The sequence below is a fragment of the Sphingomonas sp. CCH21-G11 genome (assembly GCF_001555965.1).
Classification (GTDB): Bacteria; Pseudomonadota; Alphaproteobacteria; order Sphingomonadales; family Sphingomonadaceae; genus Sphingomonas.
In genome coordinates, this window is the sequence record NZ_LSHX01000053.1 from 1 (window position 1) to 56,796 (window position 56,796).

General features: G+C 60.0%; 57 protein-coding genes and 1 tRNA gene (1 of these 58 only partly in view). 28 read left to right on the forward strand and 30 right to left on the reverse strand.

What is annotated here, in order from left to right; genetic code table 11:
- Window positions 1-102: 102 nt before the first annotated feature.
- From AX676_RS14350 to AX676_RS14395, 10 genes are all read right to left on the reverse strand, one after another.
- On the reverse strand, window positions 103-330 hold the full coding sequence (locus AX676_RS14350; RefSeq protein WP_156441231.1) for a hypothetical protein: 228 nt from the start codon (window positions 328-330) through the stop codon (window positions 103-105).
- Window positions 331-475: 145 nt separating this feature from the next.
- Window positions 476-973 carry a helix-turn-helix domain-containing protein gene (locus tag AX676_RS17505; RefSeq protein ID WP_082731422.1) on the reverse strand — a complete coding sequence of 166 codons (498 nt, stop codon included), beginning with the start codon at window positions 971-973 and terminating at the stop codon, window positions 476-478.
- A gap of 494 nt (window positions 974-1,467) precedes the next feature.
- Window positions 1,468-2,283, reverse strand: a complete 816-nt coding sequence (locus AX676_RS14360) for a plasmid partitioning protein RepB C-terminal domain-containing protein (RefSeq protein WP_082731036.1) — start codon at window positions 2,281-2,283, stop codon at window positions 1,468-1,470.
- A 71-nt stretch (window positions 2,284-2,354) separates the two neighbouring features.
- Window positions 2,355-3,257, reverse strand: a complete 903-nt coding sequence (locus AX676_RS14365) for a plasmid partitioning protein RepB C-terminal domain-containing protein (RefSeq protein WP_066479369.1) — start codon at window positions 3,255-3,257, stop codon at window positions 2,355-2,357.
- A complete protein-coding gene (locus AX676_RS14370; RefSeq protein ID WP_066479371.1) occupies window positions 3,254-4,825 on the reverse strand; it encodes a recombinase family protein in 1,572 nt (523 codons plus the stop codon). Before AX676_RS14370 ends, AX676_RS14365 begins: the two co-directional genes overlap by 4 nt.
- Before the next feature lie 474 nt (window positions 4,826-5,299).
- Window positions 5,300-7,231 carry a hypothetical protein gene (locus tag AX676_RS14375; protein WP_066479375.1) on the reverse strand — a complete coding sequence of 644 codons (1,932 nt, stop codon included), beginning with the start codon at window positions 7,229-7,231 and terminating at the stop codon, window positions 5,300-5,302.
- Window position 7,232: 1 nt separating this feature from the next.
- A complete protein-coding gene (locus AX676_RS14380; protein WP_082731032.1) occupies window positions 7,233-8,150 on the reverse strand; it encodes an ATP-binding protein in 918 nt (305 codons plus the stop codon).
- On the reverse strand, window positions 8,150-9,505 hold the full coding sequence (locus AX676_RS14385) for a hypothetical protein (protein ID WP_156437716.1): 1,356 nt from the start codon (window positions 9,503-9,505) through the stop codon (window positions 8,150-8,152). Before AX676_RS14385 ends, AX676_RS14380 begins: the two co-directional genes overlap by 1 nt.
- 84 nt (window positions 9,506-9,589) lie before the next feature.
- A complete protein-coding gene (locus AX676_RS17915) occupies window positions 9,590-10,711 on the reverse strand; it encodes a hypothetical protein (RefSeq protein WP_156437717.1) in 1,122 nt (373 codons plus the stop codon).
- Complete coding sequence (locus tag AX676_RS14395; RefSeq protein WP_156444649.1) at window positions 10,708-11,454, reverse strand: hypothetical protein; 747 nt, start codon at window positions 11,452-11,454, stop codon at window positions 10,708-10,710. The genes AX676_RS17915 and AX676_RS14395 overlap by 4 nt, the downstream gene beginning before the upstream one ends.
- 253 nt (window positions 11,455-11,707) lie before the next feature.
- Here AX676_RS14395 and AX676_RS14400 point away from each other — a divergent pair, with 253 nt between their 5' ends.
- Window positions 11,708-12,805, forward strand: coding sequence for a hypothetical protein (locus AX676_RS14400; protein WP_066644667.1), 1,098 nt, complete (start codon window positions 11,708-11,710; stop codon window positions 12,803-12,805).
- Here AX676_RS14400 and AX676_RS14405 read toward each other — a convergent pair.
- Complete coding sequence (locus tag AX676_RS14405) at window positions 12,795-13,694, reverse strand: hypothetical protein (RefSeq protein ID WP_066479386.1); 900 nt, start codon at window positions 13,692-13,694, stop codon at window positions 12,795-12,797. The two genes, AX676_RS14400 and AX676_RS14405, sit on opposite strands and share 11 nt — an antisense overlap.
- A 359-nt stretch (window positions 13,695-14,053) precedes the next feature.
- Between AX676_RS14405 and AX676_RS17510 the strand changes: the two genes are divergently transcribed.
- On the forward strand, window positions 14,054-14,551 hold the full coding sequence (locus AX676_RS17510; RefSeq protein ID WP_066760047.1) for a MucR family transcriptional regulator: 498 nt from the start codon (window positions 14,054-14,056) through the stop codon (window positions 14,549-14,551).
- A gap of 856 nt (window positions 14,552-15,407) precedes the next feature.
- Here the strand turns inward: AX676_RS17510 and AX676_RS14410 are convergent.
- The 3 genes from AX676_RS14410 to AX676_RS14420 are packed head-to-tail and all read right to left on the reverse strand — an operon-like array spanning window position 15,408 to window position 18,616.
- Window positions 15,408-17,321, reverse strand: coding sequence for an AAA family ATPase (locus AX676_RS14410; protein ID WP_066479388.1), 1,914 nt, complete (start codon window positions 17,319-17,321; stop codon window positions 15,408-15,410).
- On the reverse strand, window positions 17,311-17,826 hold the full coding sequence (locus AX676_RS14415; RefSeq protein WP_066479390.1) for an ABC-three component system middle component 5: 516 nt from the start codon (window positions 17,824-17,826) through the stop codon (window positions 17,311-17,313). The genes AX676_RS14410 and AX676_RS14415 overlap by 11 nt, the downstream gene beginning before the upstream one ends.
- A gap of 1 nt (window position 17,827) precedes the next feature.
- On the reverse strand, window positions 17,828-18,616 hold the full coding sequence (locus AX676_RS14420) for an ABC-three component system protein (RefSeq protein ID WP_066479391.1): 789 nt from the start codon (window positions 18,614-18,616) through the stop codon (window positions 17,828-17,830).
- An 809-nt stretch (window positions 18,617-19,425) separates the two neighbouring features.
- On the opposite strand from AX676_RS14420, the gene AX676_RS14425 reads away from it, so the two are divergent.
- Genes AX676_RS14425 through AX676_RS14445 form a run of 5 tightly spaced genes read left to right on the forward strand, consistent with a single transcriptional unit; the run spans window position 19,426 to window position 23,448 of the window.
- Window positions 19,426-20,541, forward strand: coding sequence for a radical SAM protein (locus tag AX676_RS14425; RefSeq protein WP_082731039.1), 1,116 nt, complete (start codon window positions 19,426-19,428; stop codon window positions 20,539-20,541).
- Window positions 20,538-21,119, forward strand: a complete 582-nt coding sequence (locus AX676_RS14430) for a 3'-5' exonuclease (RefSeq protein ID WP_066479392.1) — start codon at window positions 20,538-20,540, stop codon at window positions 21,117-21,119. The genes AX676_RS14425 and AX676_RS14430 overlap by 4 nt, the downstream gene beginning before the upstream one ends.
- On the forward strand, window positions 21,116-21,703 hold the full coding sequence (locus AX676_RS14435) for an AAA family ATPase (RefSeq protein WP_082731033.1): 588 nt from the start codon (window positions 21,116-21,118) through the stop codon (window positions 21,701-21,703). Before AX676_RS14430 ends, AX676_RS14435 begins: the two co-directional genes overlap by 4 nt.
- Window positions 21,700-22,638, forward strand: coding sequence for an aldo/keto reductase (locus tag AX676_RS14440; protein ID WP_066544431.1), 939 nt, complete (start codon window positions 21,700-21,702; stop codon window positions 22,636-22,638). The genes AX676_RS14435 and AX676_RS14440 overlap by 4 nt, the downstream gene beginning before the upstream one ends.
- 54 nt (window positions 22,639-22,692) lie before the next feature.
- The gene (locus AX676_RS14445; RefSeq protein WP_066479399.1) at window positions 22,693-23,448 is read left to right on the forward strand and encodes a hypothetical protein; all 756 of its coding nucleotides are present in this window, start codon (window positions 22,693-22,695) and stop codon (window positions 23,446-23,448) included.
- 39 nt (window positions 23,449-23,487) lie between these two features.
- Here AX676_RS14445 and tcmP read toward each other — a convergent pair whose 3' ends face one another.
- Complete coding sequence (tcmP, locus tag AX676_RS14450) at window positions 23,488-24,651, reverse strand: three-Cys-motif partner protein TcmP (RefSeq protein ID WP_066479405.1); 1,164 nt, start codon at window positions 24,649-24,651, stop codon at window positions 23,488-23,490.
- On the reverse strand, window positions 24,651-25,391 hold the full coding sequence (locus AX676_RS14455) for a DUF5131 family protein (protein WP_066479407.1): 741 nt from the start codon (window positions 25,389-25,391) through the stop codon (window positions 24,651-24,653). The genes tcmP and AX676_RS14455 overlap by 1 nt, the downstream gene beginning before the upstream one ends.
- 183 nt (window positions 25,392-25,574) lie before the next feature.
- Here AX676_RS14455 and AX676_RS14460 point away from each other — a divergent pair, with 183 nt between their 5' ends.
- On the forward strand, window positions 25,575-26,855 hold the full coding sequence (locus AX676_RS14460; RefSeq protein WP_066479409.1) for a three-Cys-motif partner protein TcmP: 1,281 nt from the start codon (window positions 25,575-25,577) through the stop codon (window positions 26,853-26,855).
- Window positions 26,856-27,245: 390 nt separating this feature from the next.
- Here the strand turns inward: AX676_RS14460 and AX676_RS18475 are convergent, their stop codons facing one another.
- Genes AX676_RS18475 through AX676_RS14475 form a run of 4 tightly spaced genes read right to left on the reverse strand, consistent with a single transcriptional unit; the run spans window position 27,246 to window position 30,107 of the window.
- Window positions 27,246-27,653 carry an excalibur calcium-binding domain-containing protein gene (locus AX676_RS18475; protein WP_331709231.1) on the reverse strand — a complete coding sequence of 136 codons (408 nt, stop codon included), beginning with the start codon at window positions 27,651-27,653 and terminating at the stop codon, window positions 27,246-27,248.
- Entirely contained in the window at window positions 27,650-28,246 is a 597-nt protein-coding gene (locus tag AX676_RS14465; RefSeq protein ID WP_066479411.1) for a hypothetical protein, read from the reverse strand. Before AX676_RS14465 ends, AX676_RS18475 begins: the two co-directional genes overlap by 4 nt.
- Window positions 28,243-29,445, reverse strand: coding sequence for a M48 family metalloprotease (locus AX676_RS14470; protein ID WP_231726542.1), 1,203 nt, complete (start codon window positions 29,443-29,445; stop codon window positions 28,243-28,245). Before AX676_RS14470 ends, AX676_RS14465 begins: the two co-directional genes overlap by 4 nt.
- Window positions 29,446-29,447: 2 nt before the next feature.
- The gene (locus AX676_RS14475) at window positions 29,448-30,107 is read right to left on the reverse strand and encodes a hypothetical protein (RefSeq protein ID WP_331709232.1); all 660 of its coding nucleotides are present in this window, start codon (window positions 30,105-30,107) and stop codon (window positions 29,448-29,450) included.
- A 771-nt stretch (window positions 30,108-30,878) separates the two neighbouring features.
- Between AX676_RS14475 and AX676_RS17525 the strand changes: the two genes are divergently transcribed.
- The 4 genes from AX676_RS17525 to AX676_RS17925 all read left to right on the forward strand — a co-directional run bounded on the left by AX676_RS17525 (window position 30,879) and on the right by AX676_RS17925 (window position 33,141).
- Window positions 30,879-31,310, forward strand: coding sequence for a helix-turn-helix domain-containing protein (locus AX676_RS17525; RefSeq protein WP_231726164.1), 432 nt, complete (start codon window positions 30,879-30,881; stop codon window positions 31,308-31,310).
- Window positions 31,311-31,367: 57 nt separating this feature from the next.
- Entirely contained in the window at window positions 31,368-31,715 is a 348-nt protein-coding gene (locus AX676_RS14485; protein ID WP_066479416.1) for a hypothetical protein, read from the forward strand.
- Between the two features lie 81 nt (window positions 31,716-31,796).
- A complete protein-coding gene (locus AX676_RS14490; RefSeq protein WP_156437719.1) occupies window positions 31,797-32,219 on the forward strand; it encodes a hypothetical protein in 423 nt (140 codons plus the stop codon).
- A 577-nt stretch (window positions 32,220-32,796) separates the two neighbouring features.
- Complete coding sequence (locus AX676_RS17925) at window positions 32,797-33,141, forward strand: hypothetical protein (RefSeq protein WP_156437721.1); 345 nt, start codon at window positions 32,797-32,799, stop codon at window positions 33,139-33,141.
- Between the two features lie 21 nt (window positions 33,142-33,162).
- Here AX676_RS17925 and AX676_RS14495 read toward each other — a convergent pair whose 3' ends face one another.
- A complete protein-coding gene (locus tag AX676_RS14495) occupies window positions 33,163-33,645 on the reverse strand; it encodes a hypothetical protein (RefSeq protein ID WP_066479420.1) in 483 nt (160 codons plus the stop codon).
- Between the two features lie 904 nt (window positions 33,646-34,549).
- Window positions 34,550-35,362 carry a hypothetical protein gene (locus AX676_RS17930; RefSeq protein ID WP_156437722.1) on the reverse strand — a complete coding sequence of 271 codons (813 nt, stop codon included), beginning with the start codon at window positions 35,360-35,362 and terminating at the stop codon, window positions 34,550-34,552.
- A 441-nt stretch (window positions 35,363-35,803) separates the two neighbouring features.
- On the opposite strand from AX676_RS17930, the gene AX676_RS18175 reads away from it, so the two are divergent.
- The 7 genes from AX676_RS18175 to AX676_RS18590 all read left to right on the forward strand — a co-directional run bounded on the left by AX676_RS18175 (window position 35,804) and on the right by AX676_RS18590 (window position 43,419).
- Complete coding sequence (locus AX676_RS18175; protein WP_197417807.1) at window positions 35,804-36,313, forward strand: hypothetical protein; 510 nt, start codon at window positions 35,804-35,806, stop codon at window positions 36,311-36,313.
- Between the two features lie 59 nt (window positions 36,314-36,372).
- Window positions 36,373-36,777, forward strand: a complete 405-nt coding sequence (locus AX676_RS17940) for a hypothetical protein (RefSeq protein ID WP_156437874.1) — start codon at window positions 36,373-36,375, stop codon at window positions 36,775-36,777.
- 47 nt (window positions 36,778-36,824) lie between these two features.
- A complete protein-coding gene (locus tag AX676_RS14505; protein ID WP_066483769.1) occupies window positions 36,825-37,805 on the forward strand; it encodes an aspartyl protease family protein in 981 nt (326 codons plus the stop codon).
- A gap of 1 nt (window position 37,806) precedes the next feature.
- Window positions 37,807-39,087 carry an HlyD family secretion protein gene (locus AX676_RS14510; protein WP_066483768.1) on the forward strand — a complete coding sequence of 427 codons (1,281 nt, stop codon included), beginning with the start codon at window positions 37,807-37,809 and terminating at the stop codon, window positions 39,085-39,087.
- A 44-nt stretch (window positions 39,088-39,131) separates the two neighbouring features.
- Window positions 39,132-41,255 carry a peptidase domain-containing ABC transporter gene (locus tag AX676_RS14515; protein WP_269450174.1) on the forward strand — a complete coding sequence of 708 codons (2,124 nt, stop codon included), beginning with the start codon at window positions 39,132-39,134 and terminating at the stop codon, window positions 41,253-41,255.
- Window positions 41,256-41,510: 255 nt separating this feature from the next.
- Window positions 41,511-42,962 (forward strand): hypothetical protein, encoded by a 1,452-nt coding sequence (locus tag AX676_RS17945; protein ID WP_156441232.1) that lies wholly within the window; start codon window positions 41,511-41,513, stop codon window positions 42,960-42,962.
- Window positions 42,955-43,419 (forward strand): toxin-activating lysine-acyltransferase, encoded by a 465-nt coding sequence (locus AX676_RS18590; protein WP_082731167.1) that lies wholly within the window; start codon window positions 42,955-42,957, stop codon window positions 43,417-43,419. Before AX676_RS17945 ends, AX676_RS18590 begins: the two co-directional genes overlap by 8 nt.
- A 163-nt stretch (window positions 43,420-43,582) precedes the next feature.
- On the opposite strand, the gene AX676_RS14520 is transcribed toward AX676_RS18590, so the two are convergent.
- Entirely contained in the window at window positions 43,583-43,870 is a 288-nt protein-coding gene (locus tag AX676_RS14520) for an ArsR/SmtB family transcription factor (RefSeq protein ID WP_066483766.1), read from the reverse strand.
- A 191-nt stretch (window positions 43,871-44,061) separates the two neighbouring features.
- On the opposite strand from AX676_RS14520, the gene AX676_RS18180 reads away from it, so the two are divergent.
- From AX676_RS18180 to AX676_RS14545, 4 genes are all read left to right on the forward strand, one after another.
- Window positions 44,062-44,814, forward strand: a complete 753-nt coding sequence (locus tag AX676_RS18180; RefSeq protein WP_197417093.1) for a hypothetical protein — start codon at window positions 44,062-44,064, stop codon at window positions 44,812-44,814.
- A gap of 68 nt (window positions 44,815-44,882) precedes the next feature.
- Complete coding sequence (locus AX676_RS14535) at window positions 44,883-45,713, forward strand: 3'-5' exonuclease (protein WP_231726062.1); 831 nt, start codon at window positions 44,883-44,885, stop codon at window positions 45,711-45,713.
- Between the two features lie 32 nt (window positions 45,714-45,745).
- Window positions 45,746-46,546 (forward strand): hypothetical protein, encoded by an 801-nt coding sequence (locus tag AX676_RS14540; protein ID WP_066483756.1) that lies wholly within the window; start codon window positions 45,746-45,748, stop codon window positions 46,544-46,546.
- Window positions 46,543-47,292, forward strand: a complete 750-nt coding sequence (locus tag AX676_RS14545; protein WP_066483754.1) for a hypothetical protein — start codon at window positions 46,543-46,545, stop codon at window positions 47,290-47,292. The genes AX676_RS14540 and AX676_RS14545 overlap by 4 nt, the downstream gene beginning before the upstream one ends.
- Window positions 47,293-47,725: 433 nt before the next feature.
- On the opposite strand, the gene AX676_RS14550 is transcribed toward AX676_RS14545, so the two are convergent.
- Window positions 47,726-47,801: transfer RNA gene (locus tag AX676_RS14550), tRNA-Lys, on the reverse strand.
- Window positions 47,802-47,816: 15 nt separating this feature from the next.
- Window positions 47,817-48,311 (reverse strand): 2-amino-4-hydroxy-6-hydroxymethyldihydropteridine diphosphokinase, encoded by a 495-nt coding sequence (gene folK, locus AX676_RS14555; protein ID WP_066483752.1) that lies wholly within the window; start codon window positions 48,309-48,311, stop codon window positions 47,817-47,819.
- A 22-nt stretch (window positions 48,312-48,333) separates the two neighbouring features.
- Here folK and AX676_RS14560 point away from each other — a divergent pair, with 22 nt between their 5' ends.
- A complete protein-coding gene (locus tag AX676_RS14560) occupies window positions 48,334-48,984 on the forward strand; it encodes a uracil-DNA glycosylase (protein ID WP_066483750.1) in 651 nt (216 codons plus the stop codon).
- Window positions 48,985-49,040: 56 nt separating this feature from the next.
- Window positions 49,041-49,277, forward strand: a complete 237-nt coding sequence (locus AX676_RS14565; RefSeq protein WP_066483749.1) for a hypothetical protein — start codon at window positions 49,041-49,043, stop codon at window positions 49,275-49,277.
- 4 nt (window positions 49,278-49,281) lie between these two features.
- Here the strand turns inward: AX676_RS14565 and AX676_RS14570 are convergent, their stop codons facing one another.
- The gene (locus AX676_RS14570) at window positions 49,282-49,722 is read right to left on the reverse strand and encodes a VOC family protein (RefSeq protein WP_156437871.1); all 441 of its coding nucleotides are present in this window, start codon (window positions 49,720-49,722) and stop codon (window positions 49,282-49,284) included.
- On the reverse strand, window positions 49,722-50,576 hold the full coding sequence (aguB, locus tag AX676_RS14575) for an N-carbamoylputrescine amidase (RefSeq protein WP_066483748.1): 855 nt from the start codon (window positions 50,574-50,576) through the stop codon (window positions 49,722-49,724). The genes AX676_RS14570 and aguB overlap by 1 nt, the downstream gene beginning before the upstream one ends.
- Window positions 50,577-50,661: 85 nt before the next feature.
- Between aguB and AX676_RS14580 the strand changes: the two genes are divergently transcribed.
- Window positions 50,662-51,060, forward strand: a complete 399-nt coding sequence (locus tag AX676_RS14580) for a low affinity iron permease family protein (protein ID WP_066483775.1) — start codon at window positions 50,662-50,664, stop codon at window positions 51,058-51,060.
- A 25-nt stretch (window positions 51,061-51,085) separates the two neighbouring features.
- Here AX676_RS14580 and AX676_RS14585 read toward each other — a convergent pair whose 3' ends face one another.
- Window positions 51,086-51,526, reverse strand: a complete 441-nt coding sequence (locus AX676_RS14585) for an AAC(3)-I family aminoglycoside N-acetyltransferase (protein ID WP_269450173.1) — start codon at window positions 51,524-51,526, stop codon at window positions 51,086-51,088.
- A gap of 5 nt (window positions 51,527-51,531) precedes the next feature.
- Window positions 51,532-52,509, reverse strand: a complete 978-nt coding sequence (locus AX676_RS14590; RefSeq protein ID WP_066483745.1) for an agmatine deiminase family protein — start codon at window positions 52,507-52,509, stop codon at window positions 51,532-51,534.
- Window positions 52,510-52,690: 181 nt separating this feature from the next.
- Between AX676_RS14590 and AX676_RS14595 the strand changes: the two genes are divergently transcribed.
- Entirely contained in the window at window positions 52,691-54,712 is a 2,022-nt protein-coding gene (locus AX676_RS14595; RefSeq protein ID WP_082731168.1) for a S9 family peptidase, read from the forward strand.
- A gap of 30 nt (window positions 54,713-54,742) precedes the next feature.
- On the opposite strand, the gene AX676_RS14600 is transcribed toward AX676_RS14595, so the two are convergent.
- The gene (locus AX676_RS14600) at window positions 54,743-56,398 is read right to left on the reverse strand and encodes a M28 family peptidase (RefSeq protein ID WP_443026110.1); all 1,656 of its coding nucleotides are present in this window, start codon (window positions 56,396-56,398) and stop codon (window positions 54,743-54,745) included.
- 201 nt (window positions 56,399-56,599) lie between these two features.
- On the opposite strand from AX676_RS14600, the gene AX676_RS14605 reads away from it, so the two are divergent.
- A protein-coding gene (locus AX676_RS14605; RefSeq protein ID WP_231726063.1) for an alpha/beta hydrolase family protein crosses the window boundary here: on the forward strand, window positions 56,600-56,796 show its beginning. Its footprint extends 1,762 nt past the window's final position; the window shows 197 of its 1,959 coding nt (coding positions 1-197); its start codon is at window positions 56,600-56,602; its stop codon lies beyond the right edge, outside the window.

Below are 56,796 nucleotides of genomic sequence, written 5' to 3' on the forward strand. Positions count from 1 at the left end.
CTCCTTGCCGGCCGTCCTAACCAATTGGCTTGGGTTTGTCAAATACGTAATCGCCAAACCGAAAGCGGTAAATTCAACTTCGCCACCGTGTCTCCGCGTCGCTCACGCGGCGCTGGCTTCGCGCAGAAACCCCGTTTTTGGATCCGGGCACCCGACGGGCACGTCCGCACGTGTTTCCGCAAGCCGCTTCAGGTCGGAATGCGCGCCCGTCGCCTTCGTGCGCGCCTCCGCCAGTTTGACCTGCATCTCGATCAGGCGCTGCAACGGGCGCTGGCCATCACATGCGTTGATGTCCAGATCGATGCGGATTGCCGCGACATCCGCCAGCAAGGCCCCGCTTGTTCCGATCAGCCGATCAAGCTGATCTTCCACCTCGTGAATGGCTCTGCTGATCCGCAAAGCCGTTGCATCCACCTTTCTCATCACGCCCCCTTCTGCGCAATCGCGCTGCCTCCAGAAGTGAGATCGCTATGGGTCAGGTGAGCATTCGGGCCACCACGGCTATGGCGACTGCCGCGATCATCAGCAGCCCGACGAGCGCCGCCAGGCCAACGACCGCATAAAGCCGACCCATCGGGCCAAACCTGACATCATAGGTCTCGAGAAATGTCGGCGTCGTGATCCCGACTTCGAAGTCGCCACTTCCGACGTCCGCGAGAAAGAACCGTTGGGACGCCGCCATTTCCTGATGCGGAGTTACGGGCAGAAGGGATGAAACTTCCACTGTGTCCAATCCACATGTGGTAGGATCACAGGTGTCGGAAAGGGCCAGGAACGCCCGGGCTGCCGAGCGACGGTCGGGCGCGCCCAGCTTGTCGCGCGCGGATTTCAATCGCTCTTCGACTGCCCGGCAGCTGATATCCAGTTCCCGGGCGATTTCCTTGTTGGTGAACTGCCGTGCGACGAAATGCAGGACTTCGACCTCCTTCGTGGAAAGAGGCGAGGAAACCCCTCGAGAAGAAGCGCCATTCATCACCCCTTAACTGCTATGCCAGAATCGCGACGGGGTCGAGTGGGGCTGGCGATGTCCGCCGCCGCGCGAGGCCCGGTCGTCGCCGGGCGACGCGGTGAATTTCCGCATCGCAGAGCGACCGTGACGACCATATCGTGCCGCAGCGCATGTGGATATGAGCCTCGGTTGGCATTGGCATTGATCGCCCAGCAAAGTGGCCCTTGTCCGGTTAAGGTCAGTCCGGTTGGGGCTGTCATCCGACGACAGTTACGGCGCGCACGATCGGTGATCCGCAGGGCGGCCCTGCAGGCCAGCGTTTACGGCCAGCGTTGCATTGGTGGTTGGCTCGACCACGAACGTCACCCGACCAAGCAGTTCTTTCGTGACCGGTAGCACTCCTGGAGCGTCACTGCCCGCTACGACCAACGCGCCGCAGGCTTCCCTTCAATGACCCAGAGCACTGATACGGTCACATGGGATGACGTTGGCGATCAAGCTGGGCGTTACTGAGCGCCTTAAGCCGCGTTTTGCAGATCGCTCAACTTTTGGAATTCGGCCAGGATTTCGGGGTGATGCTGGGCGAGATGCCGGACCACGCGGACGTTACCGATCAGTCGGTTCACGTATCCAGCAGCCAGCATGAGATCGAGATGGTCTGAGCTATAGGTCTGTTCCACCAGTCGAAACTGCCGATCGACGTTCTCGCCCTCGCGCTGCATGGTCGCGATCTGGTCCTCAGTGAGCCCGGGCATTCTGCGAGGCTTGCCGGCTACAAGTTGATCATCCGGGGTGGAGGCGACGAGGGACCGAGCGTAAGTGACGGCGAAGCGGTTCATGGTAATCATGTTCATTGCGACCTCGACCTGACGCACGGGTTTCAGAAACCGCAGCTCGGTGAACACCTGGATCGGCACATGCCGGTCTTTCAGCAGATCGGCGGCTTCAGGGCAGATGCCGACGAGTAGGTTCCGCTTTGCGCGAATGCTGGAGATATCGACATTGAGCGCGCGGGCCAGTCGTTCTTCCGAGACACCTTTCTTGATCGCATTCAGGATCATCCGATGTTCCTGGATCGTCGCAATCCGGCTTACCCGCTTATTGTATGTGAATGCTTCATCGTCGGTGGCAATCAGGCAGACAACCTCGGTTTCTCCACGGTCGCGCAGGATCTCGATACGTAGGTGACCGTCCAGAAGATGGAATCGGCCGGGGTCACTGGCATCCCTCGCGACCGCTGGCGGTTCAATGATGCCGACTTCGGCGATTGAGGCGGCGATCTGAGCGTATTTGATCGACCTTTTTACGGCCGCCGAGACGACCCTGAGGGGCATCACTGCCTCGATCGGGATGCGAAGGCTCGTTTCTTCGAATGCGAGCCGGACGGGTCTGGGTCGGTTTGTGTTCACGGTTTTGCGCCAGCCTGATCGAGCCGAGCTGCGATGTTCTCGGGCATGTGGGCGAGATTCTCGTCCTCGAGCAGTGCCATGAATTGTTCCGAACGAGTGAGGCGACGCAGCGCTTCGGTGACCAGCAGCAGGCGATCGCGCGCTGCGTTTGCGCGCCGGATCATCGAAAGCTTGCGATCAACCTCTTCCTGATAGGCTCGGATCAGTGATGCCGGAGAAAGTTTAGGCGAGGTGGCGCCGGACTTCTTGATATTATAGCTCAGACGTTTGCCACGTCGACGCCGGTCTTCGATGACGCGTTTCGCGGCGAGGAGCTTGCGGCCACGGAGTATCCCTTTTTCATAGGCCAACTGGAGCGCACGCTGCACATCATGGTCTTCTGCTTCGGCGATATCGACCGCGACGCTGATCGGGATGACGCGGGCTTCCACAGAGCGTAGCAAGCGTTGCTCGCCTTTATCCAGTAGGCGCGCGACTCCGGTGACATATTCAAGCGACAGCCCGGTTTTACGTGCGATTTGAGGCAGGCTGTGGCCACGCTCACGCATGCCTCCGATGTCCTGCAGCAAATCAATGGCATTGTGTTGGCGCCTCGCGCAGTTCTCGACGAGGCTGGCGATTAGACAGTCTTCGGCATCCGCTGAGACGACAAGCGCGGGAACTTCGGTTTGGCCAAGTGCCTGATACGCTTCCAGTCGCCCTTGGCCACAGACCAGGTCATAGAATGGACCGTCCGCTTCTATACGCCGCGTGACCGTGATGGGCCGTTTCAATCCGATCTGCGCGATGTTCTCGACAATTTCTTTGAACACGCGTTTGTTTCGGGTGCGCGGATTGACTACGGTGATCCGGCTGAGCGGGATCCACTCAACCCTTTGGGCGGGTCTGGCCTGTGTCATGCGGCATACCTCCATGCTCGTCGTGTCGCCATGCGATGGAATGCAGACAGATCATCGAACCGGTAGGCGTCGAGCGAGAGCCCGTTGTGCTCGCAAAGGCGCAAGGTGGCCTCGCTTATGTCGAGCCGCGGCAGGAGATAATAATCACGTGCCAATTCGTTGCCGGGATCCATACGCACCGCCACCGTCATGTCTGGCTTGAGGGCGCTGTCGAGCCGAAGCTTCCAGCGTAGCGATCCAGCTGCGGTTTCGACGCAGCGCACGACGACAAGTGAGGCGGTGAACTCGTCATTGACGGTGAGTAGGTCGGTGTCGGGGTTGTGCGCGATCGTGCCGCCCGCTCGCTCGAGCGCCGCAACCGTGTCGGTGACGATCGTGGGATGGAGCGCCCTGAGTTTGCGGTTGATCTCCAGGTAGCGGTAGTTCCTGTCAGGGGCGAACCCGACCAGTTCGTAGGCACGTAGCAAGCCTCCAAACCGGCTTCGGTAGGCGCTGCTAGAGGGTGTGCCTTCGGCTTCGTCGATAATGAGGCCTGAGAGCATACCCCGACTCTCGAAAATCGATGTCAGCATTTCCAGCATTGCTGCGTCGCTGAGCCGTTCGGAGCGTGCGTCGATGATTGCGCGGGCAGCTGCAAACATTGGTCGGCTGATAATAGCCGAGAATGCACCTTCGGCCCTGATCCATTGCTGTTCCTCATTTTGGACATGCTGCTGCTTCAGCTTGAAAGAGGTGCGCGCCCAGACATTGTCGCCGACATATTTTTCATTGATCAACACCTGGTGGATTGTGCCGCGCGTCCATGGGCGGCCTAGGTCCGTGACAAGCTCGCGAGCGTTCAGAAGCTCAGCAATTTCGCGCTCGGTCTTTCGGCATTCGGTGAACAGCCGGTATATTTCGTGCACGATGAAAACTTCATCTGCCGGGCCCGGCACCAGGATAACGCGATCGGTCGCGATGCTTTTGTGCTCACCGCGACCGAGTTCGCCCTTGGGTTCGCCGTTCACATCGACAAGGAGACGGCGCAGCCCATAGCCGGCGGGGCCCCCTTGGCGGTAGCCGCGGCGAATAAGGTTCGCCTGTCCGGCGAACACCTTTACCGACAGTTCGCGACTATACTCGGCTGCCATCGTGCGCTTGACGGTCTTGATGATTGACGAGCTGACGCTGCCGTCGTTGCGGAACTGCTCGCCGCAATATTCCACTTGGATTCCTGCCGCTCTGATACGCAACTCATGGGATGCTGCCTCGTCGGGATCCTGGAATCGGCCCAGACGGCTTACGTCGTAAACGAGCAAAGCCCGAAAGTCGGTGCGGCCCGCCTCGATATCGGCGAGCAGGCGCTTCAGCCCGGAGCGTCCAGCGAGGTTGAGGCCGCTTTTTCCCTCGTCCTGATACGTGCGAACGATTTCGTAGCCATGTTCTTTCGCGTAAGCGCGGATGGCGACGGCCTGGTTATCAGTTGAGTATTGCTGATGTTCTGTGGACATGCGGACATATTCGGCCGCGCGCATGCGAGGCGGGATAGTCGGATTATCCTCCGGTTCGGTTTTCCAATTGATGACCATCTACGGCCTCTCACCGCGAGGCGTGCGCGCCCTTGAGATGCCTTTAGTATAGAAGGGACGGAAGCATGTTTCCGAAAACCGGCAAAGGACTTCAAAAGGCGCTGCCGCGGCTGTCTGAGGCTGCTTACACGGACACTGTCAGTGCGGCACTGCGGGGAGAACTAGGCACAACTGGTGCGGCCGCCAAGACAATCATACGGTGGACAGGCGTTTCGGATCGGACGGCGCGTAATTGGATGCACGGGATTGCTGCGCCCAGCGGGCATCACCTTATGAGTCTGGCGAGGGAGTCGGACGACATGCTGGCGGCAGTGATCGTGATGGCTGCCCGACCCGAGCTGGCGCTGGCGGCCGATCTACATGCTGTCGAAGTCGCACTTGCCAAGGCAAGCGGAGCGTTTGAGGTGCTACGCCGGCAGCGCAGGGCCGGTCATTCGCCATAGCCGGATCGACGTGGATCCTGAGATACCATTGTCATAAAAGTACGAGCTGTTTCATCGAGCTTTCGTTTGCTTGTCTCCATTCAAGAAGCTTCATCATACTTCGGCGACACCAGCCTCCGCCAGATAAGGTGGGAATACCGTGCGCATCGGTGACGGCGTTTACAGACTGCGAAGCTATATCCAGAAAAAGCGCAGCTTCCGTTCGAAACATTCGCTCGCTCGCAATGCTCAGTATCGCGTCCGTGCAGCATGCGAGCTTCTTTCCGCTAGCCCGGAAACTTAGGACGCCGGCTTCGACGAGGTCAACGACATCATCGTGCGTCGCATTCAGGATCTCGCTCGCTTCAAGTTTTGAACAGATTTCGGGCAGCCAGCCCTGATCTAGAGTCCATGCGCGGACTTTGCGCAGGATGCGCAAATCAGCCCTTCCTATCCGAACGCATCCCAGCGCCGAGTGAGTGGTGGCACCATTTGCGAAGCAGGGGATCTCTTTCGCAAGCAGCATTTCGACAATCTGGTCCCATGGCTTTGGCCCTCCACCAACGATCGCAGCGGCAGCGGTAAGCGCAATCGTATGCAGGTGAGGCTGCGGGTCGAGCGCAACCTGCTTCAGTTTTCCGCACAATTCCTCAACCGAGGCTGCAGTGATTCGACCGTTCGGGAAGATCGCGTCGACCGCCGGATTGATGATCTTGTCGAGGTGGCCACTGTCGCTGAGTTGATGAACCCCATAGCCGGGAAGCCCTAGCCGACTTGCGACCGAACTGGTGTTTACGGACCTTTTCAGGTCTCCAATCAAGATTTCAGCGCGCGCGCGATCGAACTTGGGCAGCGAACGGGTCTTTAGCGAGATCCTACTGCCTCCCAGATGATTGTCCGCTTGCAGGACTTTCATGTGGCGAATCTGGAGTGAGGTGCGTTCGAGCAGTTCCTTCTGGAGCATGATCGGGTTGCGCCCTGGTGCGACGACTTGCCGGGCGCTGGCCGTGAGCTCGGGCACCGCGGCAACAAGCAGGCGTCGAATTTCAGGGTTCGGGTTCTTGACGGAATGCCACTTAAGGCGCTGCCAAAGATGCCGGTCATTCTCCAGATTATCGACGGCGTGCGTGACGACCTCTCGTATGCTGTGCGGCCATCCGCGGACAGCGTCGCAACCTCTTGCGATGCGTTCTGCGTTTGCATCGCTGGTCAAGGCCCGCGCGTTCAGCGCCGGTGCGCGGCTGTCCTCAAGTCGATCGATGATCGCCATCAGATAGACAAGGTCGAGTAGGGTCGGATTGTCGAGCACCCTGATTTCATTGGGAAGCTTTTTCAGTGCGCCTTCGGCAACCGCTGGATTGACCGAGACCAGATCGCAGAAATGGCGATAGGTTTCGTGCCACTCTGTCCTCAGCATCTTCCCGGTCGGCTCGATCAGGCGGTTTCCGAAGCGGCAGGAAGGATCGTCGCAGAAGCCGACAGGCTTGGCGTGCGTCCAGCGCAGTGAGCGGCCGCACGAAGGACACTCGTCGATGAGTTCCTCGAAGGTCTCGGGACAATAAGGGAGCCGGCGCAAAAGCCAGGCTTGTCGATGATGAGGGCTGCGCGCGAGGGCCGAGGGAGCGATGCGGCGAACGCGCACTTCCAGATCGCGCTGGCGGATCGTTCTCGCGCCCCAACGAAGGATCGAGCCTACCGCGTCAGCACCGATTCTTTCGCAGACCAGGTTTTGGAGCGTTGAGCGATCGACTCGCAGAAGGCGTGCCAGTTCGCCGATGTTGTCTTTGGTGGCCACAATGAGGGCGTCACCCTGCCTTTGGACATCAATACCGCTGGCTCGAGTTACAATGTGGGTCGAACCCAGGAAATGCTCGGCCGAGCGACGGGTTACGACGCCGAGCAAAGACTCGCCGTCGTGGATCACCCCGGGCCAGCGCAATGGTTTGAGTGTGCCGCCGGGTGGCATGGCGGTGCCGCGGGACATGTCAGGCCTTCCGGTAGTTGTTCGGGATCGCGAAGTTCTGGATCGCGTAATCCAGGTCTTCCTGCTCAACTGCTGCCGCATGACGCAAGGTGGCGTGCTGCAGTGCCTGAGCCGTGATCCGGCTGACGCGGCCGAGATGTCCTTGCGACCATTTGAGCAGGGCATGGAACCCTTTGGCCTGGGTGAGCGCGCCTGGTTCACGAACCAGCCTAAGCCTGATCATTTCACGCTCAAGATCTGCGAGGAAGCCTTTGAACTCCCCCAGTCTCTCTCGATCCGCCGGGTCGAAAGGCTTCAGCTCAAGGACAGCGCCTGCGCGGTTGCCCATCTGGATGTTGGCATCGAACATATCCTTGGAAGTCTCGTCGCCGACCAAAACAAGGGGCGCGATCCCGGTATTGAGAATGCCTTTGAGTAGATTCGACACATCCCTTCGGTCCTTCCGCGCGCCTTTCAGTTCCTGGATCTCGTCGATGATGATCATCTCGACGCCCGCTCTCGAGACGAAGTCCGCTATTCGATGGATGAGGTCTTCGGCTCGACCGACCTCCCAGTTTTCATCACCGAGCAGCCGGCAGATCGTTTGGCATAATGCTTTGGGCGTGGTCACGCTGAGGAGCGATACGTAAAGGATCAGGTACGGGTTGAATTCACCCGTTTGGCGGGCATGGTCCTCGAGGGTCTTGCTGATATAGGCCATGATGCAAGCCGTTTTTCCTGCACTTGAGAGCTGCGACAGGCGTAGCGCTGTCATCGGTTTGCCCCGGCGGTTACGGTTGGAGTATCGAAGAATGTCGCAACGCCGGTGAACCTCCTGATGCGAAGGTGTCGGAATGTAGATGGACTCGAACGCGTCGTTGATGAGGCCGACGCGTTCAGGCAGATTCTCTGGCCAAGGGTCCGTTATTCGGCCGGCCATCACCAAGCTCCTTTGTCTTCGGCATCCAGATCACCCTCGCTAACGCTCGAACCGGAAACCGCTTCGATGGCGTCAAAATCGATGTTCTCGAAATCACGGTCTTCCCAGTCCGAGCTGGTCATGGTTCCGAAATCCTCGAAGTGATCTCCCAAGTCGCGCTCGGCTTCCTCGAACGAGAATCGGGCATCACCTGGAAGGCCGTTATCCTCGCGGACGACGCTTCCAAAGGCGCGGTCGAGGCTGGGGGTTTCGCATTCGGGGGCCGGGTAGGATCGTTTGGACACCCGCCTGACTTCCTTGCTTTCGAACAGGGCGGCGTAACGGCGACGCTGCTGGAAGCTGAGATCCGGGACCAATTCGTTCAGTTCGCGTCGGGTCCGGGCAACCGACGCCATCCGATCGTCCTCGTGCTTGAGCGTTTCGTTGCGTTGTTTGCGGCGGCGTTCAAAGAGCAGATGTGCGCCCATGCTGAGCCGGTGCGTATATTCTGGCTCAGTGCTGTCGAGTCGTACCCATCTTTTCTCGGTTTCATCAAAAACCTTGAATGACGACAGGTCGCCTGGATTGTACCATACCTTGACGGCATAGGCCGCCGACCCGTCTTTTCGGATTTTGATACGATCGGGCTTGAGCGTACGCTTCAGGTTCTTCAGCAGAGCGCGCACATAATGTTTGTGGCGCCATCGCAGGCCGAACTTTCTGACGCCGTTGCGATCGAGCACGGCCTGGGTGATCACCCCGATATGGTGCTCGAGACGCTCCGTGTCATAAAACAGCGACCGCGCATTCTGCTGAGCATCCTGCGCGAGTTGCTCATTTGGGCTCAGCTTGCTGAACTCTGTGGTAACTGAGTTGTTGTGGATCCGAACGGCCTGATCGACCAGATCCTGAAGCTGCGTTATCAAGATAGCATATCTGCCGACATCATAGCCGTGCTCCTCTGCCCGACGCATGTCGACGACTGGCAACGGCTGCTGCCGCAGAAGCGATTTCAATGTTCCGAAAAACCTTTCGATGCGCGCTTTCGCCGTGGGCATGGATGTGGGCGGCAGGGCAATCTCAATGCCGCATTCCGTCAGGCTCGGCAGCACCGACGGGCCCAGCAGGCTCTTTGCGTTGTCGGGAATATAAGTCGCGCATGGCCCATAGGCCAGGTCACGAGATTCCTCGCCGGAAAAGCGATCAGTCACGGTGTCGCGGCTTTCCATCTGGTTGTCATTTGCAGCTGCGCCCCGACGCTGTTCGCTCGCACTGGTGCCACCAACCTTCGGGATAGCTGGTGTTTGATCAGTGGCGTCCGTGGAGGAAGGCGAAGCAACGCTGGCCCCAGTGGAAGTGTTTGTTCTTCTGCTCATCTTGGTTTCCTTTGGTGTTCGCGGTGCCAGGGTCCATGGATCAGCGTGGCGCCGCGTTCGTCATTTTCGGCCGCAATCTGGTGGTTATGCAGCCCAGTCCGTCGGCGGCGCGATGCGGGTTGATGGCGCGAAAGACTCCAGCAGCACTTGCAACGTGGTTTCACGTCGCGGGTCTCCGGCATGCACCAGGCAGCTCAGGATCGCGCCGGACTTTGCGTCCATGATCGCCGTGACCCAAGGTTTGAGGAACGGAAGTCGATTGTCCGCATCGAAGACAATCACGTTGTCGAGGCGGGTTGCGTCGATATAGCCATATTCAAAACAGTAATTGGCCTCGACTGCCTCACCTGCTCCCGAGAAACGTCTTTCGACCTCTTGTTTTCCGTATTTGCTCCGGACGGTATCCTCACATTCGAGCGAGTCGATCCTTGCACAAAATGCAGACCGGCTCATCAGTTTGTGCTTGACTGCACCCGGTTGAAGCTTGCGATTGGCATTTGAGATCCTGATCTTAAGGTCAGCATAGGCGTCCTGCTTTGTTCGCCCTTCGCCGGCCCAATAGGCCAGCACGGCGCTATGGATGATTTCGTCGGTAGCCTTCGGATATGGCGTCGCGCCTGGCTTTCGTCCGCTCTTGTTCGCAAGGTCGGCGATCGTCGCACCTTCCTCGACGTCCCCCATCTTTCGGATCAGGGTGCGTGCGGACGGCCGGTCAATGTCATGGTCATAGTACCCGCCACCGTATTTGCGATCGAGCCAATCGTTGACTGGTCCTGAAGTCCGTGGAACCTTGTCAGCCAACGCCCGGCTCGCGAGGTGCCAGAGCGCTCTTGCACGCGGGTTTGTCTCGAGGACTGCCATCGGGTCGAACAGTTCTGCAAACGCAGATCGGGTAGCCTGGTCGGTTGGCATGGTCATCACCCTTGCTTCGCCGCGGACATGTTTCTGCCTCAGCCAGGCAATATCTGGCTCTTTCTGGCCATCATGAGTGTTCAGGCGGAGAGGTGATCCACCGTGACGATGCGCCAGCCGAAGCTTGTCGCCGTTGATGTCCTCGATCAGCACCTTGCGATCGTTGATGACGAGCCACTGCCCGATCAGCGATTCAAAGGTTCGATCACGTTGAGCCTCCTGCCATTCCGCACATTCTGGAACTTCGCTAGGATCAAGATCGAGAGGTGGATCATCGTGAGGAACCGTGCTCATCGGACGAACCTCCTGTTGATCTTCCGGATATTCGGGGCTGTCGTCGGCATCGGGGCGCGCACTGTGCTTGTGTCACGCAACTCGGTTTGCAGATCGAACCACAGACGACGCGAAGCGAGCAGCGAGAACGCCTTCGCTTTTCCGAGGAGCGGGCAATGGCCGAGAAGAGGGGCGATGTCGCTGAACCTGCTCGCGCCTTGAGCAAGCGCATTCACGACCGCATCTGCCTCTGCTTGGGGAACGACATCGTTTTTGTGGATGCTGCCGTAGGACAGATTGTAGCGAAGCCGACGATTTTCGAGAAACGGACTGGCCGTGACCGGCTTGAAGTCAATGTCTGCACGCGCCAGGATGTCGGCGACATTCACCATAAGGCGAGCAGTGTTCTGCTCCATAAGGTGACTTCCCGACGCCTTGATTTCCCGGGCTTCGAGACGGCCTCCCCTGGCAAGGATTGCATCGAGAGTATAAACTGTCTCTGTACTGCGGCCTTCAGACAGCATGCGGATCTCAAGTCCCTGCATTTCGAAGTCACCAACGTCAGGATCAAGATTCCACCAGACCCTGTATTGGCGTTCCCAATAGCTTTCCTCGCTCGTCATGCGGCGAGTTTTTGGGCTCAACGACGCGAATGTCGGATGGCGTTCATGGTAGGTGGCGAGCTGGCCGTTCGGCCGCGACGAAATCGCCGCGGAAACCCAGTCGGGGCGCGGCGGCTCGGGATCGTTGTCATTGGCCGCCACGAGCTCACTCACCGTAGGATGATAGTGGTTCCTCGAGAGTCGTGACCCGCGCGGGTATTCAGGTAGCGTAAGCAAAGGATCCCTGAGCTCTAGTCTGAAATCTTCAACCATGTTGCCTTTCCTGTGCTATATGGAAACGGACAAATAGGATAATTCCATCCAGAGTCAACCGATTCTTCCATCGCTATTTGGACCTCGATTGACAACTCGCGATTAACCATGCTTTGTCCGCTCACCTGCATCGGAGCGATCGTTGAAGTTTCCCGAAGAATTGTTTCAGCCCACAGCGACGAATGAGCAGCGTGCCGCGTGGGAAACGCTCGACACGGTTGCTCGACGGGCAACGTTCAAGCGTCTTTCCGCAATCATTCGGTGGGACAAGCCGAGCGGCGGCATCACCGCCGCAGAGGCGGCACGCACCGCCGGCGTCGGGTTAAGCCGCTTCTACAAGATGGCGGCGGACTGGAAGGATACCGGCGACCTGGAGGTGCTTGGCACGATCAAGGCGCGAGCAGGACGCCGGGCATCCAAACTCGACGGCGAAGTTGTGAACGCCCTTCAGGCCGTTGTCGCGCGGGTCGTCTCACGCAACGATGGCGCGAGCGTATCGCACCTCGTTCGCGAGATGATCGACGAGTCTGGTATTCTCGAACGAAAACCTCGCAGTTCGCTGCCCTCGAAAATGAAGCTGCGGGAGATTGTTGAAGCCGAGCTTCGACGCAGCAGGGCGCTGACCGAGGCTGGCCACCAGATTGCCTTCGACTGTTGCGCCATCACGTGGGCATATTCTCCGGCGTCGCCCTTTTGCCTCTTCCTCGTCATCGATCGCGGCACGCGCGCCATCCTTGGCCACCACCTTGGTGTTTTCGATGACGATATCCTCGGGCATGCGGCTGCTGCGGCCAATGCGTTGGAGGCACTCGATCGCCTCAACCTGCAATGGGCTCGAACGATGATGGGGATCCAGATTGTTATTGGTGCCGACGGAGCCAGATATGCTGCCCTGGTTGACGCTATGGAAAAGGATCTCGGCATTTCAGCCAAGACCGCGTCTACGGCAGGTCGGTTTGGCAGATATGTCAAGCAGACCATCGGACCGCGCATGGGCCAGGTCGTATTTGCACCGGGTTCGACCATATCCGGCAGCCCGCCTCCACTGGTCAACGGTCAGGTGGATGTGCGACCGCGCCACTGGGTTGCAGATGCCGTTGCAAGCGCGATCAAGGGCTACAATGCGAGCGAAGTTCCTCATGTCGAGGCGACCAATGGCGGGCAGAAACTTCAGCCACCCGCCACGCTTGTGGAAGTGTTGCAACGCATTTCAAGATCAGGACCCAAGATCAACCTTTGAATCTGCTCTGCATGTCCGCGTTGTGGGTGGCGATTGCGTGCAGGATGACGGCCTGGGCCTCTTCTGGTGAAAGTGGGGAGTTCAGCCGTCCCCACAACCGTCTCGCAAGCTTATCATCGGCATTCGGATATGGTCTGTGGAAGACATTGATGCCGCCGATCCTGCTCCCGATCAGCACCGGACCGCTTCGAGCCTTTTTTGCGGCAAGCAGGGCCAACGAGGTTTTTTTCGAAAGAGCCCTTAGCTTTCTGGTGGGGATGAAAACCGACTGAACGCTCAGGTCGTTTCCTTCGGCACTCAGCGCGTCAAGGCAGGTTTTAAAATCGCTTGGCATTCCAATCCCGATTTGCGGGCAGATGATTTCCTTGGTTGGCAGCTTGATAGCCGCTGTGATCCAGGGGGACTGAATCCCTGCCGGCGTGTCGACTGGAACCTGAAACCTGCACTGAAAGAGCGCGAGGCCATTCTCGTGGACCTCTTCCGACGTTTTTGCTCGCGCCTTCATGATACGGTAGTGGATTGCAGCGGATGATGGCGGATCAAGGTCTCGATCCGCACAAGCCCAACGAAATTCGCGTTCAATGCTGGTCGCTGGCGTCGACGCTCCCATCCGCGCGATCGTCGCTTCCAGAAGATCGACGACTGCCTTCGAAAGCTTTGGCTTTCGATCTGCCTTGACTGTGGCGCCCTGGATCGTCGTCACATCCGGAAGGGTGCGCCACGCCTTGGCCATTTGTGTGAAGCGACTGAGGCCTAGACCCATCGCGTCCGCAAAGCGTTTTGCATCTGCCGCAGTCGGCTTTTCAATCGAGCAGTATTGCTGCAGAATTGCTTTGCGCCGCAGCACCGCAGACATGCGGATTGGCTCGATATGGTGGTCAAGAGACATTGTAGTTTTTCCTTTCTTTGGGTGAAGCACGAACGTCAGCGAACAGGCTGACTTGAACGCAAATTCCCACGGCTGCCGATGGCGGCCGACGCGGATCAATTTGAGCTGAGAAAGGGGCTGGAACCCGCTCAAGTAGGCTACAGCCGTCCAAATATCGCCGGCTTACGGTCCGAGGGACCTCCGGGAACAGCAGGCTGGTTACAAACGCGGCCTGGCCGGCACATCTGGCTTCGACGTAGCTTGGACGGCTTTAGTTGGCCGCTCGCGGCGCACGCCGTCTGCCGTTTTGATTTATATCCAAAATGGACTAATCGCTAAGTCGACAGGGATAGGGTCCCGACTTTGCGAAGAGGATAAAAATGACGGAGAACACAGTGCTGAATCCGGTGGAGCTTGCAACCGAGCTCACCATTGCTTGGCTTGGCAATCAGAATAACCGGATTGCGGCGGACGAAGTGCCAGCTTTTCTCCGCACGATGCATGCAACGCTGAATGAACTCGCCAGCGGTCAAACGGTCGTCGCAGAACAGGACCAAGGCCCTGACGCACCAGAATATCCGCCTGCGGTGTCGGTACGAAAATCGTTGGCGTCGAAGGACGTGATCATCTCGATGATCGACGGCAAACCTTACAAGACGCTTCGCCGGCATCTTTCCACTCACGGAATGACGCCTGACGAATATCGCCAGCGCTACAACTTACGTCCGGATTATCCGATGGTCGCTGAATCCTATTCGGAACAGCGGCGAGCGATGGCGAAGAAGATTGGGCTTGGATCACGCGGTCGCGGGGCTAAGGCCGCGGAAGCCCCACCGACTCCTCCGACCCCCAGGCGCCGGGTCGCAAAGCAGAGCTGAACGTCGATCTGTCGCAACCGTGATCAGTGCATGACCAGCGTGCAGGGCATCCCGGGTCGCATACTCCGTTAGCAAGGCGGGCCGCGCCAGTACCGTCGCCAAAGTGCGACGGTGCCGGTCGCCAGCATCGCACAGGAAAGATCACCGCGACGTGACGAGTTGCAGCGAGCGGCGGTGCGCGCACCACCGGCGCTGCCGTAAGATCGACATTGCAGCCGCGGACCACGTACCAGCGCATGGCCCTCTGGCGACTGTCCAGTCTGCCGCCCGACCAGCCGCACCAGAGCTGCTCGTGCATCTTCGGCGTTTGCACGCGGGCAGGGATGACCCGGCCTGCACTGGCCATCGCTTTCCCGCGCAGCGATGCCGACTAAGCGGATTCTCGGCCCTTCGCGACACCAGATGGGACCGTCGCCATCCCAGACACGTACCGGTGTGCAGGTGAAACTGGTGCCGAGGGGTACAAACATGCCGGTGGCAAATGCGAGGAAAATGGCGATCACCAGATCAGCGTCCTGATGCCGCCCCACAGCCCGTAGAGAAAGCCCCCAACGACAAGTCCGGAAACTGCCCAGTATTCGAGAGCTATTGCCCGCTCCCGCAGCCGGCGCCGGTCATGATCGGAATCCATGACCCGACCATGCCTAAATCAGGTCCTGTAGGACAGCCTGATTGGTCGAGCCGACCGACATCAGTTGCGCCGGATACGTTGCTGCAAGCGCTTGCGCATCAGCTCAAACTGACCGGAAGCCGGCCAGTGAGCTGCCGGGCAGCCTCTGGAAAATCTGCCAGTCGGCAAAGCGCCTCAATCTCAGTCGTTCGTCGGACCGGCGCTCAATCCCGAAAGCCGCCATCTCTAACTCAACAACGTTAGCGACGGCTCATCCCGCGTATAGTGTCTACCAACGGTGTAAGCATCGGAGTCAAGTTCTGGAGTTAACATAGCAGTAGCAAATATGATCTGATGATCGACTTTGGCATTCTGCGAAACACGCAATATCTGCTTTTGAAAGTTCTTGCTTCGAATCGCCTCGACCCCCATGTTCTCTAGCGTGTCTATCATGCAGAAGCGTGGATCGCGCATGAACTCGAGCTTTGTCGCGGCCGAGAGCAGCGCCAGCGCGAAGCTGCTCTTGAGGATCGCGCGGGAACTCGCTGAGAAGTAGCGTTGTTCGTTGACGCTGATCGAGTTCTCGCGGAAGCTGAAATTGACGCGTTGCGGGTTTTCGAAGATATCCTGTCGACGCAGATCGTTGATCAGGAGTTCCTTGACCTCCTCGGCGACCACCGCACTGGCTCGGGCAATTCTATCGGACTGTTGACGATGGAGCGCTTCGTTCTCGCCTTGTAGGCTTGTTATCTGCTGCTGCAGGGCGGCGCGGAGTTCTGACAGTTCGCGAAGCCGGTTAGCAAGTTGCTCCATACGCGCGAGATCCTCCAAGGCGCGTTGAACATATCCTGCTTTTCGATTGAGGTCGCGCACGAGCAGCTGTTGTTCCGTGGTGGCAATGCGTCGCAGGCTATCCAAACGGGCCCTGGCTTTCTCCCAGCGCTCGCGAAGCTGGGCGATGCGTTGATCGAGCAGGCCCACCTTCTCCTGCCTTCCCCGCTGAAGGTGGACGGACTGATCGAGCTGCAGCGCCGTCTCGTTGATAAGCCCTGTGATGCGGCCGCGTTCGTGGCCGTCGTCATATGGGGATTTGCAGAGATAGCAGGCGTGTTCGTGCCCAGTTTCCTGTGTGGGAGCATGACATGCAGGGCATTCGCCGTATCGTACCTCGCCCATGACCTCCGCGACGGTCGAGGAATCGCGAAGAGCGCGGAGCTTGTGCTGCAAGCTGGCGATGAATCGATCCGAGTCGACGATTTTGAGTGTGAGATTGTCGCGCTCGGCCTGAGCCCTGCCCAACTCGCCCTGCAGATCGACTACCTCACTATAAGCCGAATCCTGCCCACGCAGCGTGGTGGTTGTGGAATTGGGTTGGTCGCGCATCTGCCGCTCGGCTGACTGCAAAGCTTCCCCGATCGACTTCGCTTCCGCCTCCAACTTCGTGCGCTGGATCCCGATCCACTCGTACGTGAATCCCTGCTCTGCCGCCCCGGCAACTGCGAGCAGGCTGCGGTAGGCACCTGTAGCCTGATCCAATTCCTTGCCGAGACGACGGATATCCTGTTCGTTCTCGTAGTATTGCGCCGAGTGTGCGCCGAACAGGAGCCGCCCGACGGCGTCTCGTAGGCCGGCATCGTCGAAGGCGCCTTGGAATTTAAAGAGGTTCCCCACTGGGCTGAGCTGGTCGGCATAGAGCAGACGCAGAAGCTGGTTGATCGTGATGTTGCCGGAGGTTTCATTGGCCACTTCCGGCATGTTCATAAGCCTGAAGAGGACTTGGGAGAAGCTCTCGCGCTTGTCCGATCGGATGTAGCCAAGCCTCAGCCAGAGCGATGGCGGTGATCGCAACGCTTCGTCGATCTCTCCGGCGAAGATGTCCATGGGCGGCCGTGGCTTGTCGGTCACGTCGCGCGCCAATGTCGCGACGTTGCCGTTCAGGCGAACCTGCAGATACACCCGCGAGCACCGGAGTGCCGCCTCGCTCCAGTCCTGAAGATCCCCGCCCAACCCATAGAACACGAAGTTCAGGATCGTCGATTTGCCCGACGAGTTGTCACCGCGGATGACGTTCACGCCGCTGTGGAATGCCTCGTCGTAAGCGGTGTGGCCGTCCTTCTCCACGACCATGCGCTCGACGATTAGTGTCGGCTCATACAACATCGTATTTGTATTCCATCAAACCGCTACGGCGCTTCAACCCGTCCTCGCCGAGGAAGGCGTATTCACCAGCGAGCGTCCGCAAAGTGGAGACAAGATCTCCATGTTCTTCGATGAAGGCGGCCGTGCGTTCGGCAAGCTCGGGTGGCGCTCTCTCATCGCCCAGCCGGATCGCGTCGCGGGCGTAGTCCTCGCGATCAATCATGTCATGAGCGGCAAGAGTGTCCATCGCCAAGATCTGCATCGGTGCCATGCGCAAAAACAGCGCGGTATCGTCCGGGACCCCTCCGTAAGGCTGCGTGTACCCGTACGCCCTGCCGACTCTCTTCAGCCCGGTCTGACCCTGTTTGAAGATGAAGTCTTTTAAACGGAATGGAAACACCATATAGAAGTCTAAAATGCGGAACTTGCCTGCTTCTATTGGATAGTTCTCGGGAAACGCTGCCAGAAGGCAGGACATCCTGAAGAGAGCGTGGAACCGGTCCAATGCTGGTTGGTAGCTGATCATCTCAGTGCCATCGAATAAAGCATTGTTCGGCAAGCCAATACAGCATGCCCATCGCGCTCACGTGATCGATCTGCAGGACGCTGACCGCGCATTCATCCACCATCGGCGTTACAATCTCACGGTTGACTAGACGATTAACCTCTACGACAGAAAGTGAGCCGATCTCGGGCATAACCTCGGTGTTAAAAGTGTGTTCCGCGCGCGCCAAAAGGTAAACGAAGATTTCTTGGGCCGAGTAATACAACGACCAGGTTTCGAGCAACTTCGCAAACTCCTCCTTTTGCTCAAGCGCGACCTCTATTTCGATATCTCGCCCGCTTCGTTCAAGTTTGGCGATCAATCCGATGACACCATCACGCACCACGCCGCCGTGATAGCGCTGCAACCGGGTGATCGTCTCCGAGATGCGAATGTCCTGATCCATCTCGTGTTCGAGCTTGGTGAGCAGCTTTTCGATGATTGTCGCCGCCCGCGGGAGTTGAATGTTGAATTGCTTCTCGATCTTGGTGGCGTGACTTTCGACGATGTCCCCGGTGACCTTCTGGCCGTTGACTTTGTCGCCAGCGACCTGATCGCCCTGCACCTTCGAACCCGACTGGTCCACTTCGGATGAAGTCACGGGAAGGGAGGGAGCCGTCCCGGGGACTTCGCCTGCCACGGGCTCGGTGAAGCGCGCCAAATCACTGATCCGGCGGGACACCAGGCTACCCGCACCGCGCTCGTCGACGGGCGGATTGCTCTTTTTCGGCGTGACCGGGACCAGGCTGGTTCCGGGTTTCCTGTCGGTCATCGATGCGTCTTGTTCCCGCCGACTTGGTCACCGCCGACTTTGGATCCGCTCTGGTCGAGTACGCCGCCGTGACCGCTGACCGTATTGGAGCGTGTAAACTTCAAGGTGATAAGCGATCCGCCAAGCGCACCCACGACCGCACCACCGATCGCCGACCAAATCTCTGAAGCGTGCGCCGCCAGCATCCCCAAGCCCCCCCCTGAATTAGACTATTCGACGCGGTTCTGCCCAGATTTAGCGCGACCATGCAAGACGCGAATGACGCGGCCTGAACGTGATCGCAGTATTGCTGCATTCCGCGTCGAATCTACTGTACGCCGATGAGGCTGATGGCTTGTGCTTAGAATTTGTCACTTTGCATACGCCCTCGGCAGTCAATGGAGGCTAGCGACGGTGCGCGCGGCCATCACGGCTGAGGGCTTGAAGTTCCTCATCGGTCATTACTTCGGCACTCGATGGTGTAGCGGCGGCCCCGGGGCGCATGGCTCCGCCGACGCCATGTTCGACGGCCAATCGCCTGGAAGAGCAGACGCCCGAAAGTCCGCTTTACAGATCGGGCTGTCCGAAGCGGTCATGTCAGCATCCGGCCCAATTCCGGCCGGTTCAGGACCCCCAACCCTCCAATGGCAGCTACTGGGCCGTAAGGCGACTGACTACTTTAGGGCGAAGAACGTTGAAAGCCGCCGGTCGATCACGGAAAACAAGTTCGCAAGTTCAGAAGTCGCTTCGCGATAAAGTCTGTTGCCTGTATGATTTTCGATCAATCGCGTCGGATACCTGACGCGAGTGGGGTGATGAGACTAATGTCAATGAGCATAGAAGCGCTGCGGATGGCGCCGGCGGATTTGCCGGCGACGCTGCGCGAAGTGGTCGAGTATCGCAAGTCGGGTCTGAGCCTCAACCATGTGGTCGGCTGTCCGCTCGACTGCGCCTATTGCGTTCGGCACCTGTTCGACAACTACGACATGAAGAGGCCCCACCTCGTCATGGACGACGAAGCCGCGGTCGTCGCCCTAACCCAACACTGGGCGTTCCGACCGCATCGAACCCCGATCCAGATCTTCAACAGGGCGACCGATCCCTTCCTGCCGCGCGTGAAGGAGCATCTCCATAGAACGCTCGAGCTTCTCGACGCCCAAGGCCTGACCAACCCCGTGCTGGTCATCAGCCGGTGGCGGGTCGATCGCGAGGACGTCGAGCGCATGGAGCGCCTTTCCAGCCTCAAGCTGACCGTTCTCGTCACCTGGTCGGGCATCGACGACGATCGCATCGAGCCGATAAACGGCGCCGTCGCGGAGAGGTCGCTCGCGACGCTCGCCGCCCACACAGTCAGGACGAAGCGAATCTTCTACTGGCGTCCGATCATCGCCGGCATCAACGATGGCCATGAAGTGATCGGACGGGCCCGTAAGCTCGCCCGGCTTGCCGATGCCACTGTATTTACCGGCCTCTTCCACCGGGACCAGATCAGGGCGCACATGCGTTCGATCGGTGTGCCCGACCTCTACGACAGCGCCCCCCGGCGCAAGATCATGCCGCGCCTCGTCGAGCGAAACATCCTCGACGCGTTCAGCGATCAGCCGATCTTCCGGAAGACGTCGTGCGCCGTCGCCTATGCGCACGGCATCGCCGACTACAATGGCCACCTCGGAATCGAGAGCATCTGCGACATCTGTCCGGCGGGACAGGTCGACATCTGCGCGGCCGCACACGCAGAGCCGTCACGAGAGCTGATCGCCGCTCTGGCGGGCGAAGCCGGGCTCGCGACCGGAACGATCGAGATCGCTAACGGGCGCATCCTCGTCGACGATAGCACCGAGCAGCAGCGCTACTTCATCCAGCACGCCACCGGCTTCCAAGTACACGACAGGTTGCACCCGCACCTGCCGGGGCGGCATGGACGCGCCGAGGAAGGATGGGAATGAACCAGCGCATGTGGGCGGTAGACGTAGAGGGCAGCGGCGGATCGCCGCCCGAAATCGTCGAACTTGCCATCGTCGAGATGGAGGGGCTGCAGCTGACCGGCCGCCACAAGCACTGGCGGTTCAAGCCGAAGGGCGGGATCACCCCCATCGTGTCGCGGATCCACGGGATCTGGGAGCGCCACGTCGCTGACGCACCCGAGATCGAAGACGTCATCGACGACGTTCTAGAATGGCTGGAGGATGCCCCGATCGTCGGACACAACGTCCGCGTCGAACTCGAGATCATCGGACGAGCGATGGAGGACTGGAAACCTCCCGCCGCCTTCGACACGCTCCGCATCGCGCGCCGGCTGCTGCCCAACGAGAAGAAGCACGGCCTGGAGCACCTCGGAAGCACGCTCGGTCTGCTCGACGCGGCAGGCGCCGCAACGGGTGGAGGCTCCCACTCCGCCCCGTTCGACGCAGCCCTCTCAGCAATCCTGCTCGAACATCTCCTCGCACCGCTATCCGAGGCCGAGCGCCAGGCCGTCCTAGATGACGCCGACATCCTCCGCGTCCAGCAGGGCTCGCTCCTGTGACGTCCCGTCCATGCAAGATCGCTGTCGCCGGCACGCACTCGACGGGAAAGACGACCTTCCTGCGCCAGCTTGAGGACGAACTCGCCCGCCGGGAATTCTCGCCCCGATACGTCCACGACAGCGCGGTCAACGCCCGTGACCTCGGCTTTCCCATCCTCAGGGATCATACATTCGAAAGCACCGCATGGATCATGGCAGAGGCGATCCGGCTAGAGACGGTGGCCTCACTCTCCGCCGACGTCATCCTCGTCGACAGGCCGGTGCCTGACGCGCTGGGCTATCTCGTTGCCGCGCTCGAGGTAACCGGCCGAAGCCTGACGCCCGGACGCCTGGAGCGACTTGAGGCCATCTGTAGAGGCTGGATGGGCGAGTACGACCTCACGTTCGTGACTCAGCTGGACCAGGACATCCCCATAGGCCCCGGCCGCGATGACGATCACGAGTTCCGCATCGCGGCAGGCGTCGCCGTTTCCCGCATCCTGAGCCGGGTCGCACCGCACGCCAAGGTGCTCGGGGCAAACGATGCAGATGACGCCCTCGCGCTCGCGATATCGTTCGCCGAACGGCACCGGAGCGGCGCTTGAATCTGTACATCAAAGGCGCCGACGTGGCCGCATCCGCAGCCGGCCCTGCCAGGATTGGCCTGGGCTGCATGGCACTCACCGGCATCTACGGCGCCATTGACGGGGATGTGGCTCAGGCCACCATCCACGCTGCGCTCGATCTGGGCATACAGATCTTCGACACCGCGGCCCTCTATGCCGACGGTACCAATGAGGAGCTACTGGGACGAACGATCGGAGACCGCGACGATGTCTTCGTCGTCACGAAATTCGGACTATTTGCCGGCGGCAATGGCACCCTTGTCCGCGACAGCAGCACGGCAGCGATGCGCGCATCCGTGGACGCATCGCTGCAGAGACTTCGCAAGGAGCGGATCGACCTGCTTCTCCAGCATCGACCGGATCCGAGGACAGATGATGCAGTCGTCGCTGGTGTAGCAACCGATCTAATGCGCGAAGGCAAGATCGCCGCATTCGGTCTCTCGGGAAGCGCGCCGGAGCGCGCGGAGGAGTTCGGACGGACCATTCCCGTGGCGGCGATGCAGAACGAACTCTCCTTGGCGAATCCGGAGCGGCAGAACGAGCCCGCGATCCTCGATCAAGCCGGTGCAATGTTCATGGCGTATGCACCACTGGGACGGGGGCTGCTCACCGGCAGGTCCAGAAACGTCTTGGTGCCGGGCGACCTGCGCGAACGGATGCCCCAGTTCCAAGACGATGCCGAGAAGGCGAACTTGGAGCGTCTTGCCGTCGTGGACGAGATCGCCGCGAAGCATGCGACATCGCGGACGGCGGTCGCCCTGGCATGGACACTTCATGTCGGCAATAACGTCGTGCCCATCCCCGGCGCGCGAAGTCCGGAACAGGTCAGGACGGCCATCATGGCCGCCGACTTGGCACTCACCTCAGATGAAACGCTTCGCCTCTCCGCAAGCGCGCAGCAGATAGCACCTTAGCAGCCTGCGATTACGGGCCTTGTCCTGAACAGCGCGCTGCGGCAGCAAGGCGGCATGACCTACGTCGCCGCATCAGGCACTGCACGCATCCAGCATGCCGACACCGGCGAGGTGTTCGAGATCGATGCCGACGAGCTCGACTTTGAGGCGATCGGTGCCGACGAACGGAACATGGGCCCCGAGATCCATCACCAGGCGGATTTGGAGCATCCGGAGCTAGGCAAGTTAACCTGGGGCCTCTGGGAATATCCAGTCGGCATCGAGAACATGACCGAAACCGAGATCGGTCCCCACACCATCTTCGAAGACGTCGACTACGGGCTGCGTCACGAGCCCGACGAGGAGGAGCCACCCGAGGACGACGAGCCGGCTCTTCCGGCTATGCTCAGTCGGCTGCCTGCGCAGATCGATACGCTCGATCACATCCTCGCCCAGTTCACGGACCTGCAGCCTCGGATCGGCCACAACCAGCCACCGGGTGAGCATCGGCTCACCCTCACCGATCTGGATATAAGCGAGATCCGGGCAAGTCTCGACAAACTGCGCGCGCAGACCGCGAGGCCGCACGCGACAACGACCGCAGACCCGGCGACAATCCAATTGGCGCAGACCCGATTGTCGAAGCTGTCCTCCAGGCTCGGCAAATGGGGTAAGATGTCCACCGGCGCTCTGGCGCTCGGTGCCCTCGGAGGTTTGGGAAAGGGCGCTGGCGATCATGTCTGGCAGCAGACGCCAATGCTGCATCATCTCGTCGACGCCATTCGGCACACGCTGACCGTGTGGATCCACGCGCTGATGGCGCTGTTCTGAGCGAGTTCCCAACGACGACGAGGCGGACGTGGTGACGGCTCAGCGCGTGACCCGGTAGCTCTCGTCCGGAACCTGCTTCCTCGGCGCCCAGTCGAGAAAGCGGATCTGACCCGCAGCCTTCAATTCGGCCGCCATCCTTCCGAGCTTCACCTTTCGGACGCCATACTTTGCAAGGATCTGCGGCCACAGCTTACCGTAGGTGATGACGGCGGGGTCGGCCGGCACGATGTCCAGGACCGCAGACACCGCCCCCGCCTCTTGCTTCGCCATCCACCGGGCCGCGAATTCGTTGCCGTCCAGGGAGGGACCGAACATGTCCGTCGTGCCGAAGGCCTCGTCGCGCCTGCTGGTCTGCAACGCCGCACGCACCACGTCCTGCGCCCTCAGGGCATCGTGCTGGCAGTCCCGGAACACTTCGACGCCCTTGGTACTGCGCGTCGCGTAGATCAGCGAATAGTAGGTCCTGTCCTTCAGAGGGAATAGGACCGGCGTCTCCATGACGTAGGGGAAGTTGCCTAGGCCACCGATGACCTCGTTGATGCACGAGACGAGGATCTCCTTGCGCGCCTCCGCGGCGCCCTCGCCGTCGACCGCCACCGCCCCGAGGCGTCCCTTCCAGTCAGTCCCCGGCATGAGGGCGTCGAGACTGGTCTGGATCGCCGGGCTGCTCATCGAGGCCGACCAGTTGATCATCGTGAACATGAAGTTGAACACGACCTCGGAATTCGGGCGACGCAGTAGTGGAGCGACCGCCTCCATGTCGATCTTCCAACCCTTGGGATCCATCAGCACGAACGAGAATGCTCGCTGCGGGATGGCGCGGAGAAGCTCGGGAATCGCCTGGACGAAATCGCTGTTGAAGGTCTTGATCGCGATGTCGGGATAGAGTGGGATGATTTCCTGAAGGCGCGCATACGCCGCCGAATCCCGTTCGACGAGCAGCGCCGTCGTGCGCACGTCGGTGCGGCCGAGCTTGGCCCACGCCTCCTTCGCCCGCCGAAGGGCGTCCAGCGCGATACCGAACGACGTGTCCTCGAAGTTCTCGCCCTGATCCTTCCAAGGCCCCGAGAAGCCGTCGACGTAGACGACCTCCTGGTATGCGCTGGCCACTTTGAAGACGAGCCGCTCGACATAGTCGGCGAGGAAGTGGTGCTTGACGTATGCCTGCTCGCGGCCAGCGTAGTTGGCAAGATCGGGCCTCATCAGGCTGCCCGCGACGCGATAGCGACCGGAAGCTCATTCCACTCCCGCCCGTCGAGATCGCGCCCGCCCGTCTTCGGGCGAATCCCGCCCCACTGCTTGAAGAAGAAGGCGACACCCTGCGCAGCGCACATGTCACGGATCTCGCGCGCCCACTCGATCGCCATCGGACGGGCGCCGGGACCGCTCTCGCCGCCCGCGATGACCCAGTGGATGCCCGACAGATCGACCTGCCCGACCGAGCCGATCAGCGGCTCGACGGAAAGGAAGCGAACGCCCGCGGGCGCTTGCCGGAGATGCTCGATGCGCGCCCGAGAACGCGAATCCTCTACCGACACTCCGAGCCAGATGTGGGCTGGCGGCGCCAAGTCGCGATAGCGACGCTTCAGATAGTCGCGCATCACCGAGCTGCGCTTGGTCAGCACCTGGAAGACGTGCCAGTCCGCCTTCTCCATCGTATCAAAGACACTGTCGATGAAGGTGCGCGGCACCTTCTTGTGGAATAGGTCGCTCATCGAGTTCACGAAGATCATCCGCGACCGCTTCCATGCCAGCGGCTGCCCCAGTCTCTCCGGACGGAGCGTGAGGTCGAACCCGTTCTCGAATGGATGTCCGGGCACGCCGCGCCAGCGTTCGGAGAACCTTTCCGCATAGCAGTTGTCGCAGCCGGCCGTGATCTTCGTGCAACCCGTGACCGGGTTCCACGTCGCATCCGTCCACTCTATCGCGCTGCCATCCGCCATCGTCACCAGCCCCGATCTAGAACGAATCATGAATCTCGCATATCACGATTCGCCGCGCAACGGATTTGCGTCCTGATCAACCGAAAAAATCCAGCAAGCAGACTGGCTTCCGGCTGGACAGGCGAATCAAATGCAACTCATATCCTACAACCAATGGGGTAGTCCCGCGGGGGTAATCGACAGATGGCGAACGGGCTCGGCTACGACTGGATCCTTGGCGGCGAGCTTCCGACGCTCGGCCGGCATAGTGTCGCGAAGCACGAGATCTTCGAACGCTATGTCGAGGCATACATCAGGACGCTAACGAAGAGCCACCTTACCCGCGCTCTGAACCTGACCATAGTCGACGGCTTTTGCGGCGGCGGCCGATATACTCTCGACGGGGTGGAGGTGGACGGATCACCTCTTCGAATGCTGGCGTCCGTGCAGCGGGTGCAGGCGGAGATCGCCGCCGCGCGTACGCGCGGGATCGCCATCAACGTTGACTTCGTCTTCGTCGACTCCAATCCTAGGCACGTCGAGTTTCTTCACGAACTCCTCCGACAGGAGGGACACAGCGCGCGCATCGGCCGCGACATCCACATCGTCGGCTCGAAGTTTGAGGAGGCTGCCGGCGACATCATCGCACGCATCAAGTCTAAGGGCCGAGCGCACCGCTCGCTCTTCTTCCTCGATCAGTACGGCTGGAGCGCCGTCACCTTCGAGACGATCCGGAAGATCATGGCGCAGCTGCAGAACCCCGAGGTGGTCCTGACCTTCATGGTCGACCATTTGGTCAACCTGCTCAACGACCGCATGATCGACACCGCCGGGCTGGCCGCCATCGACCTCAACCGCAGCGACGTTCGCGACATGCTCGAGATGAAGCAGATGCGCGGCTGGAAGCGTTTCATTCAGAACACGCTCTACGAGCACATCCAGCGCAACACCGGCGCTGATTACTACACCCCCTTCTTCATCCACCCCGATGGCACGTCGAACCGGGACTACTGGCTGCTGCATCTCTCCAAGCATCACCAAGCCCGCGAGGAGATGGGGAAGATCCACTGGATGATGGAGAACACCTTCGAGCACTTCGGCCGGGCCGGCTTCAACTCGCTGGGCTTCGTGCCGGGGCAGGACGTGCGCGCCGATATGCTCGAATTCGGGTTCAACGACAACGCTCGCACCCGTTCCGAAGCGGCGGTCGTTGAGCAGCTGGCCAGGATGCTTCACACCCGGGCGGTCGCGGGCGACGGCCCGCTCACGAAGAAGCTGCTCTTCGCCTCCCACTGCAACGAGGCTCCGGTTGTAGCGAGCATCGTCGATGCTGCGCTCGTAGAGCTCCGTGCCGCAAAGGATGTCGTGATAAAGGCCCCTGACGGCGCATTGCGGCGCTCGGTGAGGCAATTCACTTGGGACGACGAGATATCGCTTTCGCGGCAACCGGGTTTTTTTTCAGTTTTCGATCAGCGGGCCGCCTAGCCGTATCCAAACTCGCGCAAAGACGGTCTCCCGAAATATCGCCCCCCAAGCGGATGTTCAAATCAACGAGTGTGTGGCACGCTCACCCGGTCAACGTTTCGCTTGGAAACGGAAGCAAAGTCCCATCGTCAATCGTCCCTGACCCCGATTTCCGTCGGATGAACGGAAGACGGCTTTCAGGATTTCGCTACTTCGGTTTCAACAGCCGATATTAGGGCGCGTAGCGGCCATCGACGCTAGTCTGAACCAACGACAGCTTTCGGGCGAAAATCGCGACTACTCGAATGACTGAGATTGAGGCGCATCGCAGACGCCTTAAACGTGGATGCGCAAGTTCGGCTTAGGCAGTGTAAGTGGTGCAGCGAGGCCTTCCAACACGCCATGACGTGCCTATTCGCAGCCTACCCCGTCTCCGTCGCGGTCCAGATGGCGTCCATAACCGGCATCGCCCACCCGCACTGGTGCAGCACCTGCAGCGCGCGCCGCCGAGCAATTGGCAAACGCCCTGCCCTCATTTGTATCTCCACCTACAAAGCCGCGTGGCCGATTGGCTGGTCGGCCTGATTGGGCTGACGGTCCACGGTGACAATGATAGCCGGTGCCGCCCTTTCGATCATGATGGCAACCGTCCTTGTTCAAGCCGCCGCCGTGCGCGTCCGACTGATCATGGCCCAACGACCAAATCGAAATTGCGGCGAACGCCGAGATCAACACCCTCGGCAGCTTGATCGAGGGTCGAGCAGGCCGGCTTGAATCGTTGTTCCCGCCGACCTGAGCCAAGCTTGTAATCCCATTCACAAGCGTGCCGAGGCCGCAAGCGCGCGAAATTTATCGACGTCCTTGGCGAAATAATGAAGCCGCGGTGCATCGAATGTCATCATGAACAGCCGGCCACCGATGATGGCGGCTTTCGCCTCGCCGTTGCGCGTGAGAAAGTCGGCGTCGACATACTGGTAGCTGAACGAGATGCCCTCCTTGCCCAAGAATGTGGTTGGCTGCGTGTCGAGAACCTGGAAGCTGCCGACGCGCTTGTAAGTTCGATACGTCCCCTCAAGCAGCTCCGGCACTTCTACCAGCAGCGTCGTCGCGGTGAATTTAGGTAGCGGTTCGCGCTTCTTGCTACGCTCCTTGACCAATGGTTTGCCTGTCTCGATGCCGGCGAAAAACGTGACATCGTTCAGTTGTTCGCCGTCGAGGGTCCACGTTTCCGTATTCTTGCCGGGCTTTTGATCAAGCCGATTCCAGTCTCGGTCCGGCGTGACGGTGAGACTGGAGTCCGCCACCTGAACGGCGACACCTTTTTCCCGAAGCTTATGTGCGTCGGCTGGGTTGGAGGTCAGAAGAAGCAGTAATGACGCAGCCGCTACTGCAGCTCGAAACACGACATTCATTTCTGTGCGTCTCCCGGCACCAACATACGGATCATTTTTGCGTCAGACGCATCAGGCTTGAGTGTGAGGTAGGCACGAAGCGCGACTTGACCATCAGCCTGGCGTCCTGTTTTGAGCAGCGCTAACCCCAGGCCTCGATGGGCCTCGGGTAGCGCGGGATCGATCGAGATAGCGTTGGCATAGAATTCTGCTGCGTTGACGAGATCTCGCTGGTGGCCACGTGTTCGATAGAGCTCGCCGCGAGCGAACCACAGGGGTGCCGTCCAGCCGGATTCCGCGAGCCGATTGATGATGTACTCGCTTGCCCCGAAATCGTTCAGCTTGATCTGGTCTTCGAGGAAGGTCGGCAGCCACCGAGCCATCGCTTCCCGATAGCGGCTTGCGCCGTCGTCGCGTGTTGCAGCTGAGGGAAGGGCTAAAGCTTCTAGATAGGAAGCTCGTTCAGCGTGCGGAGGGTGGGATGCCGTAAAGGCAATCGCCTTGAAATCGGGCTTGCGCAGGCCGCGCACCTGGGCCGACGCCTCGATTTCGCTCATCAGGTTTTTCCAAACGGCTGACGCTGCTTGCGGACGCAAACTGCCGTTGTTGAGGTAGCCAAGTCCAAGGAGGTCGGCTTCGCGTTCCTGATCTCGACCATAGCGGAAAAAGTTCCCGTAAATCGAGAGTTCGAGATTCTCGTAAGATCGAGCGACGTCGTAGCTCGGTACCATGCTGGCAAGCAGCCCACTCCACGCAAGTATGTCGCTCCCTCTCCGCCTAGCTTTGAATTCGCTAACGGTATGACGCTGCTCAAAATGCCCGAACTCATGACCGAGCACCGCAGCCAGTTCAGCTTCACTGCGCATTCGCAGCAAAAGTCCGCTGAAGACCCGCAACGTGCCATTTGGCGACATCGACGCGCCGAAGGTGGGCTCGCGCATGATATAGACGCGAGCAGCATTGCAGCGATCTGCGCCGACCGTTGAGCAGAGCACTCCCTTTACATAGCTCGTCAGCTGTTCGTCGCGCACGACCACGGGGGAAGCAACGAGTTTGCGCTCGCTTTCGTCGTCCTCACGCCAAAGGCCGATCTCATCGGTCCCATTGGGTTGGTAAGCGCCAGTGTATGGAGGCGGAGGGGGCGCGGGCTGGGCCATGGACGTCCAGGGAACCATTCCAACCATGATGCCGACGATCAGGCGGGCCAATTGCAGTCCCATCGTCATTCTTTTTCAAGCTGGCTGCCGGGAAGCCCCTCGAGCAGCTGACGTACGCGCTTCTGGGAGCCGTCCACTTCACGGACGTCTCCGCCCATCGCAGCATCGGCGTTCAACCAAAGCAGGTCGCCGGTTTTCAGGTCGACAAGGGCCGCGTAGCCAATATGCTCACCGGATTGGACCGGGATCCCGGGGCCGAGGGCAGCCAGGATTTGCAGCACCTTCCGGCCCGTAGAGCCATAGGCGTCCTTGTTGTAGATGAAGAGCGCATAATCGGCTTCTTGCGCGCCGGGGAGCTCGGCTACACCCGGCCCCAGCGACCAATCAAAAACCTCCGCCTTGTTTTCGCGCTTTTTCGTGGGCAGCCGGTTTCCGACGAAGAACTGATACTCAATGACCGCCTGCGACACTGCGGCGAACAACGCCATATGCTCCTGAAGGTTCTGCGCCTGCTCGCCATAGGCTTCCGGCGCGACGATGACCGTGTTCCCGAGCTTGGACTGGACCTGCTCCAGCGACCTTTGGATGTTCCGTTTGGCGGCCTCAGTCCATTCGGCATTTGGTTCGAACACACCACCGGTGGACTGGGCACCTACGCTTACCGCAGGTCTGAACACGAGAATACGTTTGCCGCTTTTCTCCGGAAGGGAAAATCCCTGCTTCACGGCAGAGCGCTCCTGGCCGCTCGCTGATTCGACGACAGACGCGGTCAAAGCCAATGCAACCGTGCAAAGACACGCGAACGATCTCATATTGCCCCCATCAACCTCAGCCCCGGCCACGACCGTAAAGCACGATGATGAAGTCATGCAAGTGACTGGCTTGCTTCTCGTTTGCGTCGTCCACCTGCTTGAACCCGGACGTGTTCGCCCTGAACATGCGAGTCTGGTTCCGGTGTGGCTCGCGCAAGTTGAATCGGGGTAGGCTATCCCACATTGCAGCCTTTACCGCCTCGGCCAGCCATTCCCTTCAGAACTTACTGACGCGTGCCTCCGCGAGGTTTGTGTCGCCAGAAGCGCCGGCGCCGGTAGGAGATAGGCAGTCCCTTCGAGCGCATTCCTGATTCTGAAGCCAGTCGGATAAGCACCCGCCGGCGATCGGTCGGATCGGGTTCGCGAATTATGAGGCGAGCGCTCCAGCTTCCCGAAGGAAAACATCGCGAATCGCGCTCCGGCACAGCGTGTAGGAATGGCGCTGACTGGATAGGTACTCTGGCCTAACAGCTCCAAAGGAAGCTCCACCAGAGGTCGTATTCTCTGCCGCAAGGCTCGCGTGGACCCAAGAACGGTGCCGGTCGTCCGCTCGATCGCGATAGCGCAGTTGGCGGCGGACGGCGGTTGCCTATGTTTCGGATCGAGTTAGCGGATCGACGCTTGTCGTTGTGCTCAGCAGGTGCAACGATCCGGCCCCGGCCTGCTGCAGATATGGGGTATTGCGTGAGCGACGTAGCGCCTTCGCTTTCCGAAGGACAAAAAAATTGCCTGAGGCTGGTGGCACGTGGCCTATCGTCCAAGGAAATCGCGCTTGAAACGGGGCTGTCGCCTCAAACGGTCGATACCTACCTCAAGCAGGCGGTAGCTAAGCTTGGCGCATCAAATCGTCGCGAGGCGGCGCGAATGTTCGAGGATTTGCAGGTATCCCAGAATTTGGGATCACAACCGCCAGCGGTTGCGGTCGAGGCAACAGATAAGTCACCGACGGTGCCGAGGCAGCGTTCGCTGTGGCGCCTGCCGCCGCTGGGTGGAGAAGAAAACGATCTCGACTGGCAAGGGAAGACGCTTGAAGTGATGCGCGTGGCGGTCATCGGCACCACGGTCATGCTTGCACTAACCTTGTCGTTCATTGGTTTGTACCAGGTCGTAAGCTGACCATCCGATTTTATCACACATCATCGCTCGCACGACGTGTGGCGAGGGGAAAAGGTTATGCTCGAGTTCAGACCGGGGGCTGGTGCCGTCGTTGCCGCCGATACCAAGAATGCGGTTGCGGCGGTTGACGATGCGCTTCTGCAGAGCGCGCGGTTGTGCGCCTCGATTATCGAAGCGTCTCAAGGCTCCAACTTGCCGATTTCGCGGAGCCAGAAGCTCTACAAATCAATGGCACAAGGCCTCAACCGTGTTGTGGAGGGACGCGGTGACTTGGTCGATACCATTCGCGAGCTCACCCTCATCAAAGAGGACAGCAACTTCGCGTCCGCAAACTTCGGGTGTCCGGACGGATGGGTGCCAGGCAGATATGACGCAGAAGCTAGTCAAGCTGCGACCCACGCCTGAGCGCGAGGGTCATTCCCTGCACGACCCGGTACCGCCTCCCACGGCCGTCAGCACTGTAGAAAACTGCCGGCAGGTGAGGTGGTGATCGGGCTCATCTTCTGGTCGCTTGCGGTGATCGCATGCCTTTATGCCGCGCTCGCAGGCGGAAAGGATGGACAATGGGCAGCAGCCCTAATTCTGCTCGCGGCGGTGCTAACCATACCTGCGTCAAGGATGGGAACCGCCTTTGGCAAGCTCGAGCTGGCGGTCTTGGTGGTGGACCTAGGATTGTTTGTCGGCCTATTTGGGCTCGCTCTCAAGAGCAAGCGGTGGTGGCCCGTCTGGATGGCCGGATTTCAGCTCATTGCAGTCGCAACCCACCTGGGTGCGGCACTGGCACCGTCTTTCGTTTCGAAGATTTATTTTGCTGCCTCTGCTTTTTGGGCAATTCCCATCATGGTGGCGATGGTGGCCGGCATCGCTCGCGACCAACATTTCAAAGCGCTTCGACGTCGCGCGCGGTAGCGCTTCGAGGGGCGCATCGATGAGCTTCATCGGCAGAACACCCGACCCTGCGGCGCAAAACCAGCATTCGCCGGTGACTTCTCAGGTGATGCTCTCGCCAATGCGTCCCTCTGCTCTGAAGGTCGCAATAGCTGCCCGAAGGTACTTAAAGGCACGTCGGTGGCGTGAAGCAATGTTGCCAAACAACATGTTCGCCGATCCAGCATGGGATATCCTTCTGGACCTCTACGCAAGCGAGAGCGAGGGCTTAGCTGTAAGCGTTAGCGACGCGTGCCATGCGGCAAGCGTTCCTGCCACCACGGCCTTAAGGTGGCTATCTCGGCTCGAGCAAGCTGGACTCATCGAACGCTCTCCCGATCCTTTGGACGCTCGGCGAATCTTTCTGACCCTTAAGGAACCCGCGCGCACAGTTTTGCACGATTGGCTGGCGGGGCTTTTCATTGCAGATCGGGTGTGATCACCATCCCCGACATTCTGGTTGCTACTATCCCGCAACGTATGACCTGGAAGTTTTTGTTATACCGGCTCACCAAACACTACAGAGTTCTAGTGTTTCTGTAAATCGAAGGGCAAATTTATGTCATCCCATCCAAACCCGGTTTCACTGACATATGTAGTAAACGTCTCCGTGACTGCTAATGGCAATGTCCATCCCAAAATATTTGTCGAGGTGAACGGTGTGGCTCGTCACTGGAGCCTTACAGAGGCAAGCAACCACATCGTTTACTTTTTAGCGATTTTGTCGTGTTTGGTTGACGCTATTGCGACTGGAGCTCATGATGTGACGATCGAAATTGGGAATCAGACTGCAACGCGATTAATTAACGGATCACAGACAGCTCGAGAGCAGCATATCCTTGTGTTGCTTCAAGCAGTAAAGGTGGCGGCCAGTGCCATACCTGGTAAATTCCAAGTTTTATGAGCACTGGTCGCCACAATATGATTACGCTAATTCCGCCTCAAAGCTGCCAACCTCATTTCCCGGGCTACCGGTCTCATCGCCGTACCACCTGAAGTCCGCGTCAACGACGAGGTGCAAGCACTGCCCTTCTTTTACGCGAAGAGGCCTGATCGCTCGGCGATTCCTGATTTCCAGAAAGGGAATGATGAAAGCTACGTCTACAATCGAATCAGCTTTCAAAAAACTCCCATCAGCATGGCGAAGTGCCGTATATTCCTGACCGTTGTCAGATCGATAGAAACGAGCGCCAGTCACGCCCTCCAGAACGCCGATTTCACGAAAAATGGTCCTGTATTTCGGCCCATATCCCCCAAGCCTCTTCAGAGAAGAATTAATTGATTCAAAGAAGTTAATAATATGGCCTTCGATTTTAACATCTTCGGTCTTAATCGGTGCGGTTTCAGTCCAGAAATTGACCTCGGCTTGGTCGGTATCACTATATTTCATGTAATTGAAAATCATCATTTTTCCTTTCTATGGCAAAAGCCAATCAACAAAATCGAAAATCTGAGTATGTGTTTGAAGCAGCACCGGTTCGGTTATAGTCGTCCGAACTTTTTACCGGGGCGGACGGCAGAGAGCAGAGGCGCCATGAAGCTGCTGCGTCCATTAGACGATGAAGCGGGCCGGTTGCGCGCTGGAGTTGGAGCCGGCAAGCAGCCAGGCCTTGTGACCAAGAGCAATCGGCGCAGCGCCCGCCCCGCCGCGCTGTTCGTGAGGTAAATCCGGTGGTCGTTAAGAAAGGCGGCAAAGAGCAGCCAGGACGAGGCCACCGCAAAAAATGCTGATGTCCGCGGCCAGGCGGGAAGCCGTGGCCTATCTCGGAATGCTGCCCGAGGTGAGCCAGCAGCGAGTCATCGTTCAATGTGCTGGGAGTGGATCGGATGACGGTTCGGTATCGCGGGCAGCGGAACGACGATGCCGGCGTCCGGGAAGGGATGCTGGAGCCAGCGGCGCTCCGCCGGTTCGGCGATTGCCGCCTGCACTGACTCTTGAGCCGCGAAGGCGTGTCGATCTACAACAAGAAGCTACAGCGGCTGCATTCGCGACGACCTACTCAATGAGGCTCAGCTCATAAGCCGTACTCGTGCCAAGGCCGAGACCGCTGGGCGGACTGCGGACTACATCCGAGACAAGCCGCAAGCGGCTCCATCATCCGCTACACGGGGGGTCCTCACCGCAGAACATGAAACGCAAACACCTGCGTCGCTGTGCCCTGGGGTCTTTCCTGCGTCACGCGCCACTTCGACGCGTTGATGCTCGAAACGAACGACCGACTTTAATCTCAGTTGAGGAAAGCTGGGTTACACGCCTTCAGGCACCGTCGAATCCGCATTCTTGCCTTTGCGCGCAGTTTCGACGGCAGACGTTATCTGCGCTTGGCTAGCAACAACCGTTTGGGCCGCCTGTTTCGCGCGATCCTGAAAAGCGAGAATGTCCGGTTGACGTAGTTTGCGACTGCCTCAGCACCGTTGATGTGCTCTCGCAATTCCTGGGTCATTTCGGCCTCGGTCATACGGATATGCCGGGACGGATCATTCGATTCGAACCAAAGGTAGAACCAGGGTTCTCCACGTACCAGCCTTAGCTCCTGGTCAGTCTGCCACCATTCGAACGCCCACATCATGCGCCTTGGCCAAATGTGGATTGGAAGACGACCGCCGATGACGACTCCGGGCCATTTATGAGCTGTAACGCTAAGGAATGGGGGTGTCTGCGACATCCACACCGAGGCGTCGGAAAAGAAAATATAGGGTGTAGTGATCTGGATAATCGGTCGCTCGGGATGTCTCCACTCCTTTTCCGCCACCATCGCGACAAATTGTTGAAGAAGCCGTGCCCGAACTGCTGATTGATCGCCGTCGAGATCAATAAGCGTGGGCCGACCACCCGCATCGCGGGCGAAACCGAGGCGAAGATCGAACGGGGTAGCCACCTCCCACAAGCGAGAATTGAAGTCATTCACGGCTGGGCAGTTGCCTACCGATTTGGCGTGCTGACGGCTTCCACCGGTCTCGGCCGCTCGACGAGGGTCATCCCACAAAAACTGGGCCTTCGATGTGTCCAGAACCCAGCCCACGACTTCGGCGCGCTTCGGCGCCATATCTTTTCGCTTGTTGGCGATATCGGTGCTGCCAACGGCTCGGGCGCGCAGCCAATTTCCGAGGTCAAGGACACCCATCAAACTTTCCTTCGATCCGTGCCCGGCTCATACGCCGGGTTATTCGGAACAGGGATCCCTCACGCCGAGCGATCGGTAGATCCAGCACAAGACATAACAACGTCGCACATTATGAGCGTCCAACTATTTGATCCAGATTGGATGCTTATAGTGAAACAGCGACTGCCGAATCGGTCAGCCTTAGGTTATCTTCTGGGTGTGTGATTCATCCAATGCCTTAAGCGCGTTGTGCTTTTATGCCCAGCAGAAGCATTTGGATAAATATTTGATGCCATTCTAATGTACGGCTTCGCTAGCCAGGTATTCGCACGCACACGGAGTACTTCGTCGATGGTGCACAAGGCTTCAGCAGACTTCGCGCACCAGCAATCGCCAAGGTTTCCCGAATGAGGGCTGCGCCGCCTCATTGCGTATCATCACGGCGCTCTGTGGAGTATCGATATGAAGAATGATGCTGGAATCTCAGTTTTTCGGGCCCTCGAGCCGTGGGAGGTGGAACTCGTTTCTGGCGGTAACGGAGGCGGCGAAGACATCGTCGTTTACGGCGGCGGCGGCGGTAACGGCGACGGTGGCGGCGGTTATGGGGGTGTTGTCGGTGGAGACGGCCCGACGACCTTGCCCCCAATCCAAACCACTGATGCGAACGGCAATTCTCTGACGATTGAGCCTCGCATCGATTTGACCAATAAAACTGCAGATCTTGGCATTATTGCAGCAAATTCTGCCGGCTCATTAGATGTAACATTCAACCTTCCAACGCTGTCTGTCGAGACATTCAAACTTAATTTGTTTGACGGAAACGCAACGTATTCCGCCACGATAAATGTCGGAACGAACTTTGCGACTGGGAATTATTCAGTAGATTTTGGTGGCGGTGCGACAGGTTCATTCTCTTTAGGGACTAACGGGCAGAACTTCTCTATTGGGATTTCATTCAGGTCTCCTCTCTGAATAAAGGGAGGTGCGGCCGGCCATATCTGGTCGGCCGCTACAAGCTTGTGAGATCAGTAATGCGTACATTCCTAATTTTGATTACATGCTTTTTGACGCTGAGCCCGGCGGCGCGTGCGACGCCTGCTGGCATCTTTATTGAAAGGTGGCGTGCCGTCTCTCGGCCACCCGTGGAAAAAGGGGTTTCGCCCGATACGGTGGCACAACGCCTGGCTGATAACCCTGAGTTCAAAGCGCTGATCCGCGAGTTTCATGATGCACTTCAGCGATACAGCGCCGAGATTCGGTCATCGCGGTCGTCCGGTCGCGCCGCCCGCTCTTGCCCCCCGCCCGGCGTAGAGGTGGTGATGGACGACATGCTCGAACGTATCGAGCGTCTGCCAACCGAGTGGAGAGATCGGGAACTGTCTGACGCGTTCGGGGCCGCGATGGACGCCCAGTATCCATGCGGCACAGCCTCATGATAGGCTAGGAACTGCCTTAAGTTACTTACGAGATACGGAGAAATTTGATGTTCTTCCGCCTTGTTGTCGCTGCGCTGCTGTCAACCGCTATCTCGCCGGCGGTTCAAACTCAGTCAGGAGAGGTTTCGCCGCGCGTCGCAGATGCCATGCCTGACGATAGCAGCAAGTTGTTCGTGCGGTTCGCTCGGCGTGAAGCTTTTGCTGCAGTTCCCGTTGAATTTGTTAAGGGCCTGATCTTGTTCCAGGCTCGAATCAACGGAAAGCAGGTCACCGTGCTTCTCGACAACGGCACACAACGGACTGTGATTGATACAGCATTCGCTCAGGGTGCGGGTATCGAGCTAGGTCGTAAGGCTGGTGACGCGTTCACGGGTGTATCGCGCATTTCCACGCGATTGGCCGGTCCAGTAACTTTCGAGGTGCCGGGTGCGCTGACGATCGATGGCGAAGTGCTCGCATTTGATCTCGGCCCAATCTCGAAGGCGGTGGGCCGTCCGGTCCATGCAGTGCTCGGAGGCGATGCGCTCCATCGCATGGCCTTTGTGGTGCAGCCCGAGAAGCGCGAGTTGTCGATCGTGCCGAGCGGTTCGATTAGGCTCGAGGGCCCGGACGTTGTTCGAATACCGATTGGCGCGGACGCGCACGTCGAAGCGCTGATCAATGGCAAGCCGGTGCGCATGGCTATTGACTTTGGGCATACAGGCGTCGCAGCAGTGACGGATGAGGCTTGGGGCCGAGTGTTCGGTCCTAATGTGGTTGAGATCGGCAGGACCACATACACGCTCGCTGATGGCGAAGTCCGCGCGTCCCGGATCGCGAGAGCAGATCTCAAGCTCGGTGCTTTGACGGCGCAGAATGTACGAATCCTAAGCGGGTTCATTTCAACTAAGCCCCGCGATGGGATTCTTGGCACCGACCTGTTTCTACACGGAACGGCCGTGATGGACGTTCCGCGAGGAGAGATGATCCTATTGGTTCCCCGGCAACAGGCAGGAGCTAAAGCCCCGACGCCGGTTCAGGCACGATAACATGCCCGATCATGGCTCGATGGGGCATCATCCGCCTGCGGCGGACTTGTTTCGAGCTGAGGCCATCGAATCTCAAGCTCGACGTCTCCATGGCGCAGTCATCCTCACGCAATCGTTCACGACGAAGGTTGCTACCGCCGCTCTGGCGTTTATCGCTTTTGGGGCCTTTGTCTGGGTTTCAACCGCTCAGTACGCAAGGATCGAAACGGTTCGCGGAATTCTGGTTCCCGCCGGCGCATATGCAAAGATACATGCGCAACGTCCTGGGACGGTCACGTCGTTGTATGTGCGGGAGAACGACATCGTTGACGTAGGCGCGACGTTGGCAGTCGTGACTGTTGAAACACCCAACGCTGCCGGGGGTGTGATCACCCTAAAGGAAAGCGAAATAATCGATCGACAGCTGGTGGCCTCAGATGCGCAGTCTCGGCTTGCTCAGGACCGTGCCAAGGCGGAAGTTGTTCGTCACCGCAACATTCTTGCAGGGGTCAAAAGACAGATTGCCACGCTCGCCGCTCAATTACGCATCCGCACCCAGCTCATCGCCTCACTGAGAGCTTCAACTGAAAAGGCCGAGACTCTGGCTAATCGGGGGTATGTTACCCGAACTGAACTCGAACGTCGGCAGCAGGTTTTGCTCAGCGCTGAAGAGGTTCGATTACAACTGGAGCAGCAGAAAATTGCGCTTGAAGCCGATGTCAGTCGGATACTGGCAGAGATCCAGCAAGCTGAGCTGAACGGGCGTTCTGAGGAGGCGGCCGCGCGGATAGCCCTTAGTACGTTGCAAAGGCAACAGACCAGGCTCGGAACCGAATTTGGCTATTCAGTAAAGGCGCCTGTCTCCGGTCAGGTGACCGCGCTCCAAATTGCAGTGGGTCGGTCCGTAACCCCTATCGTCCCATTGATGACGATAATTCCTCCAGATACAAAGCTAAAAGCCGACCTCTACCTGCCGACGAAGGCAGTCGGCTTCGTTAAGCGTGGTCAAGAGGTTAAGCTCCTCTATGACGCTTTCCCATACCAAAAGTTTGGAAGCTATTCGGCAAAAATCGAAAACATCTCCCGTGTGGCATTGTCGGCCGATGAAACTGGCGCGCCTCTACAACTGGAAGGGCCAGTCTATCGAATAACCGTTCAGCTTAGTCGGCAACAGATAGAGGCCTATGGGCAGAAGGTTGCCTTGCAACCGGGGATGACGCTGGTTGCTAACATCGTTCTGGAACGACAATCACTTGTCGATTGGTTGCTTGATCCGCTGCGCGCGGTCGCAGAGCGAATCTAGCCATGCTAGAATATCTTGACTTTGGCCTGAGGCGCCAGGTCCCTATGATAAGGCAGACTGAAGCCAGCGAGTGTGGCTTGGCTTGCTTGGCGATGGCAGCAGGGTATCACGGCTTACACACCGATCTGCTTGCGCTCCGTCGACGGCATCAAACATCGCTGAAGGGCATCACGCTTAAACAACTGCTTCAAGTGGCGGAGCACATGCACCTTAGCGCTCGGCCAGTTCGATGCGATATCGAAACAATGAATCATTTAGCTCTACCCGCAGTTTTGCACTGGAATTTTAATCATTTTGTTGTGCTGACAAAATTTTCACGCCGACTGGGAAAACTGCGATACCACATCAATGACCCTGCCAGTGGCAGGTTGGAAGTCGGCAATGAGGAGATGCGGGAGCGATTCACAGGCGTTGCTCTCGAGATCAGGCCATTAATCAGCTTTCAGCCATCGTCTGATCGTATCCGGCTCAAGCTGAATCAGCTATGGGCACGCCTGGAAGGGTTCTGGCCTACGGTTCGGCAGGTTCTGGTTTTATCAATACTTTTACAGCTTTTTGCTCTTGTCGGACCCCTCTTCCTTCAGATCTCGATCGACAATGTCCTGCCTGCGGCTGATGAGCGCCTTCTATATGTCTTGCTCATCGGGTTTCTCGGGCTCGTGTTGATTTCCACCCTGACGAGCTGGGTCAGGGCGCTGGTTCTGGTGCGAATGTCCAGTTCGTTGTCGTATCAGGTGACCTTGAACCTTTTCCGGCACTTGCTCAGATTGCCTCTACCGTGGTTTGAGCGAAGGCACGTGGGCGACGTCGTATCCAGATTTGGATCGACAAAGCCCGTCTCAGACCTGCTGAGCCAAGGCCTCATCGCGTCCGTCATTGATGGGGTAATGGCAATTCTCACCCTCGCCTTGATGTTCATGTATTCGCCAGCGCTTGCGTCTCTAGCGCTTGTGGCGGTGATCGTCACCGGTGCGTTGAAATTTGGATTCTTCTCGGCTCTCCGCCAGGCAAATGTAAATGCGATCGTCGCGATCGCAAACGAGTCGAGTGCATTTATCGAGTCGATACGTGGCGCGGCAACGATCAAAGCGTTTGGCGAGGAAGGAAATCGCGAACAGCTTTGGCAGAAGAAGAAGGCCGACGCAGTCAACGCGGAGATGAAGGCAGGACGCTTGAATGCCGCGTTCTCCGCCGGCCAGGAGCTCGCGCTCGGGATCGAGCGGATTCTCTTCGTGTACATCGCCATAGGGTTTGCAATCAAAGGCGGGCTGTCGCTTGGGATGGTATTTGCTCTCCAGTCATACCGGCAGCATTTTTTGAGCGCCGCGACGAACCTCCTGCAGCAAGCCGTGAGCTACCGCCTGCTAGATATGCACCTGTCCCGGATTGGCGACATAGCGTTGAGCACTCCTGAGAATCTCGTTGAGGTGCCCAGCCTCGTCCCAACCGAATCCGGGCAGGCTGCTACCCTCGAGCTTAGGAACGTGCGATTTCGGTATGGGCCTCACGACGCTGAGGTCATTAAGGGGATCAGCCTAAAAATATCGGCAGGAGAGATGATCGCCCTGGTTGGTCCCTCCGGCGGAGGGAAAACCACACTACTTAAAATCCTCATGGGCCTTCTTGAACCGACATCTGGTGAGGTGCTTGTAAATGGCCAGTCACTTGCCTCTTACGGTTTAGGGCGATGGCGGCGAGAAGTGGCTTCCGTGGCCCAAGACGATGCTTTGTTTGCTGGCACGTTGGCGGACAACATCTCGTTCTTCGATCCAGAGCCCGATGGCGCACGAATAACTCAGGCTGCGCAATTGGCGTCGATCGATCAAGATATCGAACGCATGCCCATGCAATATTATACGGCTGTAGGTGACATGGGTTCGGTACTTTCGGGTGGACAAAAGCAACGTGTTGTTCTTGCGCGTGCGCTCTATCGTAATCCGACCGCTCTATTTCTCGACGAGGCTACGGCACACCTCGATCCTGAATCCGAGCAACGCGTTGGACAGGCAATCCTCGAGCTCACTTGTACACGCATCATCGTCGCGCATCGGCCAGAAACGATCAAGCGTGCCAACCGCCGCTTCTATATCGAGGACGGCCAGATTGTGCCGCCCGAACGTATTTCGGGAATGACGGTCCATGAGGGTGTCGTGCGAAAAGCGAGCTGACTGTCACCCGGCACCCCCAGCTTTTTACGGGAGGAGTGGTTGTTGATGTCTCCACCTAGGCCAGATAATGAACCGCCATACAGGATTGATCGGCTCGGAATAAGCTATTCGACGTTTGGTGCGTCGTTTGGAGTAAAGACGCAAGTTCGCGTCGTGAGTTCGCCGCACATGTTTTGGCTCAACTCCGCTTGGCTTGAAAGTTTCGATCGACAAATCAGAGGACCGGCTGCCCGAGCGGATGTGGTTAGCTGGCTGATGAATAATTATGCCGTCCAGACGGTTGAGGACGAGTCTGCCGCCGACACCGGCGTTGATGCATATGCCGATCGATATGGCGCGACCGACGGGGCTGCCCACGGTGGCAGCGGCCGCTGCGTCTACGTTAATACGTTCAACATCAAAGGCGTGGGTAGAACACCATTGGTAGCAAGCGGTGCGGTGAACCACGCGCATGGCGGCTTCGGATTGATTGAGGCGCTTCGAGGCACTGTCTACGCCGAGCTGGTCCACAGAGAAAGCCTACACGGTGCCGTCAGAACCTTAGCGATATTGACCCTGCCGCCGTTTGGCACGCATCCGACCGCCCGTCGATGTCTTTTAATCAGGCCTAACTTCGTTCGCCCTGCACATGCGGAGAGGAGCCTTTTTTTCGGTCGATCAGGCTCCGTGGACAGCGATCAATATCAGGATCATCTTCGCGTGCAGGAAGCGCGGCGACAGTTCGTGATGCAAGGGCTGAATTCTAAAGACGTTGCTGTCCGCGCCGCTCAGCAGATAGGGTCACTTGACGCGCTCCAGATGGCTCAGGGGAGGTTTACTTCATCAAATATGTCAGTCGATGGCCAGGTCGCTGATTTTGAGACATTCCGATTATTCAACAACTGGAACTATCTCTCCGGATTTCGGGAGGGTCATCATTTATTTGGTAGAGAGATTGACGACCTGGTCTACGCAGCGAGCAGCTGGTCCCGACGTTGGGAAGGAAAGCGGAGGCCGGACGAAACGTTGAGCGAAACGGTCAGATCTGCCCATCGTGATGGATTTATCAAGACGTTGCATAATATTTTCCCCACTTGGGATAGTGTAAGCAGGACGAGTCAGCATCGTGCTTCTATGCAAATCTATAAGGATGTTGTAGTTTCTCGAAGATCATCAGGGTTATTTTGTAACATTTTCGAGAACTATGATTTGAGTGCGTCCGATAGCGTGAGGCAAGCGATTGAGATCGCACGCATGGCCGGATATGAACCTGCTCAAGCCCAGGTCATTGCTGGCAGGATTCTTTACGCTCGAAATCGAAGATCAGCGGCAGATTTTCGTAATATAAATTGGGACATAGCAGCCCTTGCAGCTGTGGTTGATTTAGAGCCCGATGGCGTTGAAGAATGGGTTATGCAGACGGTTTCGAGAATAAGGCGCCTCCATAAGTTTTCCAGTCCGTGGATGATTCCTCTGTTCCGAGATACCGACCCCAATCGACTCGTCGTATATGACGTGTCGCGGCGTTCATTCGGCTACATGCGCCTTCAAGAGGAGCTGCTCTCATCAAAAATTTCTGGATTTCATCCCGTCAGCAAGGCTGAAGTCGAGAAGGCCGCTCAGTTGGTTAATGATCTGACTGGCTCCGATCATAAGGCGATCGTTCTGGATGTTCTGTTTCACGAGCTAATTAGCAAAGCGAATCCGGCTTGCATCGAAAATGCATAAACATACTTATGATAAATCGGATTGGTATCGTCTCCTTGGCGAGGCGGTCGTTGTTTTGATCGGCTCAAGGCGCATCCGTGCCGACATTGCTACAGTGGGGGCCTTTGTATGGCCATATGCACAACTGAGTCAGATATCGATTCTATATGGGCGGGGAAGATACCCATCGGGATATATCACATGGGGTAACCTCACCGCAGATGGAATTGAAAGGTTGTCACAGCACCCCAACGATATTCCCGATATCGAAGACCTAAATGCAGGTGATAATCTGGTGGTGTTTGATATCGTATCTAATCTCCCCAGCCTCCGTTTAGTGAAAGCCGAAATACGTCACTTACTGGGGCCCGATCGAAGCAATTTTTACGGAATTAGATACAATCGCCAGACGCATCGTCTCACATTACGTCGATATTCGTTTAGCCCGCTGAGCGATCACCGGTGGCGTGGAGATTAATTTGGAAGGTACTGTGAATCGGGGACTGAACGGTCCCGTTCGCGGGTATATTGATGGGTATGCTGTCCAGCTACTGCGGGCCATACGACGTGATGGGGATCTGCATGATGGTATGGCTTATTTTAGAGCCTACACATCTGGCAGATTTAGGGCATGTCCTGTCTTAACTAGAGAGTTTGCAGACTTGATTCAGAAATTCGGCAAGGTCCTGCGCCACTTTCGGTACCGCTCGGTAAATCACGCTACGCCCCACTTTCGTCGACACCACCAACCCGGCCAGTGTCAAAATAGTTAGGTGCGCGCTCATTGCCGTGGGCAGGGTTTTTGTAGCTTCGGCAATGGCACCTGCGGGCAGGCCCTCTTCGCCTGCCTCGATCAGCAGCAGAAACACAGCAAGCCGCGTTTCCTGGCTGAGTGCGCTCATCACGCTGCGCGCCTTGTTCTTTTCCATTCGGCCTCCTTAAGCGAACGCACCGAGCAGACGACCACATACGGCTGCATTCTTGGTTAAGAGGCCTTAACCTACAATAGTTCGCGAAGTATTGAAATATCTTTCTTTGAGTCCATATCGTCCGTCGCAAGCGGTGTCGCCCCGCTGCTGTTTGCGCAACTAATGCAGCTTTGGCGATGAGGAGAATGACAATGGACACGATGACCATTGCCCGATCAGGAGTCGCGCCTTCGATCTCAGGCCCCGGCTCCCTACCAGCAATACTTGATCCACTTGAGCCGGACGATGCGGGTGACGACCCTGTTATCACAACCCGCCGTGCGATTACCCGGGTAGCTCTTGTGGCGGTCGAAACGGGTGGCCGATTCCAGCGCGAGGGGATCGAGCATGATCCCATGTCGTGGATGCTGGCGCCGCGTGAACTCTTTGGTGGCCGGGCCGCAATTGATGCCTGCCTTGAGCGCGATCACTGCATGCGCAGTATTCTCGTCCACGGCCTCTCGCTTGGGCTGGATGTCGCCGCCACCGCGATCGACGCGCTGCTCGCCGATAATGATGACGACACTGAACCGATGCGGAAGCCGGATGCGCGTCCCAAGCGCAAGCAGCCCCATAAGGGCCTCCGTCCGCGCCAAACGTTGTTGTCCGATCCCAGGCTGTTTACGGCGACGATCAGCTACTCGGACCACAGTGTAATGCTTCAGGCGTTTCATGCGTCGATCGCGCGCGAGCCGTCCGAGGTTTTGGCAAGGCTGTGCGAGCGTTTTGGTCATGAAGCTGCGGCGGTCGCGGATATTCGCGAAGGTTTTCATCAGGCGACTCCGGTAGCGGTGGCGCTTGTGCAGGCGCCGGTCGCCGAGATGATCCGCCGAGTGGCACTTGATGCCGATCACCCGATCCACAGCGATTTCGCTGTGACGATCGAACAGCGCATCGACGCCTGACCTAAATCCACACGGAGGCATTCATGGCCAACAGACCGAGCCGCGACAGCGCGGCGGCGGACGAATTCGTGCGCCAGCTTCAACCTCTTCAGCTCGCCACTGGTCCTACTGGCGATGCTGAATCCCCCGGACCCTTTGGCGGCATTGCCGTCGATGTGGAGACGACCGGGCTTGATCCGGACAAGGGGCGGATCATCGAGATTGCGATGCGTCGGTTTCGTTATAACCGCGACGGCTTCATCACCGACATTGGCCAGCCCTATTCGTGGCTTGAAGATCCGGGCGAGCCGCTGCCCGGCGAGATCTCAGCCATCACGGGGCTGACCAATGCCGATCTTCTCGGCCAGGAAATCGACGCACCTGCGGCTACCCGTCTGCTGACTTCGGTATCGTTCGTCGTCGCACACAACAGCGCGTTCGATCGCAAATGGATCGAGGAGCGCCTGCCTGATGCTCGTGGGCTGGCTTGGTGCTGCTCGATGTCGCAGGTCGACTGGCGCGCGCGGGGTTTTGACGGTCGGACGTTGGGCTATCTGCTGATGCAGAGTGGCTACTACCATTCAGGCCATCGTGCCTCAGCCGATGTCGATGCGCTGATCCAGATGCTGCGTCACCAGGATGCGAGCGGCCAGACCGCGCTGTCGGAGATGATCGCGACAGGTTCGGCTTCCTCCTGGCTCGTGCGGGCGCGCGGTGCCGACATCACGACCAAGGACGATCTCTCTGCCCGAGGATATCGCTGGGATGTCCCGAAACGCGTCTGGTGGCGCGAGGTCGCTGACGATCAGCTTGAAGCGGAGCGGGCCTGGCTCGCCGATCACATCTATGTCCGAGCCGCCAAGCCCAAAGCCAGCGGCCCGGAGGTCGAGCAGGTCACGCCTCGCACCCGCTTCCTCTGACGCGCCCGACCCTAAATCCACGGGAGACGAAAATGGCAAAGCGTACAACCCCCACGTCAGGTGGATCGGAGATCATGGTCCCCAGTATGCCGGTGCTGGTAAAGCCGAAAATGCTGGCGGTCGTGCCCCCGGCTCCGGTTGCGGGCGCCGTCTACCGGGACAAGGACACGGTCCTGGTGACCGGGCAGCATTACCTGGCTCACGACATGTTGATCCCGGCGGACGAGATCTACTTCACCGACGGGTCGCCAGCGCGAAAGCAAGGCCCGTGGCTCGGCGAGGCTGACAAGGTTGCCTGGCGCGATCCGGCCACCGGTTATGAGTGCATCATGATGCGGGACACCCGGCTCGGGTTCCTCAGCGGTTATGTCGGGGTGCCCGTCGATCATCCGCTCTACGGCTTTGCCCATGACGCGGTGCCGCCCGAGCTTGGCATTCAGGTGCATGGCGGCCTCACTTATACGCAGAAGTGTGCCGATGGACCGTCACCTGAGCGACGCATCGTCCGCGAACGAGCGCGCATCTGCCATGTATCGCGGACATTGCCCTTGCGCGAGGGCGGGGACTACCGAGTTGAAGACGATCAGGCCTGGTGGTTCGGCTTCTCCTGCAACCACATCTTTGATCTGGCACCAAAAGATCAAGGTCGCGAACGACGCTTTCTCGGTGGTGAAACCCGCGCGATCTACCGCGACGACGCTTATGTCTGCACTGAGATCCTCAACCTTGCAGCCCAGCTGAAGGCGATCGCCGACGGAAAACCGCCGCCGCCAAGCCGCGGCGCGGCGCTTCCGTCCTTGGGTCTCGATCCGCATCAGGGAGGGCGCAAATGACGTTGGGTGGCCCCGAGGAACCCCTTCTGCCATGGGGATGGTGGCTTCGCGTCAATGGCGACGCGCTGGAAGCCCCTGATGGCCGGGAATACGGGAGCGTTCGCGAAGCCTTCTGGTGCGGGTTGCTCAAGTTTCCGACCGCGCTGATGGACGCGCACCTGGAGTTCCTGTTCCGCGTGCTGCTCGGCTTCACCCGCCATCGCGGCGCTGACGTCGAGCAGCACCACGATCTGTTTGCGTCAGATCCGCTTTACTGGCGCTTCTACATCTCCTGGCTGCAATCAATTGGCCTGCTGGAGAATGGCTCCGCGGTGTCGCGGTTCGGCCGCTCCGTGCTGTTGATGTTGCAGGCGACGCGGCATCCCGAGCCGGCTGAATTGCCGATGGTCGAGATCGTCGAGGCGGTCCGACGCGAAATGGCTGGTCCTGAGACGCAGCAGCTCGAACAGGCACTACAGGCTTTCGAGCGTCAGGCGGGGCAAATGCCGACGATCTTCGCGCGCGAGCAGGTCGGACGATCGCACCTCATTACGCTGACCATCATGGACACCGATTCGCAGATGTCGCTAAGGCGGGTTGTGTGGTCGATTGGTTTTGCTGATCGGCTGCTTCGGGATCGGCTGTTCGCCTGGCTGGCTGAGCGGGTCCACTGCTGGGAACGGTGGGGTGAACTCGCGTATGTGCAAGGTGCTGCGGCCCTTACAAATCGTCTGATCACAATGGCCTTGGCCGACAGTCGGGATTAGTACTTGGTCATGCGATGCTGCTCTGCACTGGCCGCCGGCAGTTTCAGTTTTAAGTTTGCGCGCACGCCAGCGAGCCGAGGTTGCTCTGTTGGCGATCTCAAAATTTTTCAGTCTGATCTCTGATATGTCGGGCAGGGCGAGCCGCTAAGCGCCCCAAAGCTAAGCCCCTTTCACCGCAATCATCGCGGCTTCAAACTGCATGCACCGAGGGTCTTGTTCGAGCGGCTAGCGCCGTGCTTCGACACGTGGGGATGCGCCACGCCTTCATTGCCGGCCGCTGTGCTTGCAGAGCAATTCCGGCCGCTCACCTGAAATTGCGCGAACAGGCTGGCGAAGAGACTGCAATCTTCCAACGCCCAGTAATGGTTAATTCGTCACCTGCCGGATGGGAAAATGCCAATGCCAACCGGAGCTAACAGTGGACCGGGACAGGTGGTGGGTCCGCCGGGATTCGAACCCGGGACCTCTCGATTAAAAGTCGCTTGCTCTACCGACTGAGCTACGGACCCGCACCAGCCGCGCACCTAGTGCCCGCGCGGTGCGGGGTCAACCTTGCGCGCACGCGCGCCGCGCGCGGTCAGTTGCCGGATCGTGCGCCCGCTGAGGGGATCACGCCAGTTGGCGGCGATGCGCGACAGCGGCGCGAGCACGAAGGTGCGCGCGCGAAACTCGCGATGCGGCACGATCAGCCCGGAATCCGCCCAGCAGCCGCCTGACCAGAGAATGATGTCGAGGTCGATAGAGCGCGCGGCCCAGCGCCGGCCGCGCCGCCGCCCGAAATCGCGCTCGATCGCCTTGAGCCGCGCGAGCAGCTCGGGTGGCGTTTCGGCCGTGGCGATGATCGCGGCGGTATTGGCGAAGCGTCGGCGCGATGGTCCGACCGGGGCGCTCGCGATCACCGGCGCGACCGCGGCGACGCCGCCGATCCGGTCGAGTGCGGCGCGGATCGTGCGCGCGGGCGAGCCGAAGCGGCTCCAGCGGTTCGATCCCAGCGCGATGACATAGCTTGTTGTCGCCATCGCCCCCGCCTATCGCAGCGCCATGTTCGCGCCCAGCCCAATTCCATCGACCGAACCGCCGCGCGATTGCCCGCGCTGTCCCCGACTGGTCGCGTTCCGCGACGCGCTGCGGGTGGAATATCCCGACTGGTGGAATGCGCCGGTCAATGCGTTTGGCGATGCGCAGGCGTGGCTGGCGATCATCGGACTGGCACCCGGCAAGCACGGCGCCAACCGCACCGGGCGGCCGTTCACCGGCGACCATGCCGGCGAGCTGCTGTTCGCGACGCTGGCCAAATTCGGCCTCGCGCACGGAACCTATGAAGCACGGCCCGATGACACGCTTCAGCTCGATGGCGCGATCATCATCAACGCGGTCAAGTGCCTGCCGCCCGAGAACAAACCGACGCCCGAGGAAATCCGCACCTGTCGCCCGTTCCTGGAGGGGCAGGCGGCAGTGCTGCCCAACGCCCGGGTGTTCGTCGCGCTCGGCCAGATCGCGCACCAGTCGGCGGTCAAGGTGCTGGGCGGGCGGTTGCCCAAGGCGCGCTTCGGTCATCTCGCCGAACACCGGATGCCGGACGGGCGCATCCTGATCGATAGCTATCATTGCAGCCGCTACAATCAGAACACCGGGCGGCTGACCGCGGAGATGTTCGAGGCGGTGTTCGCCCGCGCGATGGAGCTGCGCTGACTGGGCACGGTGCCCGAATTGCGTTAGGATGTATGCAGACGGACGGGAGCAGGCCGATGTTTTGGTTGCTTTTTCTTGCGAGCGTTGAAGTGGACGCCGAAGCCAGTTCGGTGCGTGATGCCGCCCCCGCCAAATGCGAGCGCCCCGCGATGGAGCACGCCCGGACGGGTGGCGCGACGACCGTCGAACCGCTCGTGCGCCAGCCGCTGGCCGTTGAGGAGAAGGCGGTCTGGCGGCGCGACGAACGCGGCTGCACCCAGCCGGTCGTCGTACGGCGCAACGTGGGTCAGTAACGGGTCAGTCCGCCGCTTCGTGCAGCGCGATCCGGTTGCCCTCGCTGTCCTCGATTTCGGCGACGAAGCCGAGATCGCCAATCGCCTTTCTGGGATAAAGCGTCTTCCCGCCGGCCTCGGCCGCGCGTTCGATCGTCCTGTCGATGCTGTCGACCGAAAAATACAGAATCGGCCCCGCTTTTGCCGGAATATAGACATCGCCCTTTACCAACGCACCGCTCGCTCCCGCGCCGTCGCGATCGACCGGAAAGAGCGCCATGTCATAGCCGTCGATGCGCTCGCGCGCGAGGACATGGCCGAACACCGCCTGATAAAATGCGACCGCGCGATCCAGATCGGTGACGGGGATCTCGAAATAGCCGACCGGGTTCACGGGCTGCCCCTCCTCCTTGGCGATAGCCGCGGGTGCCACGAGCAGGAACGCCGCAACGATCCAGGCACGCATCAGATGTCCTGCACCAGCCGCCCGTAAAGCTCGGGACGGCGATCGCGGAAAAAGCCGAATGCGGCACGGTGGCGGCGCACGCGGTCGAGGTCGAGCGTTGCGGTGATGACGCCTTCTTCCTCGCGGTTGAGTTCGGCCAATATGTCGCCGCGCTCGTCGGCGATGAAGCTGGTGCCGTAGAAGGTCTGGCCGTGCTCGATCCCGACGCGGTTGGCGGCGACCACCGGTACGACGTTCGACACCGCATGGCCGACCATTGCGCGCCGCCACAGCCGGGCGGTGTCCAGCCCCTCGTCATGCGGCTCGCTGCCGATGGCGGTCGGATAGAACAGAATTTCCGCGCCCATCAGCATCATCGCGCGCGCGGTTTCCGGATACCATTGGTCCCAGCAGATGCCGACGCCCAGTGTCGCGTCGCGCGCCGGGCCGTCCCACACCTTGAACCCGGTATTGCCGGGGCGGAAATAGAATTTCTCCTCATAGCCCGGCCCATCCGGGATGTGGCTCTTGCGATAGACGCCAGCGACGCGGCCGTCGGGGCCGATCATCGCCAGCGAGTTGTAATGATGCGGCCCGTCCTTCTCGAAAAAACTGGTCGGGATATGAACGCGCAATTCGGCGGCGAGCGCCTGCATTGCCCGCACCGCCGCGTGCTCACCGACCGGCATCGCGGTGGCGAACAGCCCCTCATCCTCGACGCGGCAGAAATATTCGCCCTCGAACAATTCGGGCGGCAGGATCACCTGCGCACCCCTGGCCGCGCCCTCGCGCACCAGCCGCGTGACGTTGGCGATATTGGCATCGATGTCCGGCCCGAAGGCGAGCTGGAGCGCGGCGACGGTGATGGTACTCATGGGCCGCGCTCATAGCCGCAATTGACGCCGCGAGTCAGCAGGCCGATTGCTTGGCCGGGTGAAAGCCGGACTGGAGCATGAGGGCATGGAGCACGCGTTCGAACGAGTGGCTCAGGGCGTGGCAAGCTGGGCCGGGCGGCCCGCCGCCTTCGTGCTGGCGCTGGCGACCATCCTGGTGTGGATCGTCAGCGGGCCGGTGTTCGGCTGGTCCGACACTTGGCAGCTGGTCATCAATACCGGCACCACCATCGTCACCTTCCTGATGGTGTTCCTGATCCAGAACGCCCAGAATCGCGACGCCAGCGCGATCCAGGCCAAGCTGGACGAGCTGATCCGCGCGACCCAGGCGGCGCGCAATGAGTTCATCGGCATCGAGCATCTGACCCAGCGCGAGCTGGAAGCGTTGCGCAGCGTACTCGAACGCGAGTTCGGCAGTGAATCACACCATCACGAAGCGATCGAGCGGCTGCTCGGGCGGCTCTAGGCCCGAGCTTGTCGAGCAATTTCGCCTAAAGCGGCGCCATATCGAAATGGATCGCGTCGAGCCGGCTGCCCAACCCCGCATAGAGCGCGATCGCCGGATCGTCGCCGACATCGGCCTGGACGAACACGGTCGAGGCACCGATTTCGCCCGCGATCCGCCGCACCTCGGCGATCAGCGCGGTGGCGACACCCTGGCGACGATGCACCTCCGCGACGGCGAGGTCGTAAATATAGATTTCACGGCGCGCCTGCTCGAACTTGGCGAGGACATAGGCAACCAGTCCGCCGACCACCGCGCCATCAGCCTCGGCGACCAGCGCGATCACGTCATCGCGGGCGAGCAGCGCGTCAAGCCAGTCGTCGGGCGGCGGCGCGGCGGCATAATGCTCGGCATCCTCGAATGCCTCGGCGAACAGCGCGTTGAGCCGCCGAACGCCGGTCACGTCGCCCGGGCCCAGGCGACGCACCGCGCTCACAGCTTCGGCACCTGCTGGCTGATGCAGTGAAAGCTGCCGCCGCCGGTCAGGATATGGTCGGCACGCAGTCCCAGCGCCTGGCGGCCCGGAAACAGCGCGCCGATTGCCTCCACCGCATGCGCGTCGTTGGGCTGGCCATATTGCGGCACGACCACGGCGGCATTGCCGATGTAGAAGTTCATGTAGCTCGCCGGAATGATCTCCTCCTCATGGTCGAGCACGCGGCCGGGGGAGGGGAGGCGGACGATCTCGATATCGGCAAAACCACGCGCGCGCTCGACCGCGGCCTGATAGACACGCCAATTGGGGTCGTTCTCGGTCGCATCCGGGATCGCCAGCACGCCGGGCGCCACGAAGCGCGCCAGATTGTCGACATGGCCGTCGGTATGGTCGTTGACCAGGCCGGCACCAAGCCACAGCACCCGGGTCAGCCCCAGCTCGTCCGCCAGCCGCGCCTCGATGGCCGCCTGGGACAGCTGCGGATTGCGATTGGCGTTGAGCAGGCACTGCTCGGTCGTGACCACGCGCCCGGTGCCGTCGAAATCAATCGCGCCGCCCTCCAGCACCCAGTCGTGCGCGATCACCGGCAGCCGGCGGCGGCGCGCCAGCCGCGCCCCGATATCCTCGTCGCCGGGCAGGTCGTATTTCCCGCCCCAGCCGTTGAAGCCGAAATCGTGCGCTCGCCCGTTGGCGCCGACGATCGGCCCGGTATCGCGCAGCCAGATGTCACCAAACGGTTCGACCACCACCGACGCCGCGTCGCCGGCATGCCGGACGGCGGCGTCGGCGGCCTCGTCATCGGCAGCGACGAGGATCACGCGCTCGCCCCGGCCATCGGCATGGACCGCCCGGGCAAAGGCGGCGACCTCGGCGCGCGCGGGCTCCAGGTCGTCCAGCCACAATTCGGGGTGGCTGGGAAAGCCGATCCAGACGGCGTCGTGCGGTGCCCATTCGGGCGGCGGGGCAATGGTCATGCACGCACGCTTTAGCGCGCGTTGCCGATTACGAAAAGCGGCCCCCGGCCAATCATGTAAAGCCACGGATTCGGATCAATTTGGTGTTCAGGGCCTTGCCTGCAGCACCGGGGCCGATAGCGTTTCCGACAGGTGCGGGGGCGATTCTGCAGCCCGATGTCAATGCGTTAGGGGTCGAAAGATGGGCGTGGGGAAGGCGAGGCGCGTTGTCGGCGGCGTGCTGACGGCATTGGCGACATTCGTGGTCGTGCAACCGGCGGCGGTGTCGCAGGACCGCGCCGCCGCGCAGCTGTCGGCCGCGGAGGCGGCGCCGCTGTTCGGCGCGCGCGAGGCGATCGAACAGATCAGCCTTTCTCCGGATGGCACGAAGCTGGCCTATCTGACGCCCGCCGGTGGACAGGCGTCTGCCATCATGATCGCAGACCTGGTCGCGGGCGGCGAGCCGAAGGCGATCATCCGCAGCACCGGCGATCCCGAGCGGCTGAGCGGCTGTCGGTGGGTCGGCAACGCCCGGCTGTTCTGCACGATGTTCGGGATCGTGCGCGTGGAGGGCGATGTCACCTACGCCACGCGCATGGTCGCGCTCGATACCGACGGTTCCGACGTCAAGTTGCTCAGCAACCGGCGGGGGTCGGGCGACCGGCTCGGCTACTCACTCTACGGCGGCAGCGTGATCGACTGGAATCCGGGCGAGGAGAACGCCGTACTGATGATCCGCGAATCGATCCCGGAATCGACGACGGGTACGCGGCTGGCGCAGACCGACGAGGGCCTGGGCGTCGACCTTGTCCGCACCGATACGCTTGTGTCAAAGGTCCGCGAACGCGCCGACCGTGACGCAAGTGAATTCATCACCGACGGGCGCGGCGTTGTGCGCGTCAAGGGTCGAAGGATCGTCGACAGCGCGTCCGGGTTACCCACCGGTGAAACGCGCTATTTCTACCGCACGATCGATTCGCGCGAGTGGAAACCGCTCAGCACCGTCACCGCCGACGGGAAGGGGTTTGATCCCCACGTCGTCGACCCCGACCTCAACGTCGCCTATGGCCTGAAGCGCCACGAAGGCCGGCTGGCGGCGTTCAGCGTCGCGCTGGACGGGTCGGGCGCGGAAAAGCTGCTGTTCGCCCACCCGCAAGTCGACGTCTCCGGCTTTACCCGTGTCGGGCGCCGCTCGCGTGTCATCGGCGTGCGGTACGTGACCGACGTGTCGCAGGTCCAGTATATCGATCCCGCGCTCGACAAACTTCACGCGTCGCTGACCAAGGCGTTGGGCAACCTGCCGCTGATCCGGTTTGTCGACAGCAGCGAGGATGAGCGCAAACTGCTGATCTGGGCAGGCAGCGATACCGATCCCGGCCGCTACTACCTGTTCAACCGGGACGCCCGCAAGCTCGAGGAATTGATGCTGGCGCGACCGATGCTGTCCAAGCTGCCGCTCGCGACCGTAAAGCCGGTCAGCTATCCGGCCGCCGACGGGACGATGATTCCGGGCTATCTGACGCTGCCGCCGGGCGGTGCGGCGCGCAACCTGCCGACGCTGGTGATGCCGCATGGCGGCCCTGGTTCGCGCGACGTCTGGGGCTTCGACTGGCTGGCGCAATATTTCGCGAGCCAGGGCTATGCCGTGCTTCAGCCCAATTTTCGCGGATCGACCGGCTATGGCGATGCCTGGTTTCAGCGGAACGGATTCCAGAATTGGGAAATCGCGATCGGTGATGTGACCGATGGCGGTCGCTGGTTGATTGCGCAGGGGATCGCGGATCCCAAGCGCCTGGCGATTTTCGGCTGGTCCTATGGCGGCTATGCGGCGCTGCAATCGGGCGTGGTCGCGCCCGACTTGTTCAAGGCGATCGTCGCCGTCGCGCCGGTCACCGATCTGGAACGGCTGAAGGAGGATCGCCGCGGCTGGAGCGACTACAGGATGGTGTCGCAATTTGTCGGCAGCGGGCCGCATATCGACGCGGGCTCGCCGGCGCGCCACGCCGACCGGATCAAGGTGCCCGTCCTCATGTTCCACGGCGATCTCGATCGCAACGTCGCGATTTCGCAGGCGCGATTGATGCAGTCGCGGCTGGAATCCGCCGGAGCTCGGTCGGAACTCGTCGTCTATGACGGGCTCGACCACTATCTCGACGACAGCAGCGCTCGCACGAAGATGCTCGCAAAGAGCGCCACGTTCCTCGAAGCCGCGTTCAAGCGCTAGGCACCGCGGCGCGCCGGGGGCGGGCGCGAATTACCGCGTGCGGCTCCGGTCGCGGATGGCGCGGAACTCGTCGCCCGCGACCCAGTTGGGCCAGGCGTCGGTCGTCGCCAGCGCGCGGCCGACATCGTAGTAGAGCTGGACGTCGCGCATCGCGCCGGTCCAGTCCCAGGCGGGATCGAACTCGTCCTTGGGGCCGTGATAACGGTTGGTTTCATAATCCTTGGCGGCCGCCTCTCCCGCCGCGACCCCGCCCTTCACGAGGTCGTCGCCGCCTTCAAAATACAGCATCGGCACGCCGTATTTTGCCAGGCTGAAATGGTCGGAGCGATAGTAGAAGCCTTTTTCGGGCGTGGGTTCGTTGGTCGCGACCCGGCCTTGTGCGGCGAGAGCACGGTCGAGATAGCCGTCGAGTTCGGACTTGCCCCGGCCGATTACCACGACGTTCTTCGCCGGCCCTGCCATCGACAGCGCGTCCATGTTGACGCCGCCCACCGTCTTGCCCAGCGGAAAGACCGGATTGGCGCCGTAATAGGCCGAACCGAGCAGCCCCGATTCCTCCGCCGTCACCGCAACGAAGGCCAGCGTTCGCGGGGCCGGGCCGGCCTTGGCATGTGCCTCGGCCAGCGCCACCAGCGCCGCGGTGCCGGTCGCATTGTCGACCGCGCCGTTGCAGATGTCATCGCCGTCGGGCGCCGCCTCGCAGCGCCCGAGATGATCCCAATGAGCCGAATGCAGCACGATCTCGTCGGGGCGCTGGCTGCCCGGCAGGATCGCGATGACGTTCTTCGACGCATGCTTGCGCACCGCATTGTCGAAGCTGACCGACGCCTTCGCGCCCTTCAGCGGCATCGCCCGGAACCCCTTGATCCCGGCCGCGCGCTCGGCCTCGGCAAAGTCCATCCCCGCGGCGGCGAACAGCGCTCTCGCCTGATCGAGCTGGATCCAGCCGATCGCCTTCGACTGGTCCATATGACCGTTTGCGGCGTCGGGCACCTGCTGCGCGCCCGTCCAGCTCGACTGGACGACGTTCCAGCCATAGGCGGCGGGTTCGGTCTGGTGGATGATGATCGCCGCGGCCGCGCCCTGGCGCGCCGCTTCCTCATATTTGTAGGTCCAGCGGCCATAATAGGTCATCGCGCGCCCGCCGAACAGGCCGTCGAGCGTCGGGGTGCGGTAATCGGGATCGTTGACCAGGATCAGCACCGTCTTGCCGCGCACGTCGACGCCGGCATAGTCGTTCCAGCCGCGTTCGGGCGCGTTGATGCCATAGCCGACGAACACGACGTCGGAATTGGCGACGTCGATGCGCGGCGTGACCTGATAGGTGCCGACGACCATTTCCGGGCCATAGGCCAGCGCCATCGTCTTGCCGCCGACGGTGAAGGTCAGCGGGCTGACATTCTTCGCCTGCAATTCGACCAGCGGCACGTCCTGCGTCCACTTGCCGTTGTTGCCAGGCTTCAGCCCCGCTTTCTGAAACTGCTCGATCAGATAGGCGATCGTCCTTTCCTCGCCCGCCGTGCCCGGCGCGCGCCCTTCGAACGCGTCGGACGACAGCGTGCGCGTCACTTCGCGCATCGTGTCGACCGACGGCGGGGCGGGGGTCTGGGCAAGCGCGGGAAGCGGCGCCGCGATGAGGGTCAAGGCGGCAAGCGGGCGGATCATCGGCAGGCACTCGTGTGACATGGCATCGTGCCGTGCTGTGCCAGCTTGCCGCCCCTTCTGCAATTGCGCGACCGCGAGGTCCCGGCGATAAACGGCACTGCGACAGGGACTTGCGAATTGTCGGGCTGCCCCGCAGGGTAGGATGGCTGCCGGGGCATCGCCTGCGCAGGACAAAGGACATGGGGTCGTCCGTTGCTTCGTTCATCCTTATTGCTGGGCACCGTGTTGGCTTGTGCGCCGACCGCGTCCTTTGCCCAAACCACGGCACAGACGCTGTCCCGGGAACAGGCGGCGAGCGCGTTCGGCGCACGCGAGCGCGTGCTCGACGCCAGCATCTCGCCCGATGGCACGCGGATCGCGCTGGTCTCGCCCGGGCCCGAGCAGTCGACGGTGGTCCAGGTCCTCGACCTGGCGACCAA

Coding starts and splice junctions, on each gene's coding strand:
- AX676_RS17505 (WP_082731422.1), bottom strand. CDS start 973: ATGAATGGCGCTTCTTCTCGAGGGGTTTCCTCGCCTCTTTCCACGAAG.
- AX676_RS14360 (WP_082731036.1), bottom strand. CDS start 2,283: ATGCCCCTCAGGGTCGTCTCGGCGGCCGTAAAAAGGTCGATCAAATAC.
- AX676_RS14365 (WP_066479369.1), bottom strand. CDS start 3,257: ATGACACAGGCCAGACCCGCCCAAAGGGTTGAGTGGATCCCGCTCAGC.
- AX676_RS14370 (WP_066479371.1), bottom strand. CDS start 4,825: ATGGTCATCAATTGGAAAACCGAACCGGAGGATAATCCGACTATCCCG.
- AX676_RS14375 (WP_066479375.1), bottom strand. CDS start 7,231: ATGTCCCGCGGCACCGCCATGCCACCCGGCGGCACACTCAAACCATTG.
- AX676_RS14380 (WP_082731032.1), bottom strand. CDS start 8,150: ATGGCCGGCCGAATAACGGACCCTTGGCCAGAGAATCTGCCTGAACGC.
- AX676_RS14385 (WP_156437716.1), bottom strand. CDS start 9,505: ATGAGCAGAAGAACAAACACTTCCACTGGGGCCAGCGTTGCTTCGCCT.
- AX676_RS17915 (WP_156437717.1), bottom strand. CDS start 10,711: ATGAGCACGGTTCCTCACGATGATCCACCTCTCGATCTTGATCCTAGC.
- AX676_RS14405 (WP_066479386.1), bottom strand. CDS start 13,694: ATGTCTCTTGACCACCATATCGAGCCAATCCGCATGTCTGCGGTGCTG.
- AX676_RS17510 (WP_066760047.1), top strand. CDS start 14,054: ATGACGGAGAACACAGTGCTGAATCCGGTGGAGCTTGCAACCGAGCTC.
- AX676_RS14410 (WP_066479388.1), bottom strand. CDS start 17,321: ATGTTGTATGAGCCGACACTAATCGTCGAGCGCATGGTCGTGGAGAAG.
- AX676_RS14415 (WP_066479390.1), bottom strand. CDS start 17,826: ATGATCAGCTACCAACCAGCATTGGACCGGTTCCACGCTCTCTTCAGG.
- AX676_RS14420 (WP_066479391.1), bottom strand. CDS start 18,616: ATGACCGACAGGAAACCCGGAACCAGCCTGGTCCCGGTCACGCCGAAA.
- AX676_RS14425 (WP_082731039.1), top strand. CDS start 19,426: ATGAGCATAGAAGCGCTGCGGATGGCGCCGGCGGATTTGCCGGCGACG.
- AX676_RS14430 (WP_066479392.1), top strand. CDS start 20,538: ATGAACCAGCGCATGTGGGCGGTAGACGTAGAGGGCAGCGGCGGATCG.
- AX676_RS14445 (WP_066479399.1), top strand. CDS start 22,693: ATGACCTACGTCGCCGCATCAGGCACTGCACGCATCCAGCATGCCGAC.
- tcmP (WP_066479405.1), bottom strand. CDS start 24,651: ATGAGGCCCGATCTTGCCAACTACGCTGGCCGCGAGCAGGCATACGTC.
- AX676_RS14455 (WP_066479407.1), bottom strand. CDS start 25,391: ATGGCGGATGGCAGCGCGATAGAGTGGACGGATGCGACGTGGAACCCG.
- AX676_RS14460 (WP_066479409.1), top strand. CDS start 25,575: ATGGCGAACGGGCTCGGCTACGACTGGATCCTTGGCGGCGAGCTTCCG.
- AX676_RS14465 (WP_066479411.1), bottom strand. CDS start 28,246: ATGAATGTCGTGTTTCGAGCTGCAGTAGCGGCTGCGTCATTACTGCTT.
- AX676_RS14470 (WP_231726542.1), bottom strand. CDS start 29,445: ATGGGACTGCAATTGGCCCGCCTGATCGTCGGCATCATGGTTGGAATG.
- AX676_RS14485 (WP_066479416.1), top strand. CDS start 31,368: ATGCTCGAGTTCAGACCGGGGGCTGGTGCCGTCGTTGCCGCCGATACC.
- AX676_RS17925 (WP_156437721.1), top strand. CDS start 32,797: ATGTCATCCCATCCAAACCCGGTTTCACTGACATATGTAGTAAACGTC.
- AX676_RS14495 (WP_066479420.1), bottom strand. CDS start 33,645: ATGATGATTTTCAATTACATGAAATATAGTGATACCGACCAAGCCGAG.
- AX676_RS17930 (WP_156437722.1), bottom strand. CDS start 35,362: ATGGGTGTCCTTGACCTCGGAAATTGGCTGCGCGCCCGAGCCGTTGGC.
- AX676_RS18175 (WP_197417807.1), top strand. CDS start 35,804: ATGAAGAATGATGCTGGAATCTCAGTTTTTCGGGCCCTCGAGCCGTGG.
- AX676_RS17940 (WP_156437874.1), top strand. CDS start 36,373: ATGCGTACATTCCTAATTTTGATTACATGCTTTTTGACGCTGAGCCCG.
- AX676_RS14505 (WP_066483769.1), top strand. CDS start 36,825: ATGTTCTTCCGCCTTGTTGTCGCTGCGCTGCTGTCAACCGCTATCTCG.
- AX676_RS14510 (WP_066483768.1), top strand. CDS start 37,807: ATGCCCGATCATGGCTCGATGGGGCATCATCCGCCTGCGGCGGACTTG.
- AX676_RS14515 (WP_269450174.1), top strand. CDS start 39,132: ATGATAAGGCAGACTGAAGCCAGCGAGTGTGGCTTGGCTTGCTTGGCG.
- AX676_RS17945 (WP_156441232.1), top strand. CDS start 41,511: ATGAATAATTATGCCGTCCAGACGGTTGAGGACGAGTCTGCCGCCGAC.
- AX676_RS18590 (WP_082731167.1), top strand. CDS start 42,955: ATGCATAAACATACTTATGATAAATCGGATTGGTATCGTCTCCTTGGC.
- AX676_RS14520 (WP_066483766.1), bottom strand. CDS start 43,870: ATGGAAAAGAACAAGGCGCGCAGCGTGATGAGCGCACTCAGCCAGGAA.
- AX676_RS18180 (WP_197417093.1), top strand. CDS start 44,062: ATGGACACGATGACCATTGCCCGATCAGGAGTCGCGCCTTCGATCTCA.
- AX676_RS14540 (WP_066483756.1), top strand. CDS start 45,746: ATGGCAAAGCGTACAACCCCCACGTCAGGTGGATCGGAGATCATGGTC.
- AX676_RS14545 (WP_066483754.1), top strand. CDS start 46,543: ATGACGTTGGGTGGCCCCGAGGAACCCCTTCTGCCATGGGGATGGTGG.
- folK (WP_066483752.1), bottom strand. CDS start 48,311: ATGGCGACAACAAGCTATGTCATCGCGCTGGGATCGAACCGCTGGAGC.
- AX676_RS14560 (WP_066483750.1), top strand. CDS start 48,334: ATGTTCGCGCCCAGCCCAATTCCATCGACCGAACCGCCGCGCGATTGC.
- AX676_RS14565 (WP_066483749.1), top strand. CDS start 49,041: ATGTTTTGGTTGCTTTTTCTTGCGAGCGTTGAAGTGGACGCCGAAGCC.
- AX676_RS14570 (WP_156437871.1), bottom strand. CDS start 49,722: ATGCGTGCCTGGATCGTTGCGGCGTTCCTGCTCGTGGCACCCGCGGCT.
- aguB (WP_066483748.1), bottom strand. CDS start 50,576: ATGAGTACCATCACCGTCGCCGCGCTCCAGCTCGCCTTCGGGCCGGAC.
- AX676_RS14580 (WP_066483775.1), top strand. CDS start 50,662: ATGGAGCACGCGTTCGAACGAGTGGCTCAGGGCGTGGCAAGCTGGGCC.
- AX676_RS14590 (WP_066483745.1), bottom strand. CDS start 52,509: ATGACCATTGCCCCGCCGCCCGAATGGGCACCGCACGACGCCGTCTGG.
- AX676_RS14595 (WP_082731168.1), top strand. CDS start 52,691: ATGGGCGTGGGGAAGGCGAGGCGCGTTGTCGGCGGCGTGCTGACGGCA.
- AX676_RS14600 (WP_443026110.1), bottom strand. CDS start 56,398: ATGTCACACGAGTGCCTGCCGATGATCCGCCCGCTTGCCGCCTTGACC.